Origin of the sequence: Aliiglaciecola lipolytica, assembly GCF_018860635.1 — a bacterium.
GTDB lineage: Bacteria > Pseudomonadota > Gammaproteobacteria > Enterobacterales > Alteromonadaceae > Aliiglaciecola > Aliiglaciecola lipolytica_A.
The window spans coordinates 1-54,688 of sequence record NZ_JAHKPT010000002.1 but is presented as its reverse complement, the minus strand read 5'-3'; the positions used below and the strand labels follow the sequence as shown (position 1 = coordinate 54,688).

The 54,688-nt window shown below is 40.6% G+C and carries 40 protein-coding genes; 14 read left to right on the top strand and 26 right to left on the bottom strand.

Translation table 11 applies throughout. From position 1 onward, the window contains the following. Positions 1-622 precede the first annotated feature (622 nt). The 3 genes from KO530_RS00205 to KO530_RS00195 are packed head-to-tail and all read left to right on the top strand — an operon-like array spanning position 623 to position 5,090. The gene (locus tag KO530_RS00205; protein WP_216046382.1) at positions 623-2,323 is read left to right on the top strand and encodes a hypothetical protein; all 1,701 of its coding nucleotides are present in this window, start codon (positions 623-625) and stop codon (positions 2,321-2,323) included. Then, the gene (locus tag KO530_RS00200; RefSeq protein ID WP_216046381.1) at positions 2,320-4,008 is read left to right on the top strand and encodes a zinc ribbon domain-containing protein; all 1,689 of its coding nucleotides are present in this window, start codon (positions 2,320-2,322) and stop codon (positions 4,006-4,008) included. Before KO530_RS00205 ends, KO530_RS00200 begins: the two co-directional genes overlap by 4 nt. Continuing rightward, on the top strand, positions 4,005-5,090 hold the full coding sequence (locus tag KO530_RS00195; protein WP_216046380.1) for a hypothetical protein: 1,086 nt from the start codon (positions 4,005-4,007) through the stop codon (positions 5,088-5,090). The genes KO530_RS00200 and KO530_RS00195 overlap by 4 nt, the downstream gene beginning before the upstream one ends. 118 nt (positions 5,091-5,208) lie before the next feature. On the opposite strand, the gene KO530_RS00190 is transcribed toward KO530_RS00195, so the two are convergent. Then, positions 5,209-6,108, bottom strand: coding sequence for a TIGR01777 family oxidoreductase (locus tag KO530_RS00190; protein ID WP_216046379.1), 900 nt, complete (start codon positions 6,106-6,108; stop codon positions 5,209-5,211). Positions 6,109-6,303: 195 nt separating this feature from the next. Here KO530_RS00190 and KO530_RS00185 point away from each other — a divergent pair, with 195 nt between their 5' ends. Next, positions 6,304-6,813: a prepilin-type N-terminal cleavage/methylation domain-containing protein gene (locus KO530_RS00185; RefSeq protein ID WP_216046378.1), complete on the top strand. Its 510-nt coding sequence runs from the start codon at positions 6,304-6,306 to the stop codon at positions 6,811-6,813. A gap of 447 nt (positions 6,814-7,260) precedes the next feature. Here KO530_RS00185 and KO530_RS00180 read toward each other — a convergent pair whose 3' ends face one another. From KO530_RS00180 to KO530_RS00170, 3 genes are all read right to left on the bottom strand, one after another. Then, positions 7,261-7,866: a cytochrome b gene (locus KO530_RS00180; protein WP_216046377.1), complete on the bottom strand. Its 606-nt coding sequence runs from the start codon at positions 7,864-7,866 to the stop codon at positions 7,261-7,263. A 298-nt stretch (positions 7,867-8,164) separates the two neighbouring features. Continuing rightward, positions 8,165-8,803, bottom strand: a complete 639-nt coding sequence (locus tag KO530_RS00175; RefSeq protein WP_216046376.1) for an NAD(P)H-dependent oxidoreductase — start codon at positions 8,801-8,803, stop codon at positions 8,165-8,167. A gap of 195 nt (positions 8,804-8,998) precedes the next feature. Then, entirely contained in the window at positions 8,999-9,922 is a 924-nt protein-coding gene (locus KO530_RS00170) for a hypothetical protein (RefSeq protein WP_216046375.1), read from the bottom strand. Between the two features lie 275 nt (positions 9,923-10,197). On the opposite strand from KO530_RS00170, the gene KO530_RS00165 reads away from it, so the two are divergent. Beyond that, the gene (locus tag KO530_RS00165) at positions 10,198-11,304 is read left to right on the top strand and encodes a DUF2891 domain-containing protein (RefSeq protein ID WP_216046374.1); all 1,107 of its coding nucleotides are present in this window, start codon (positions 10,198-10,200) and stop codon (positions 11,302-11,304) included. A 39-nt stretch (positions 11,305-11,343) separates the two neighbouring features. Here the strand turns inward: KO530_RS00165 and KO530_RS00160 are convergent, their stop codons facing one another. The 9 genes from KO530_RS00160 to KO530_RS00120 all read right to left on the bottom strand — a co-directional run bounded on the left by KO530_RS00160 (position 11,344) and on the right by KO530_RS00120 (position 24,172). Further along, complete coding sequence (locus tag KO530_RS00160; protein ID WP_216046373.1) at positions 11,344-11,724, bottom strand: glutathione S-transferase N-terminal domain-containing protein; 381 nt, start codon at positions 11,722-11,724, stop codon at positions 11,344-11,346. 280 nt (positions 11,725-12,004) lie between these two features. After that, positions 12,005-13,855 (bottom strand): hydantoinase B/oxoprolinase family protein, encoded by a 1,851-nt coding sequence (locus KO530_RS00155; RefSeq protein WP_216046372.1) that lies wholly within the window; start codon positions 13,853-13,855, stop codon positions 12,005-12,007. A 12-nt stretch (positions 13,856-13,867) separates the two neighbouring features. Next, positions 13,868-15,940: a hydantoinase/oxoprolinase family protein gene (locus KO530_RS00150; protein ID WP_216046371.1), complete on the bottom strand. Its 2,073-nt coding sequence runs from the start codon at positions 15,938-15,940 to the stop codon at positions 13,868-13,870. A gap of 61 nt (positions 15,941-16,001) precedes the next feature. Then, positions 16,002-16,901 carry a hydroxymethylglutaryl-CoA lyase gene (locus tag KO530_RS00145; protein WP_216046370.1) on the bottom strand — a complete coding sequence of 300 codons (900 nt, stop codon included), beginning with the start codon at positions 16,899-16,901 and terminating at the stop codon, positions 16,002-16,004. After that, on the bottom strand, positions 16,894-18,108 hold the full coding sequence (locus KO530_RS00140; RefSeq protein WP_216046369.1) for a CaiB/BaiF CoA transferase family protein: 1,215 nt from the start codon (positions 18,106-18,108) through the stop codon (positions 16,894-16,896). The genes KO530_RS00145 and KO530_RS00140 overlap by 8 nt, the downstream gene beginning before the upstream one ends. Before the next feature lie 84 nt (positions 18,109-18,192). Next, complete coding sequence (locus tag KO530_RS00135; RefSeq protein WP_216046368.1) at positions 18,193-20,769, bottom strand: TonB-dependent receptor; 2,577 nt, start codon at positions 20,767-20,769, stop codon at positions 18,193-18,195. Next, on the bottom strand, positions 20,762-22,636 hold the full coding sequence (locus tag KO530_RS00130) for a sigma 54-interacting transcriptional regulator (RefSeq protein ID WP_252728674.1): 1,875 nt from the start codon (positions 22,634-22,636) through the stop codon (positions 20,762-20,764). Before KO530_RS00130 ends, KO530_RS00135 begins: the two co-directional genes overlap by 8 nt. Positions 22,637-22,822: 186 nt before the next feature. Next, positions 22,823-23,212 (bottom strand): VOC family protein, encoded by a 390-nt coding sequence (locus tag KO530_RS00125; protein ID WP_216046367.1) that lies wholly within the window; start codon positions 23,210-23,212, stop codon positions 22,823-22,825. Between the two features lie 57 nt (positions 23,213-23,269). Next, complete coding sequence (locus KO530_RS00120) at positions 23,270-24,172, bottom strand: LytTR family DNA-binding domain-containing protein (protein WP_216046366.1); 903 nt, start codon at positions 24,170-24,172, stop codon at positions 23,270-23,272. A 793-nt stretch (positions 24,173-24,965) separates the two neighbouring features. On the opposite strand from KO530_RS00120, the gene KO530_RS00115 reads away from it, so the two are divergent. Beyond that, positions 24,966-27,467 carry a TonB-dependent receptor gene (locus tag KO530_RS00115; RefSeq protein WP_216046365.1) on the top strand — a complete coding sequence of 834 codons (2,502 nt, stop codon included), beginning with the start codon at positions 24,966-24,968 and terminating at the stop codon, positions 27,465-27,467. A gap of 56 nt (positions 27,468-27,523) precedes the next feature. After that, on the top strand, positions 27,524-28,915 hold the full coding sequence (locus KO530_RS00110; protein ID WP_216046364.1) for a M24 family metallopeptidase: 1,392 nt from the start codon (positions 27,524-27,526) through the stop codon (positions 28,913-28,915). A gap of 77 nt (positions 28,916-28,992) precedes the next feature. On the opposite strand, the gene KO530_RS00105 is transcribed toward KO530_RS00110, so the two are convergent. Beyond that, positions 28,993-29,781, bottom strand: a complete 789-nt coding sequence (locus KO530_RS00105; RefSeq protein WP_216046363.1) for a hypothetical protein — start codon at positions 29,779-29,781, stop codon at positions 28,993-28,995. Positions 29,782-30,114: 333 nt separating this feature from the next. Between KO530_RS00105 and KO530_RS00100 the strand changes: the two genes are divergently transcribed. Next, positions 30,115-31,230, top strand: a complete 1,116-nt coding sequence (locus KO530_RS00100) for a c-type cytochrome (RefSeq protein ID WP_216046362.1) — start codon at positions 30,115-30,117, stop codon at positions 31,228-31,230. 57 nt (positions 31,231-31,287) lie between these two features. Here KO530_RS00100 and KO530_RS00095 read toward each other — a convergent pair whose 3' ends face one another. Together KO530_RS00095 and KO530_RS00090 are read right to left on the bottom strand one after the other, a co-directional pair. Next, positions 31,288-31,734 carry a DUF2721 domain-containing protein gene (locus KO530_RS00095; protein ID WP_216046361.1) on the bottom strand — a complete coding sequence of 149 codons (447 nt, stop codon included), beginning with the start codon at positions 31,732-31,734 and terminating at the stop codon, positions 31,288-31,290. A 122-nt stretch (positions 31,735-31,856) separates the two neighbouring features. Beyond that, positions 31,857-32,705: a substrate-binding periplasmic protein gene (locus KO530_RS00090; RefSeq protein ID WP_216046360.1), complete on the bottom strand. Its 849-nt coding sequence runs from the start codon at positions 32,703-32,705 to the stop codon at positions 31,857-31,859. Between the two features lie 191 nt (positions 32,706-32,896). Here KO530_RS00090 and KO530_RS00085 point away from each other — a divergent pair, with 191 nt between their 5' ends. Together KO530_RS00085 and hemN are read left to right on the top strand one after the other, a co-directional pair. Further along, the gene (locus tag KO530_RS00085) at positions 32,897-34,312 is read left to right on the top strand and encodes a TonB-dependent receptor (protein WP_216046359.1); all 1,416 of its coding nucleotides are present in this window, start codon (positions 32,897-32,899) and stop codon (positions 34,310-34,312) included. A gap of 174 nt (positions 34,313-34,486) precedes the next feature. Beyond that, positions 34,487-35,854, top strand: coding sequence for an oxygen-independent coproporphyrinogen III oxidase (gene hemN, locus KO530_RS00080; RefSeq protein WP_216046358.1), 1,368 nt, complete (start codon positions 34,487-34,489; stop codon positions 35,852-35,854). 24 nt (positions 35,855-35,878) lie between these two features. On the opposite strand, the gene KO530_RS00075 is transcribed toward hemN, so the two are convergent. The 8 genes from KO530_RS00075 to KO530_RS00040 all read right to left on the bottom strand — a co-directional run bounded on the left by KO530_RS00075 (position 35,879) and on the right by KO530_RS00040 (position 44,514). Then, positions 35,879-37,216 carry a DUF58 domain-containing protein gene (locus KO530_RS00075; RefSeq protein WP_216046357.1) on the bottom strand — a complete coding sequence of 446 codons (1,338 nt, stop codon included), beginning with the start codon at positions 37,214-37,216 and terminating at the stop codon, positions 35,879-35,881. Continuing rightward, entirely contained in the window at positions 37,213-38,259 is a 1,047-nt protein-coding gene (locus KO530_RS00070) for an AAA family ATPase (protein WP_216046356.1), read from the bottom strand. Before KO530_RS00070 ends, KO530_RS00075 begins: the two co-directional genes overlap by 4 nt. Then, positions 38,256-39,431, bottom strand: a complete 1,176-nt coding sequence (locus KO530_RS00065) for a DUF4350 domain-containing protein (RefSeq protein WP_216046355.1) — start codon at positions 39,429-39,431, stop codon at positions 38,256-38,258. The genes KO530_RS00070 and KO530_RS00065 overlap by 4 nt, the downstream gene beginning before the upstream one ends. Positions 39,432-39,441: 10 nt before the next feature. Then, complete coding sequence (locus KO530_RS00060; RefSeq protein WP_216046354.1) at positions 39,442-41,004, bottom strand: hypothetical protein; 1,563 nt, start codon at positions 41,002-41,004, stop codon at positions 39,442-39,444. Beyond that, entirely contained in the window at positions 41,001-41,987 is a 987-nt protein-coding gene (locus KO530_RS00055) for a stage II sporulation protein M (protein ID WP_216046353.1), read from the bottom strand. The genes KO530_RS00060 and KO530_RS00055 overlap by 4 nt, the downstream gene beginning before the upstream one ends. After that, positions 41,984-42,664 (bottom strand): RDD family protein, encoded by a 681-nt coding sequence (locus KO530_RS00050; protein ID WP_216046352.1) that lies wholly within the window; start codon positions 42,662-42,664, stop codon positions 41,984-41,986. Before KO530_RS00050 ends, KO530_RS00055 begins: the two co-directional genes overlap by 4 nt. 18 nt (positions 42,665-42,682) lie before the next feature. Continuing rightward, positions 42,683-43,288 (bottom strand): hypothetical protein, encoded by a 606-nt coding sequence (locus KO530_RS00045; RefSeq protein ID WP_216046351.1) that lies wholly within the window; start codon positions 43,286-43,288, stop codon positions 42,683-42,685. 107 nt (positions 43,289-43,395) lie between these two features. Beyond that, positions 43,396-44,514, bottom strand: a complete 1,119-nt coding sequence (locus tag KO530_RS00040; protein WP_216046350.1) for a succinylglutamate desuccinylase/aspartoacylase domain-containing protein — start codon at positions 44,512-44,514, stop codon at positions 43,396-43,398. Positions 44,515-44,699: 185 nt separating this feature from the next. Between KO530_RS00040 and KO530_RS00035 the strand changes: the two genes are divergently transcribed. The 3 genes from KO530_RS00035 to KO530_RS00025 all read left to right on the top strand — a co-directional run bounded on the left by KO530_RS00035 (position 44,700) and on the right by KO530_RS00025 (position 49,361). Beyond that, complete coding sequence (locus KO530_RS00035) at positions 44,700-46,166, top strand: OmpA family protein (protein ID WP_216046349.1); 1,467 nt, start codon at positions 44,700-44,702, stop codon at positions 46,164-46,166. Positions 46,167-46,366: 200 nt separating this feature from the next. Then, on the top strand, positions 46,367-47,797 hold the full coding sequence (locus KO530_RS00030; RefSeq protein ID WP_216046348.1) for a cryptochrome/photolyase family protein: 1,431 nt from the start codon (positions 46,367-46,369) through the stop codon (positions 47,795-47,797). Positions 47,798-47,819: 22 nt separating this feature from the next. Further along, positions 47,820-49,361, top strand: coding sequence for a cryptochrome/photolyase family protein (locus KO530_RS00025; RefSeq protein WP_216046347.1), 1,542 nt, complete (start codon positions 47,820-47,822; stop codon positions 49,359-49,361). A gap of 222 nt (positions 49,362-49,583) precedes the next feature. Here the strand turns inward: KO530_RS00025 and KO530_RS00020 are convergent, their stop codons facing one another. Together KO530_RS00020 and KO530_RS00015 are read right to left on the bottom strand one after the other, a co-directional pair. Further along, positions 49,584-51,827 (bottom strand): YgiQ family radical SAM protein, encoded by a 2,244-nt coding sequence (locus KO530_RS00020; protein ID WP_216046346.1) that lies wholly within the window; start codon positions 51,825-51,827, stop codon positions 49,584-49,586. 301 nt (positions 51,828-52,128) lie between these two features. Then, positions 52,129-52,320 carry a CPXCG motif-containing cysteine-rich protein gene (locus KO530_RS00015; protein WP_216046345.1) on the bottom strand — a complete coding sequence of 64 codons (192 nt, stop codon included), beginning with the start codon at positions 52,318-52,320 and terminating at the stop codon, positions 52,129-52,131. Between the two features lie 143 nt (positions 52,321-52,463). Here KO530_RS00015 and KO530_RS00010 point away from each other — a divergent pair, with 143 nt between their 5' ends. Further along, positions 52,464-54,623, top strand: a complete 2,160-nt coding sequence (locus KO530_RS00010) for an exonuclease domain-containing protein (RefSeq protein ID WP_216046344.1) — start codon at positions 52,464-52,466, stop codon at positions 54,621-54,623. Positions 54,624-54,688 lie beyond the last annotated feature (65 nt).

The window sequence follows — 54,688 nt, the reverse complement described above, 5'->3', positions numbered from 1 at the left end:
TTTTACAACGACTTGGTTTGAATGAAAAATCCTGGCAATGTTTATTCTCAAGTTTTGAAACATCGTTTAGTGTGGCCGCAGGTCAAATCAATACCCTCAACAAATATAAACGCCGACGTCGACAGAAATACGGTTAGGATGAAGCTTTAAAGAGCTCAAAAAACCTAAATTTATGGCTTAAAGGTCCCCGCAGATGAAATGCGGTACGACGGCTGAATTTCAATCGGGTATAGCAGCGTAAAAACCAGTTTTTATCTATTTTTATCAAAAATTCTAATTTTCGCACCCATTAAATTGCTCCTAAGCGTTAATTAATCTCGTCAAATCGGTAGATGACTAGTAATGACTGTCTATTTATTTTTTTCTATTTATTTTGACTGTCTATTTATTTTATTTTTTGTTGATGACTGTTTATTTATTTTTTTGTCTATTTTTTTCGTATTTATTTTCCTGTCCGCTTTTTCCTTTATTTGAAGTCCTTTTGAAAAATTATGCCTGTCCAATTGTAAAAAGTTGACTTTGTGTTGAATGTTTGTCGCACAGTTATAAACATGTTAATTTTTAGATAATCTCTAAAAACTTTATTGCATGTTATATTCAAATGTAAACGGACTTGCGCAAAATGCCATCGAGTAATGAACACAACAAAAACACGAATATAGCGCTAGTCTTTCATACTTGCGTCGCACTGACCTATGTACTCACGTGTTTTTATAGCTACCCATTAGTTTTTGAATATATTTACCCCATCACTCACAGTGCATATTTTGCCTTATGCATCGCACTATTTTGCATATACAACATCTTTATTGATTTAACCGATTCAATACGAAATATTTCAACTGTTAATGACATCATCAATCAAGGACAGCTGTTGAACAAAGGTGCCTATAATGGGATGTTTCATCTTATTGGCTATCACCTTGGCACAATTGCAATACAGGCATTTATTCTGACCTATATTCTATTCATCACAATCCGAGCTGAGATTTCATTTTTACAGGGTTCACTGTTTTTCCTCTGTTCGTTGCTGTTATTTAGTCTGTATACATTCGGTTTAATTACCTTGATCAAATCCCTTTCTGCGAATTACAAATGGCTTACTTGGACGGCCCTAGTCGCGGTTGTAATCGCTTATTTTGTATCTCTTGAAATACTTGAATTTGTATTTGCTATCTCATCGCAAATTCAGCCGCGGCAATTTTTAATTGGCATATTCTCCGTTTTTTTGTGCTTGCTTTTAATAGCTTCAGGCATAACCATCGGCTTTTCGGGAATTTGGTATTTTGTTAACCGTTTTATCAAACACAATAGCGATGTGTTGCATATTTTACGAAGCAACAAACGCAACGAAAAAATTGTTAAAGGACAACACTTCTTGTTGCTTATGTTCAGTAACTCTACGTTTAACATTCACTTTTTGTTTATCCCCCTATACTTCTACTGCCTACTAACCTTCAATACCCAATCAACTCTAGTAATTCTTATCATCGCGTTAAATTTACCATTTTTGATTAAAACAGCTAGGTTATTAGAACCCCTTTCGAAAGAGTTTTTCTTTGTATTATTTAAAAGTGTCATCTCAACCTTGCTCGTTGTGACGTTTGCTTCTCATGTTATCTACTTATTAGCCTATATAGCCTACTTTGAATTGGGAAATTTACTCAATTCCCTCGGTTGGAATTTACAAGACGGTGTGTTTCCAAACTACTGGTTTTATTTTGTTCGACAACCTATTCAGTTGGACTTTTTGCTGGCTTACATTGAAGGTATAATTTACGCAATAGTATCTTCCACTATTATTGTATGGCTGTACGCAATTTTCATACGCAAAGAGCAATATCGCTTTTTATGGTTTTTGCTAACCGTTAGTATTTTTAGTTTGACTGTGTATTACGATAATTATGTAGGTCAAAGCAAAGTGGCGGCTTTAGTTCCTTGGACTTTACCACCGAAAGTATTCATCTTCTCTGCTCTACCATTTTTAGTGCATTTTATTATCAATGTTTTGGCTGGCCCTTACCGCGTTAACAGCACGTGCCATGCATGCAGTTATAAAGCTCCAAAACTTGCCAAATACTGTCCTAGTTGCGGTAGCTATTTACATATTTCTAAAACCATGGTTTTAGGTTTAGTCAAAGCATTTCACCAATCACCTTTATCATTAGAGTCGACTGAAACTGAAGGGGATGAAAAAAAGTTAGAGCATATTAGGTATCGACATGCGGGTCTCAGACAAATCATAGAGTGCCTAGGCTTGTTGAAGCAGGTTCGAAAGGCAGCGGTCGCACAAGATATGAAAGCAAGAGGACCAAAAAAGTGAACAAAGGGGCTATTAAATACCTTTGCATTTGGATGTTGAGCACTGGTTATTTGATGCTAGGTGTTATCTATTATGCAGTTATTGCAAAGCACCTAAATATCAGTACCGAATATTCGATTTTATTGTTAATTATCCCAGGTTTATTGGCATATATATATTATTTAACAACCACTGAAAAGACGTTTACAACTCACCAAAACTTAAAAGAAAGTACCTTTAATCATGCAACGATAACCCAAAGCAGTCAATTTTGGCGTGTTAGTTTTAACATAATGCTGATGCTGTCCGGAGTGTATTTTGTACTTTATTTAAACGCTAAAGGGATATGGCAACAAGGCATATCAATGCTGTTCGGGCTTTCGATTGCTTTGCTGTTGGTAAGAATAATAAACAAATTTGTATCATCAAAGCTAAACTCATTATCGTCGCTAATCGTATGCATTTTAGTATTACTACTGTTTTTGTTTATTATCCACAACATAGAAATGAGCTTTGCTAATTCCGACAGAAGTTTTCCTCAATTTTTACTAATCGTTTTATTCGGCCTATGCACCTTTCTTATTATCGTGTATTTAAGTGACTCTGCAGGTTTTGCTTTTAATAAAATATGGTTATTATTCAGACGCTTTTCCTATGAATATACATTAATAAAAAACGGTTCCAATGCTGAAAAAAACGCATTATATGATTTAAAACTTTACTTTTTATACATGCTTAATCAGCGTGTTTATATTGCAGTGCTTATTGCACCACTCTACTTTGCGCTTTCCGCTCATGTGGACATTAGACGAATTACAGTGATATGGCTAGTAGCGTCGTTTTTTCCAATATGTCTAAAGTGTAGTCGCTATGTGTCACAGTTAGCGAGTACCAAATACTTCTTAATACTCACAGTAACATTTCACTTCTTATTCTGGTCTTTAGTTATTTGGGCCGTATTTTTGCAATTATCTTTCTACTTATATTGTGTCATCACGCAATGGTATTGGGATTCTTCCTTTGCCAGTAACAATTTGATACCCAATTTTTTGCTAGCTTTCAACAATCCAATCACTAAAGATATTTTGTATGCTCAGTTAGAGGGAGTATTTTATGCTTTTATTTTGCTAATTCAAATAGTGTATTTTTTAGCCGCTATAAAAACTAAAAAGTTCAAGCGCGCTATCGCACAAATCGTAACTTTGACGTCATTCGCTTGCATAGTGGCATACAACCAATATGTCTCGCTAGAATTCTTTGATAGCAGTGAAAATTCCTTGTTTACACCGGCCATAATATTGCTAACTGTCATTCCCATTGTAATCGACTTAATATCTCAATCTATGCGGCAAATAAATGCTCAATATGAAATATGTCACCAATGTCAACAACCCAATAAAAGTATTTACAATTTTTGTCAGGTCTGCGGTGGAAGCCTGTTCGGTGCTAGAAACAAATTGGATCTCGATTGTCATTTTTTATTAAATAGACAGGTTGAACAGTTGAGTGAGCAAATTAAACAAAATAAATACAACCTTAAGCAAGCTTCAGAGCTATTACGAGAGAATATAAATGGAATGCAAACCTCCCTCAAAACAACACGAAATCAAATTACTTTAGACGAGATCTACAAATCCTATCTGGTTAAAATGCAAACATTAGTCAATAGCACAAATAGTGATATAGATAGCAGTAAAGCAGAATGAAAGTCAATTGTGAGAGTTGCCACAAAAACATCTTGATTGAGAAAGTATCAGGTTGTAATTGCGGTCCCCATCTTTGCCAGTCATGTCTCAATAAACACCAGGTCAACTGCGAAATTAAGCAATTTGATTTTAATATTACTGAGTTATTTGACGCACAAGTTGATGCAAGGTTTACCAAAGCTATTGAGCAACTCCCTAGTGTAGCCAAATTTACCAGTAAAATAAGTGCCGAGGTCTACAAGGGATTTGTGTTTTTACAACCTGATTGGCGCGTGTACGAATTTCACATCTCGCTAGCGCACTTTAAAGAGAGTTATTCACTCAAGTCGAATAAAAAAGAGAGTATTGATGCATTTATTAATTTTGAAATTGCTAATATTAATATGCTTAGTCCACCTTTCGTTAGCGATTTAAAATGCACGCGGCCTTTTTTTTCGCTCCCAGGTTTAAGTTGGCACCCCATAACCAACATAGAATCCACTAAACTAATCAATACATTTCGACATTTTCTAGGTGAAAAAAAATCTGAAGATGAAATTCGCTTTTTAAGCGCTCCGTTAAGTTTTTACCCTAAAGCTAGGTTGATTGCCTTCCATTCATCACACTTTGAAAACCCGCATAAGTGGCTATATTTTCTAGAGGCTAATCTCGAGAATGGCAATACCTATTATTATACTTTGAACGGCTTAAGCGCGCCTATCCATGACTGTAACGGCGTACATTCCATTCATTTAACTCAAGATAATGTATTAGAGTATTTGTGTTTTTTTTGTTTTTTCATTCAATCAGAAGGCCATTCTTTTTACATTATTGCTAGCAAAAACGCCCCTTCACTTCCCGATTTCATGTGGGCTAAAAATTACATCCATGATAATAAACAGCTTGGTCTTCTTTCAAAATTCAAACCATTAAAAATAATTGAATCAAAAGCTGACGCCTTCACCTGCGAAGCCACAATGTATCATGGGAATAATTTGTCTATTATCGAAGCTGAGGTTTCTGCAAACGGTAATGTATTTTTAAAAAACAGCAGCGTAATTAGTGAAGCCTTGCCATTTAAACTAGAAATCTCCCTAAGCTAGAAAGTGGTATATGGGCTCGAAAATATCACTTGTCACAACAGAGACGTTTAGTATTTAAAGCTGCATTGCGCGTTAGTAAGAACTATCTGCAAAAGCCAATAAACTGATTATGTATCAGTTAACCTCCATACAAATCTGAAAACGCTTGTTCAATATTAGGAAAGTTAAATTGAAAATCACTTTCCAACAACCTCATTGGGACAACTCGTTGCCCGTAGATTAACAAATCAGCCATTTCGCCCATTGCGAGTTTAAGTGCAAGCTTTGGAGTAAATAATATGCAAGGGCGATGCAATGCACTGGCGAATGCCTTTGAGAAGTGTTTGTTGGTAACGGGCTCAGGGGCAGTAAAATTGTAAATTCCTGTGCAGCCGGCATTATCAATTAGGTGCACTATGCCCCTTACCATATCGTCGATATGAATCCATGACATGTAATGGTCCCCTGCCCCTATTGGTCCACCTAAACCTAATTTGAATGGTAGCTGCATTTTTTCTAAAGCGCCGCCATCTCTAGCCAAAACAATACCTGTTCGCAGCACACATACCCGAGTTTCTTCAGTTTCAATGTCTAAGGCAAGTTTCTCCCAAGTAGCACACAAACTATGACTATATTCCTTATTGGGTTTATCAAAATTTTCGTCAATAATTTGTACGTCTTGACGACCATAAAAACCAATGGCTGATCCACTAATAAAGAATTTAGGAGGAGATTGACTTGCCACACACAATGACCCTAACTTTTTAGTCATTTCCCAGCGACTGTTTTCTAAAATCGTTTTTTGTTCGCAGCTCCAACGTTTATTTACAATAGGTTCGCCAGCTAAGTTAATCACGCCATCGAAGTCGTTCAAATTAGACAAGTGCTCTAAACTCGAAATATACGTTAGCCCACTTCCAAGTTTTTCTTCAGCAATCTTGGGATTTCTTGTTAATATCGTAAGCTGATTTTCAGCCTTGATATGTTTTACGAGCTTTGAACCTATCAGTCCGCTGCCACCTGTAATTAGCAAATTCATCTATTTTCCTTTATTCGTTTGTAAGCAAGTCCATTGGAAACGGATCAATTCTTCTCACCATGCTAGCAACCTACTTGATCCAAGTAGCAACGGCACACAGTTAAAACAAAAGTGAATAATCCAAAGTATAATAGATAGTCAATATTTGGTGGGTTAAAATACCCCCCATTGTTGTACTGGAAAGGTTAAGTTGTAGTGAAATTAGAAAAAGCTAAGGGGTTTACCCTAATAGAGTTGATTATTGTAATAGTAATTCTTGGAATTTTGTCAGTGGTTGCAGCTCCCAAATTTATCAATTTGAGTTCGGATGCGAACAAAGCTGTTTTAGAAGGTATGGCAGGAACAGCAAGCGGAGCGGTAAACTTGGTTTATGCTAAAGCAATAATCCAAGGTGTTGTTAACGACGCCGAGGGCAATGTTGATCTTGACGGTGACGGCGTGGACGATATTTCTACAGTTTATGGATTTCCAAGTGCAAACCGAACAACCGGCATTGCTAACGCACTTCAGTTAAATGATGAATGGGCTTATGGTGACACCTTTGGCGGTGGACAATTCTTCGTTTCCCCTTCAAGAATTGTTGGGTTCAGTGGGATTACTAATAATAACATCCCCCTTAGAAGCCCGAATTGTTACCTCACCTATATTCCACCAGCGGGCGCAAACGAACTCCCAACTTACGATTTTGTTACATCTGGATGTTAATAAACTCAATAATGAATTAGATGCTGGAACATTAAAGCTGTTACTTAAAAGCCTTCAATCTTCCAGCAAGATCGTCTAATCCTTGTTTAAAATTTAGGATTTAAAAAAAAAGCTTTCAAGGCAGTAAAGAAGATATTTAACTTATCGTCGGTTCTACCCAAGATTTACACTTATTTTTTAGTAAACAGTTAGACAAGTTAAGAGATACGCACCTATCTAAAGTGGCTACAGGTAGCAGTAATGCAGGCCAAACATGTGAGATAAGGTGGAATCGTTACTCGGTTAAATGTAAAGAGGCGAGACGGTTTCTGGCTGAAACTCAGCGAGAATTTGAACTTGGCTTTTGACAATAGACTTAGACACTATTTTACTCAAAAAGCAATAAACAGCCAGAATCAATTATTCTATTAAAAGCGATAAAATTAAGTGACTCTAACTCTTTTCATTTCAGCGGCCACCCGGCCACATTCGAAGTAAGATTTGATCCTTTTCAACCAAGTGGTGCCATAGGCTCGCAAAGACATGAATGACCAGAATCACGCCGCCTGCAACAAGCAAATAACGGTGGGTTTTTCCAAAAAAGGAGTAACCGAACATACTGTTTATGTCTTGGATAGGAAGAATAGGAGGAATTACCCCATCCGTTGTAAAGAACCATATATGTGTTACACCGTATTCAGCAGAATCCGCTAATACTGATAGCGCTGCCCATCCAGATAGCGGCAATAATAACAAAAGCGCATAAAGTAGTCCGTGTGTTAGTTTTGCTGAGCACTGTTTGAAACGACTAAAACCGGAAGGAAGCTGTGGAACAACCCCCATCAACCGCCAAGCTAATCTAAAAAAGACCAATAACAATAAAACAAAACCATTGGTATGATGAATTTGTGCGATGACGTCATGAAAAGAATTCACGTCTGGGTATTTCAAAGCAAACCCATAAGTTGCTGACATCAAAAAACCTGAAGCAACTTCAACAATGATTAGCAGCAACACTACCCAATGTAATGATTTTGAAACGCTCCCCCATGACGTTATTGTATTTTGTAACATGTTAAGCCTCTATAAAAATAAAATGAAATTCGCAATTATTGATTTGTTGCTCATTACGTGAAGTATTAAAAGGGCTTCATTGGTTTGACGTGCAACTTAAATTGCACTTGATATAACAACTTACCCGAGGTTATATCATCTTTTAAGAGAGAAAAAGTCTATCGTATTTTCGCCAACAGTTATCTTTTTCGTGAAAACGATTCGCGCTACGCGAACGACTTTCAGATAATCAAAAAAAATGCAGAATTATCTATTAAATAACTCTGCACTTTGTAGCACTTAAAAAAGTTTAAGGTAATTAGTCAATTTCAGTGACGAAATCCTGCTTAGGCCGACGAATTTTCTTCAGGTTTTTAAGCCAGTCGCCCTCTTCTGCACGATAACCCAAAGGCAATAATACTACCGAGCGCAATCCGCGTTCAGTCAAACCTAAAATTTCATCCACTTTTTCAGGTACAAAACCTTCCATAGGAGTACTATCAACTCCCTCTTCAGCGGCAGCAACTAAAGCTGTACCAAGACCGATATATGCTTGGCGAGCTGCGTGTTGAAAATTGATCTCTGGATCTCTTGGCGGATAAGTAGCCAAAATCATTTTACGGTAGTTTTCCCAGCCTTCATTGATAATGCCACGTTCTTCATTGACTAAATCGAACATATGATTAATGCGCTCTTCGGTATAATTGTCCCAGGCCGCAAATACTAAAAGGTGTGAACAGTCAGAGATTTGTGTCTGATTAAACGCGTGGGGTACAATTTGATCACGCAAATCTTGATTTTTTACGACAATGACTTCATAGGGTTGCAGACCACTTGAGGTAGCCGTTAAACGTATAGCTTCAAGAATCCGTTCTACTTTATCTTCGGCGACCGCTTTGCTTGCGTCCATCTTTTTTGTTGCATAGCGCCAATTTAACTTTTCTACCAAATTCGACATCGGTTACTCCATAATTATTCTACTTGCGAGTCCTAAAAGTGAGGCCGTTTTCGGTAATTTCAATCTATCAGAAGAGGAATTATAGAAGAGTAAAGGTTGAGGTTATTATTTTCTTTCGATTAGATGCTATAAACAAGTAAAAAGCCAACCTAATTAAGTTGGCATGAAAGTCATTTTTGAACAGAGTCTTTATAATCAGTTGGGCGAAAATGATAATGGCTGACTATCCGGCATTGGAACTAACAAATTTATTTCCCAATCAACCGTAAACATCAAATCACAACTGCTGTCCCATAGTGGATTTTCATCTTCGATAATAATCTCCCCCTCCAACGTACCTGAAGCTTTTTCCTGTTCACCACTTAAATAGTATGTGAGACCATTCCGATAACCCAAACTTCCTCTATCATTGTACCATCGGTCGAACTCAACAAAATAAAAGCGAATTTGCGGAGTCGTTGTTCTATGCGGGTTTTCAGGTTCAGTTACGGTAAACACTTGGCTTATTTGACTATCGGGAACTCGATAGGTTGGTATCGCGAAGATGAAATCATCGGACGGATGCCATTCCCACTCTTTTAAAAGCTCACCACCTTCGAACTGGCTGATGGTAAATTCATTAAACCCACCGCCGTCGCATTTATTTTTAAGACCTACAGTGAGTTGGTAATAATTGAGTCGATAACTCGGTTCAATTCTTATATCTGCCGCTGTGGAATCGAGCAGACCGTTGAAATCAATGGTTTTAACAACCACTACATAGTCCGTGGGCGCTGGCACCAAGAGCCCCTCAGCGTACATATGTTCCACATAGGTAACATCATATCTATGAAAAAACTCGTAAGTTCCTGCTTGCAAGCCATTATCTCCATCAAATGCAGAGATTTCGAAATGGCTAGCGTAACCTACGTTAAGACGACTTGTCTGTCCATCACCCCATTCAACTTCTATATGATGAGTTTGCCGATCAGTTACGATAACGGCTCTGCCGACAACACTATCTGATGTGACTGACAGATTCACAATCCTGTGTTTATTGCACTGCTTAGGTTTTAATTTAATTGCGGTTTGATTGAAAATATTGTTGGATACTAATTTATTTACGTCATCTGTAATCATAACTTTTCTGCTCCATGAATAAAAAGTAGTACGCACTTACGAAAATGAAAAAACCTCCTTGGTTTGAAGTAAGCCGACATCAGCATTGACTAAAGTTGCGTTTGCAATTTCTTGCAGCATTAAGTGTAGTCTAAGATAGGGAATAAATAGAGTTGGACGGCGCAACTTCCGCAAATAAGGTCAAAAAAACAATACAACGCTATCCCGTTGCAGAGAATACTCATAGCAGTTAGACTCAAGCTTCCTGCTACCATTTCAATTAATGAAAATTACCTATGAAAATCAAAGCGATATATTTTTTGTTTGGCATTTATTGCTGTGCTGCGGTAAGCGCACCGAGTACAAATACCATCGAGCCAAGCAAAGCCGAAGTTATTGACCGGTTTGCCGAACTTGCCCTCGAGTGTGTACATAAAGAATATCCTAATATCATCAAACATATGATGACCAGTGATGAAGATGTAAAGACACCCAAGCGACTTTATCCGGCATTTTATGGTTGTTTTGATTGGCATTCCTCAGTACATGGGCACTGGTTACTGACCCGTATTGCTAGCCAATACCCAGACTCAACTCATTACCAAAGTATAATGGCAAGCCTGAATCAAAGTTTCACCCAACAAAATTTAGCAGCAGAGTTGGCGTATTTCAATCGTGCGGATACGGGCACCAGTTTTGAGCGCCCCTATGGACTTGCTTGGTTTTTGCAGCTAACCACCGAATTGCGTGAATGGGATAATCCAAAAGCCAAACACTGGTTAAATATATTAACTCCTCTAGAAAACAAAATAGTGGCCAACGTAAGCGATTGGTTGCCTAAGCTCTCATTTCCTATCCGTGTTGGCGAGCATAGCCAAACTGCATTTGCGTTCGGGCTCATGTTGGACTGGAGCGCGACGGCCAAAAATAATGAGTTTAGTGAGTTATTGAAGGCGAACATTACCCGTTTATACATCAATGATGTCAATTGTCCCCTAGCGTATGAACCATCAGGACAAGATTTTCTCTCCCCATGCATTGCTGAGGCAGACTTAATGCGACGGGTGTTACCCACTGAGCAATATGCAAAATGGTTATCGACGTTTTTGCCCATCATCCCCAACAATGGCAATGCGAAATGGTTAGATGTAGCCACAGTGGTGGATAAAAGTGATGGCAAACTCGCTCACCTAGATGGTTTGAATTTAAGCAGAGCATGGATGTTAGAAGGTATAGCATCTGCTTTAAATGTTGATGATCCTCGCAGAGCGTCTATTCTAAATGCAGCAAAAGCCCATAAAAAATCAGGTATCGACTCAGTCATACACGACATGCATTACATGGGGAGTCACTGGCTAGGGAGTTTCGCGACTTACTTAGAAACCGAACGAGGAATACGTTAGAACAAGGCTTTCAATTTGTGAAAGCCTTAATCGTTAAGGTTAACTAACCGAACCAAAGCGTTGCTCTAAGTAACCAATAATATCGTTGCTTTCATACATCCAAGTATCTTTGCCGTCTTGTGAAATACGCAAACATGGCACTTTGGTTTTACCACCTTGTTGTTCAAGTTCAGTTCGAAATTCACTCCCTTTGCTGGCATTGCGCGTTTCCATGGGCAAATTCAAGCGATGCAATGCTCGGCGGGTTTTAATGCAAAAAGGACAAGCAAAAAACTGGTACAAAGCCATAGACTGAATTTCTTGTTCTACTTGTTGCTGAGCTTGCGCGCTGCGCTTTTGTTTTCGTGGTCGAGTGATGATGTCAACTAGGGCAATGATACAGCCCAGAAAATTGCGAACGAAATTGACTAAAAAAGACATAATATATTTACTACCCTTAAAAATGAGGCCGTATTATAAACCCATAACAACATAAATTCCGCTGTGAATTACGAACATTTTAATATTAGCTATGCTGTGATTTTTGGACGATAAATGAAGGTTAAAAGCGGTTATGCTTGTTAGCTTTGTTAACAATACAAAGTTAAATTTCACGTCAGTTGGAATCTAAAAAAATAAATGTGGTCGGTTAGTATTCCGACCACATTTAGGCAATTTCAGAGAACCCATAACTCGCTGTTATGGGTTAGTTTGAGTCTGCTTAAAACTCAGGGGTTTGTGGTGCAGGCAAGTTGGTTTCTTGCATACTACGAGCTTTAATATCGGCAATATCGCCACCGAAATCAAACAGATTCACATCGCCACGCTCTGCGGCCATTTTAGCGCGTAAATCAGCTGTAGCCTGAACATCAATGGTCAGATCATCACTAATTACAACACCATAAGCCAGAGCACCTTGTACTGTTGCCAGTGAACGCTTAATGTCATCTAACACTAACTGTGGTTCACGAAGAAGTGGGTCTCCCCAACCGCCGCCGCCCCATGTATTAAAGTAAAGGATATCGCCTTTTTTCACTTCAATACCTTCACATTTTGCTGGCAAGGTTTCTTCTGTACCATCAGCGCGTTTTAGTAACTTAGTCGAGCGCAAACCTGGCGCTCCGCCATTTACACCCCAAGGGTAGGTTAACCAACGATCATCATGAATTGCAATTTGGCCATCATTTAGGAAACGATAACCCACTGATAATCCATTACCACCGCGATGCAGACCTACACCACCTGAATCAGGTATGGTTTCGTATGCTTCTACCCGCAATGGGAAATACGCTTCAATGAACTCATTCGGCACGTTGGTAAAGCCTGGCCATAAAGAATGACCGTCAGGGCCATCACCGGCAGGGCGTCCAGGAATACCACCAAAACCAATTTGAAACAGTTGGAACCACTCGCCTTTATCATCGTAACCAGAATAAAATAAATGGGGAGAATCTGAAAAGCCCGCCGCATTCATCGCTTCAGGTGCACCCTGTCCTAACAAGCCGCCCATGACATCAAAAATTCTGCCCAATGCATGGGTTCTGCCCGACAATGCTGCCGGATAATTAGGTTTCAACAAGCTACCTTGAGGAATACGCACATCCACAAGATCGTAGAAACCATCGTTGAACAATATTTGCGGATCCACTAAGTTAATGGTGAATGAGCCGAAAAACATTTTGAACATATCTTCATTGAGATAGAAGTTAATCGAACTTTTTGCTTGCGGATCAGTACCGTCAAAATCAAATATAGCCTTGTCACCTTCACGCCACATTTTACAACGAATTTTATATGGTCCTTTACCCACGCCGTCATCACATAAATAATCTTCAAACACACGAGGTTCTTCAGGTACCAACATATTAATGATGGCAGACATAGCAGTATGGTTGCGCTCTAACATCACTTCCATAGTGGAATAAAACACGTCATCGCCAAAACGGTCGGCAATTTCAATCACTCGTTTTGATGCCGTGTTACAGGCAGCTACTAACGCGTTTAAATCAAATCGGTTCCATTGCGGGGTACGCACATTATGCAAAATAAGTTCAAGTATATCGGTTTGCAACACACCTTTTTTATACAGTTTTGTAGGTGGTATACGTATCCCTTCTTGGAAGATGGATTCGGCTTTAATTGGAATTGAACCCGGTACCATACCGCCGTTATCGGACATATGCCCAAACATGGCAGACCATGCTATGTGGCGTCCTTCACGGAAAATAGGCACAAGTACTAACCAATCAGGTAAGTGAGATACGGCAGCGTTACACATGTAAGGATCATTGGTGAGTAACACATCTCCTTCTTCCATTTGACCGGTGAAGGCTTCCATAAATCCATGGATAAATGAGCCAAACTGACCTACTACCATCTTGCCATCTCTATTAGCGATCATAGGGAAGCAATCACCTTGCTCGCGGATCCCTGGACTCATTGCCGTTCTAAATAAAACTGCATCCATTTCTTCGCGGGCATTTTTCAATGCATTTTCAATAATATCAACGGTAACCGTATCTGCTTCAACACGTTTAAGAGGAGCGCTATTGGTTTCAATAATTTTATTCATGATAAACTCCTACTACTTATTCTTGGTGTTAACAGGGTTAATTAACAAGTTACCAACTGAATCTACTGTGGCAACGTAACCAGGCAAAATCACGGTTGTCGAATCCATTTCACCTACAATGCAAGGTCCTGGCACTTTTAGGCCTACGCCCATCTTTGCACGTTCATAAATGGCCGCATCATGATATTGACCATCATGATAAATCTTAGTGTCTGCAATTTTGCAATCCACCAATGCTGTAGTACCTGTAATCTGCTTACTTTCAGGCAACGCCGTAGAAGAAGCCGAGACTATAGCTCTTACCATTACAATTTCATGGCCATCATCAAGAGCAAAGGTAAACAATTGAGTATGTTCTTCGTCAAAGCGGTCGATTAATAGATTCAAACCCTGAGCTTCGAAATCAGCTTTTGAACATTCAATAGATAATTGGAAAGCTTGACCGGTATAGCGCACATCAGCCTGCAACGTAACGTCTAACTCGTCTTTACTAATACCATCAGCAATCAGAGTTGATGCGGCTTTATCGGTTAACTCTTCAAATAGTTTTGTTAATGACGCCTTATCGGTATCTTTAATAAGCGTAACAAAGGTTTTTGACGCTTCATCTTTTACCACTGTAGTGGCATCACCGTAAGCACATAATACGCCTGGACCAGGAGGAATAATGGTTGGCCAAGAATCGGTTAGAATGCCCAATGCGTTAGCATGAAGGGGACCGGCACCACCAAAGCCAACTAGCGCGAAATCTCTTGGATCAAAACCTTGCTCGACCGAAACTAAACGTAACGCACCGAACATGGCTTCGTTGGCAATGCGGATGATACCTTCAGCGGCTTCTTCAACAGATATCTCCATTGCATCAGCCACTTTTTTAACCGCTGCAACAGCCGCGGACTTATCAATTGCCATTTTTCCACCAAGTTGCACGTCAGAAGGCAAATACCCCAGCACTACGTTGGCATCACACACTGTTGGCTCCACACCGCCTTTCATATAAGCAGCAGGGCCTGGTTTAGCACCGGCAGACTCTGGACCTACACGTAATGCTTTGGTTAATTCAGGAACAAAGGCTAAAGAGCCGCCCCCAGCACCAACCGTACGCACATCAACCGAAGGAGCTCTTACAACCACATCACCTACTCGTGTTTCCCGTCTAATTCGAGCTTTGGAGTTTTGAATTAGCGCGACATCCGTTGAAGTTCCGCCCATATCAAAGGTCAGAATGTTGTCGTAACCTGCTGCAGAGGCAAAGTGAATAGCACCTGAAACACCACCAGCGGGGCCACTCATCAATAGATTTACTGGGTTATCCGCAGCAGCATTAGCCGAGGCCAATCCACCATCTGAACGAAGAATCGATAAATGCAGATCTTCACCCATGGTTTTATGCAATGAAGCTTGCAAATTATCAACATATCGAGCCACTTCAGGTCTAACGTAAGAATTCACGACCGTGGTTTCTGTACGCTCATATTCTTGCATTTCTGGCACGATATCACTGGAAATACTAATAGGAACATCAGTAAACACGGTAGCGGCTATTTCTTTAGCGCGTTTTTCGTGGTCACCATTTACGTATGCGTTAATAAAACAAATGGTAAGCGCTTCAACTTCACCAGTAGCTTTTAGTTTACGTAAATCTTCAAGTAATGCATTTTCATCCAACTCAACAGAAGTTGAACCATCAGCATCCATCCGTTCATTTGCTTCAATAGTCAGCTCTAACGGTGCTAATAATGGTTTTTTAACAAAGCTTACCCAACCACCTAATCCGCCAGGACAAAAAGATCGAGCAACTTGCAATACCTGCTTGTATCCGCGGGTTGTGACTAGACCTACTTTGGCACCTTTACCGGTAAGAACGGCATTGGTTGCAACCGTAGTACCGTGCATAACACGGTTTATTTGTTTAGGATCAATACCGGATTCTTCACAAATTCGAGCGATACCGTTTAATACGCCAACTGATGAATCATGTGGTGTAGAGGGAACTTTCGCAGTGTGAGTTTCACCGTTGCTTTCGTTGATTAGCAAAAGGTCTGTAAAAGTACCTCCTACATCAACACCTAATCGATAACTCATAACGTTTTCCTTTTTCAAATTCTTGTTTTAAATATTTTTATTTAAGGTTTTATTATTATTTTTATGCAGGATGCTTTTTACGCAACCACGTCTTTGCATTACCGCCTTTGGCGGTTTCCGTTAACTCTACGGCTAGATCTGAAGCAGCTAATAAGGTTGGCATATCAATACCTGTCTCATAGCCCATTTGCTCACACATCATTACCACATCTTCTGTTGCCACATTACCACTGGCGCCGGGGGCGAATGGACAACCACCTAAACCAGCAATTGAAGCGTCAAATCTTCTTACGCCTGCGGTTAAAGCGGCGTATACATTAGCTAAGCCCATCGCGCGAGTATCATGAAAATGGCAAGCTATTTTGTCCTCACCAAACTTTTCAATAAGTGGCAGCATCAATTCAACAACGCCTTGAGGATCCGCTGCACCTATAGTGTCAGCAATAACCAAGCGCGACGCGCCCATATTGATTAACTTTTCAGCTAAGTCGATAACTTGCTCAACAGGAATAATGCCTTCAAAAGGACATTCCCAAGCAGTTGCTAAATAAACCTGTAATTCAACATCAGTGCCTTTACCTGCTTCGATAACTTGCTCAATCATGCTCAGAGTTTGCTGGTTATCCATACGAATATTTTTTTCGTTCATGGTGTTCGAAGCAGCCATTACTAAGGACGCCAATTTGATCTGATTTTTTTGCGCCAGCTCAAACCCTTTCATATTGGGAATTAGCGCAGAAAAGTGACAATCTGCTTTTGGCAGTTGTTGACAGATTTCATCGGTTCCAGCCATAGCTGGTACGGCTTTTGGCGATACAAACGCCCCCACTTCAACACCATCTAGGCGCGCATCTGTAAGAACCTGTATAAGTTGCAAGCGTTGTTGCGGAGTTAGCACCTTGGCTTGGTTTTGAATGCCATCACGAGGGCCAACATCGTTAATGTAGACTCGATTACTCATTACCAGCCCCTTTAATTGCACCACTTTGAACAAGTGAATCGATGCGTTCTTGAGACATATGCAGCAACTCTGTCAAAACCGACTGGGTATCTTGACCAAGAACAGGGGCAGGCGAAAAAGACTCCTCATCAGTACGTGAGAATTTGATAGGGTTACCCGGCCCTTTAGTACTTTTTCCATCAGGATGTTTTAACTCAACGACCATGTTGCGATGCAATACTTGCTCATCGCTTAATGCTTGCGACAAGTTATTCACTGGCGCACAAGGAATACGCTTGGCTTCCAACTGTTCAATCCAATAAGCCGAGGTATTTTGACTTAAAATCTCGTTTAATTTTGCATTGATGAAGTCTCTGTCTGCCCATCGACCTGGCTGTCCGTCATATTTGCTGTCGTCAAACTCAGGGCACTTAACCACTTCATTTAGGTTTTTCCAGAAATTGTCAGTGATCACTGCAATAACCACGAAACCATCAGAGGTTTGAAAGGTATTGTAAGGAACATGAACAAAATGCGAATTTCCAATTGGGTATGGGTTCTCACCAGATAAAAAGTGCATGGTGGCCATGTAATTAAGCATTGAAATTTGGCAATCCAGCATGGAAATATCCACATCTTGCCCTTTGCCGCTAGTTGCCCGTTCAATAATGGCTGATTGAATTCCCATTACCGCAAACATGCCACCGCCTAAGTCGCCAATGGGTATACCAGCTCTTACCGGGTTTGTCTGATCGGTGCCAGTGATTGACATACCGCCACCCATAGCTTGAGCAACTTGGTCAAAAGCAGGACGTTTAAATTTAGGGCCGCTGCTACCAAAGCCAGTAATGCTACAAGTGATAATGCGAGGATTAATTTTACTTAGTGTGTTGTAATCAATTCCCAGGCGGTCAGGAACGCCAGCGCCAAAGTTGTTCACCACAACATCTGACTCTTTCACTAATTCATAAAAGACTTGTTTGCCTTCTTCACTTTTCAAATCGATACAAATACTTTGTTTATTGCGATTTAATGTAATGTAGTAAGCCCCCATTCCATCTAACGAATTTTTCGGATCGCTGGCTAATAGCTTGCGAGTTCCTTCCCCTTGTAGAGGTTCGACCTTAATCGTTTCTGCACCTAAATCAGCCAATAACATAGCGCAATACGGCCCTGATAACATATGTGTTAGATCGATTACACGTATACCAGAAAGCGGCTTGTTCATTCTTTTCTCCAATTTATTTTTGTGTCCTGAAAGTAGACGAGTCACGGCACTGTAGGGTGCCATCACCCGTCACTTGAAATGTGCTTAAAAGTTATAAGCGAATTCAACGCCATACTCAGCAAGCGCTGAAGGGTGGATAAAAGATCCGCCAAATTCAGGTGCTGGAATGACTTCTTGTAAATATTCTTCGTCGGTGATGTTTTTGCCGTAAATCGCTAGTGTCCAGTTATCCGCTTCTAGAGCAATGCGCGCATTTACAGTGAAAAATGAATCACGTTTAGCATTATTGAAGTTTTGTGAATGAGGGCCCGGTGGAACACCGCCACCTAAGGTGCCGAAAAAGTCCCAAATTGTAGGCGTCTCTTCACCTTGTAAGGTGTGGAAATAGGTTTCACCCGTGTATTGATAATCCACTCGAGTGGTTACCCAAAACTCATCGTTGATAGGCTTCTCATAGCTAAAGCCTAATGTGTAGGTTGTATCAGGTGACTGCGGCGCTTTGTTGCCAACAGTGATTGGACGACTGCGGTTTTCTTTGATTTCTGAATCAAGTAAACCAAGCCCTGCAAACACTTTAAAGCTCTCGGTAATATCCGCGGTTACATCAAGTTCAAAACCTTGAATTTCAAGCTCATCAATAGTACTCACAGCACGCAACAAACCAAAAGGTCCGGCGAAAAACTCGAAAAACTGATTGTCTTCAACGTTGGTTTTGAACACCGCTGCATTCAAGCGAACCTTGTTATCCAGCAATTTAGATTTGATGCCCAACTCTATATTAGTGGTAACTTCTTTATCGTAATCATCCGTTACCAATAATTGTGCATCCACTGCATCACCAGGATTACCAGTACCTGAGCTGTTGAACCAAAAATCTAAAGTGGCTTGGGTACCCAGTGAATTAAAACCACCACTTCTGAAGCCGACCCCGTAACTGGCATACGAATTAACGTTATCGGATAATTCATAACTTAAAGTAACTTTGGGTTGGAATTGGGCAAATGAGCGACTGCGGTCTGGAATACCATCTGGGTTACCAGCAAGTCCAGGGTTAATTAGTCCAACTTCGCCATCAACAATAGTATTAATGTTAAGGCCAGACGCGGTCACATATGGCACGTTGTTAGATACTGTTCTGTCTTCATGGTCGTAACGCAAGGCAACAGATACTTCTAGTTTTTCGGAAACATCATATTCCACTTGACCAAACGCAGACAAGACCGATGTGTCATAAGTATCATCGAACAATAAATCGGTCGGATTAGGCCCAGATGCAGGCACATAGGATTGACGCAAGAACCCTTGGCCTTGATCAGCACCATAGGCGACCACTACATCACGGTCAATTTCAGCGAAATACAGACCGGCAATCCAGCGTAAATCAGCACTGTCGTCATCAGAGGTAACTCTTAACTCACCACTGAAATCGGATTGACTGCGTTCTTGATATTGGTATCCATCACACGAACTAGGTGTGTATGGTCCATACACGCCAGTGAATTCCACGCCGGGAGGAAAGATGCCGAAGGGTGCGAAAAATTCACCAAACAAATCGGTTCTATCAGCACCACCTAACGCAGTTGGCGTGTTATTCAGGGTGGCACGATCAGTTTGACACTGAGGTGTTAACTCATAGCCATAAAAGGAAGCGCTGGTGCCATCTGATAATAATGTTTCTTCAAGATCGTTATACGACAACACACCGGTAACATCGTAACCGTCTAAATCCCAATCAGCTTTAATCGAAAGTTCAGTGCTGTCTTGCTCGTTTTCACCTGGTACGTTGAAGGCAAAAATGAAGTCATGATCATTAACGTCGGCATTGTAGGCGGGCTGATTAAATGCCTCAACAAATGAAGGTAAAGCGAACACAGCATTAAAGTTAATAGCACCACCTTTAACACTAGAAACGCCGGCTCTCATATCAAGCGTAAGATCTTCACTCACATCCCACATTAAGCGCCCTTTAAGGGTGGTATCTTCTAGAAAATCTACCGAGTCTTCACCGGTGAAGATGTTCTCGTAATGGCCATCAATGGTATTATAACTGGCGGTAATTCGTCCTCTGACTGTTTCACTTAGACCACCGCTAATAATACCATTTATACGCTGGGCGCCAGCATTACCAACCGCCACTTTAACGCTACCTTCAAGCTCATCGCTAGGCAAAGTGGTGGTGACTAGAATCGCACCAGCAACCGCATTACGTCCATACAATGCCCCTTGTGGGCCTTTCAAAATTTCGATTTGGGCAATATCAAGCAGCTCTCCGTTAAAGCCGTTTGGATTGGTCATCAACACCCCATCTACCACGTAAGCAAAGGTTGATTCAGCATCTCGAGTGGAGACAATACCGCGGATATTAACCTGTGTGTCACCTACGTTTGCCGTGTCGACAATATTCACGTTGGGCACAAGCGAGATAAAATCACCGGGACGCTCGATCCCCGCAGTTTCGATATCTCTGGCGGATAATGCACTCACAGCGATAGGTACTTGTTGTAAGCTCTCTGGACGTTTTCGCGAGATACTGATTAACTCAATAGTCTCTTCTTCAGCTTGGCTATCTTGCGCAAGGGCACCACCGGCAAAAGTAGTTGAACTTGCTAACATTGATATCGCTATAGCATTACCTAACTTATTTCGGGTAAATCTAAGCATGTTGTGTTCCCTCTTGGTTATTTTTATTATTGCGTTTCAATCTTCGCCATAAGGTGGTTTGGCTAATTCCTAAGTACTGAGCAACCAGTTCCTTATTCCCGTTAAATTTCATCATTGCCTGGTTTAGCAATTCCTGCTCATTTTTTGCGATTGCGCCAGTTTGTTCGGTCCCACTTAGCTCAAATAGCTCGGGAGCTAGCTCAATCAATAATTGCGACACTCGCTTACTGGTCACATCTTGAAATGCTGAGCAATAAACTAATAAGCGCTCAACAATATTTTCCAGTTCTCGGATATTTCCTGGCCAATCATAAGTGGTAAAGATGGGCGTTAATTGCTGGGTTAAGCGCTGAATAACATCATCGCTCAAGCTACCAAAATTAAGAGTTGTCAGTTTATTTTTGGTGATATTTTCAATATCATCCCGACGTTCTTTTAAAGAGGGAACATTGATGCTTAAAACATTTAGGCGATAATATAAATCGTCTCTGAATAAGCCTTGTTTCACTTGTGTGGCCAAAGGTCGGTTGGTGGCAGCAATGACTTTGAGGTTAACTTTAAATTCTTTTTGAGAGCCAATGGGCCGATAGGTTTTTTCTTGAATAACGCGCAGTAATTTGGCTTGTTGAGGTAAGGTTAACTCACCCACCTCATCTAAAAATAACACGCCATTTTCCGCTTCATATAGCAAACCGTGTTTGCCGCCGCGCTTAGAACCGGTAAATGCGCCTTCCACGTAGCCAAAAAGCTCACCTTCAAACAACTCACTGGGCATTGCTGCGCAGTTAATTGCGACAAAACGTCCATCGGCAAACTGACTTTTCTGGTGAATACGCTTAGCTATCATTTCCTTACCAGTACCGGACTCTCCAATAATCAACACATGACTGGGAGAATTCGCATACAGGTCAGTTCGTTCAATCAAATCCGTCATCACTTTGGATTTGTAAATCAGCGGTTGCTCAAGGGATTGGTTTTTCTTAGGTGACAGTATTTGCGGTGTTTGGGCATAAAATTGGTAGATATCAAACTGACTATTGGTCATCATGATGGTGTCTTTATGAAACCACCAATCAGTTTCATTTAACCGACACTTACCGTCCGACACATCAGCAAATTGACTGCTATGCAACAAATCTGAAATCTCTTGTTTGTTATTCGAGTCAATTGCAAATTCTGTTTTTGCAATGGCATTGGACGTCAAAACATCAGTATAGTTATCCACCACTAAAATCGGGGTTTTGGAGTCTTCACTTAACCATTTATAAATAACTTTTGCATGCATTGAATCCCGTTGCTTGCGGCCAAGGATAACCGCCTCTTTCAAGACTGCACGACAGGATTCTTTAGAATAAATTAAGAATGACTTAATGTTGTCTAATAACGCCAAACCACATACCAAACTGGCACCCACCACCACATTATCGGAGGTTAAATGTGCCAATTGATACATTTGTTTAGCATCTTCAGCTGTTTCGTATTGATGACGAGTGATGTTTATTGAAGTGCTTGTGTTTAACAGGCTAACTAAACTGCTGTAGTCATCGTAGGTAATAAGATGGATATCTTTACTCACCTTTGATGCTTTTAAAACAGCACTAACGATATCTGACTCTGTCACGGGGATAGACAAGACAGGTACATCTAAGGTTGTTTTTAAGTAAGCCGAATTGCTGCCTGCACTTATAACTAAGTCAGGTTTGAAAACATGAATATGAGTGTTAGCTTCATGAATAGTGCCAATAATCGCATCTACGACTTTGCATTCGGCATGCTCTTCAAACTCTTCTAATACACTACTAACCAACTGGCTAAATTCTTTATGGCCAAAGATTAGAATGCGAATTTTTTGACTTTGCTTTATCAATTTGTTGCAACCTGAAAGTAAAAATTGTTAGCAAATTAACATAGCACGGTTCATGCCAAAAACAATGAAATTTAAAAAACCTTAAATATCAACACTTTAATTTAAAACCCAATTTCACTTTCAGGTTGAAAATTTCAAATTGAAATAAAAAATATCACTTTGAAATAAAATCATTCATTTTGAAATTCAACTTTTCGGTGTTTCAGTCAATTGTAAAATAGCCCCGAATTTATCATGATCTGCAAGATCGCAGATTGACCATTGTTGCAGACCCGTTCTTTTTTCCAGATTGTTCAATTCGAGTTTTTGTAGTGACTCATCAATTGATTCTGTGGCAAATGAAAGCAAAAAAATACCTTCACCTTTGTTTGCCAATATATCCGCCACTACCCCTTCGTTGCTCAAAGGCTGTACCAAAACCAACAGGCTTTCACCGACCTTAAAGCGAGCTGTTTTAACCAGCCTTTGAGGTAATTCTTCAATCGTCGCTGATTGAGTTAACAATGTTTGGAAGTAGCTAACCGATTTGTCTAAATCTGCGACAACAAAATTTATATGATGAATATGAGTGATCAAAATGTACTCTCCTGATTAGCGGCTATAAGCAAGCAGCGTTGAGTAAAATATTGTCTATCAAATAAATTGCGCGTGCCCTGATGTATCAAATCTTGCTTTAACTGCATGTCTGAATGATCGACTAACGGGTATAACTCTGCCGTTAGACAGTTTTATCGAAGCGCTGTGCCCTTGTTCTCGATAGCTACTTGCTGCGTCAGAACTAATCCAATACGAGCGATGAGTTTGAAATCCGTCTTGCCCAAACATTTCGCCAATTGCGTCTTTAAAACGAATATAAATTAGCTCTTCTTTTGAACCCAGAACCACCCGTGTGTAGTGATCCTCTGCTATCAAGGCTAAAATTCTTTGCTGATGGGGGGCTGGCAGTCGACTTTGCAGTCGGGGCAATTGATCGACCATAATGAAATCAGTTTGCTCATCATTAACAGTGTTCAGTAGCCAATTTCGAAAGCGTTTTACCTTCGAGCTGTCCGCGGAATAATTAAATCTGCTGACACCCAGTACAAATAAATAAAAATAATTAGCAGCAACCCATAAGCTAACTCCAAGTAACCAATTGGAGATCGTGACGACTATATCCAAATATCGAGAAGTGCTTTTTAGAACATGTCCTTCTTGAACAAAATCGCCCACTAGAAAATCTCTAAAATGACTAGCTGGAATCCAAAGAGCAATACCAATGGCAAATCCAAGTGTGAGAACAGCTAAGAAGGGAGCTCCTAATGGTTTTAAAAATAAAGCCACCAATTTGCTACCTATCGCTAAAAACTGCCATGACAAAAGGGTTGAAACTAGCCAGTAAACTAAGTGGCCTTCAATGCCAACAAGGGGTTCAGTACCAGATTGAGATAGTGCAAAAAACAAACCTAACCCCAAAGGAATACCAATATAAAACGAAAGAATTGTTCGATCTTGTATTGCCAAGGAAATAGATTGCCATACTTTTTTAAACATCATTAGTACCCAGCGCCCTTATCATTATAAAACAGCTAGATTCATCGTTTTATAATATGTATAAAACAAACAATTGAATGCAACAACTTGCGCTGCGCGAATAGCACTCACGGAATAAGTGCTGATTAATTGGCACAATCTAATGCCACTTTTTCTCATTTTGTTTTCAATGTAAAACTATTATCTAACTGAAAAATATCGACAATATGGACATCCGTGTTTAAAGATCAATTGCCTAAAATTTCCCTATTTACATTTTTCAAGAGGAAGGTAAGTTGTCGCAAATATCTCGTAAATTTATTTACTACAACAAACAAAGCACTGTTCATGCCAAAATCCAAAATTATTTAAATCAATTAAAAATCAAAAAGTTAATAATAATATTCGATATCCGCTCAGTCTCAATATTTCATAGTGAACAATTTATGTTCACTTTGAAAAATAATATGTTGTTAATTCCCTAGTGTAAATTCCCTAGTTTCATGCGAGTTTGATTAACTGATAACTACCTATTACTGAAACTATTTTATCCCTTGATGCAATACCACAGATTTCTCAATCACGCACAATAGCCTTGCAATATAAAACCCATCATCATATCTTTATAACATTATTGTTTGCATTTTTCACACAACTAACACAAAAAGTTGGTCTGCAATTCGCGAAGCGCGAATGGTATTCACGAAATAAAGCCACCTTTTACGAAAACATAGTAGACCTAAATTCAGCTTATCCTACATATTGTTTGTGGAAACATCACAGCCAATCAATAGACTAATTACATCAAAGGATAACCATGAACAAAAAACTATTAAGTGTCTTTGTTTTGATGAATATGAGCGGGACAAGCATATCAGATAATAACTTTTTTTCTGCTGCCTATGCCCAAGACAAAACTGATGCAAACGAGAATGCAGATATAGAACGGATCGACGTCGTATCTTCTCGAAAACGCGATGAGTGGATCCTCGACGTACCATTAGCTGTCCAATCTTTTTCTGCAGAAGATATTGAAAAGGCCGGTATTGGTAACTTAGAAGATTTAACCTTGTTCGCGCCAGGATTAGATTTCAAAGATCAAGGCGGACAATTTGCTGGACGATTATTACCGGCAATACGCTTTCGAGGCCTTACCTCTGAAAGCACATTACCATCTAATCAAGTTGGTTCACTCTTTATCGACGGTGTATATGTACTAGGTGGCGCACAATCCATAGGCTTTGAAGATATTGAGCGAGTGGAGGTTATTCGTGGCCCACAATCAGCATATTTTGGTCGTTCAACATTTGGTGGTGCAATTAACTATATTACCAAAGACCCGTCAGGCGAATTTGGTGGTAAGTTTAATGCGGCATATAGCCCGAACTTCGGTACTAGTAATATCTCATTTTCTATAAACGGTTCGATAATAGAAGATGTATTAGCGGCAAGTCTGACCGGGTCAGGTTTTAAAAATGGATCCGCTTACACAGCAAATGACGGCGGAACTTTAGGGGAACAAACCACTAACGCTGCGCATTTATCTCTTTTATATACTCCAACAGAAGATTTAAAAATTAAATTTCGTGCTTCCTATGTTGAAGATGAAGATACCGCCCCTGCCGCCACAGCGATTCAATTTAGTGAATTTAGTAACTGTGAAGCCGGTACTCCTGTAACTGTTCTTAACGGAGATGGTGTTGCCACTGAAACAACTTTGGGTGGAAACTTGTGGTGTGGAGCTTTACCTGAGATTTCTGACGGTGTAGTTGTTTCTCGTAACACCACCTTTCCGATATTCGAAGATGGTGGAGCCTTTTTGCCAGAGGTAGACGTTCGAGACTTAATGGTAGGAAATAGTCGTGGTGTTCAGGATATCGAAGATGCCCCTTACCTTGACCATTTTGGATTACGTCGCCAAATGATTAGACTTGCCGCTAGTTTCGAATATGTCATAAATGACGAGTTTGATTTGGATGGTAACATTTCCTATAACGACCAAGATTTGATGGGTATTCGTGACGGTGATAATTCTGACGGAGAATCTGTGTATGTTGGTACGCCATCATTCTTTGAAGACTTTTCAAGTGAAATACGCTTAAGCTACGATGCTGGCGGAAAGTTTAGAGCTTTAATGGGTGTCAATTACTATAAACAAAAAATCCATGCTGCATTTTCTAATGGTGTAGAAGCGACCAATTCAATTTTGTTCGATACTGCTGAAACGCCATTTGAGGTGCGAATAGTTGGTGCACAAAACTCAACTCCAAATGATGATGAAATCAATACCATCGGAATATTTGGTTCCGTAGATTACTACTTTACAGAAAATTTAGGATTAACCCTTGAAGGTCGTTGGCAGAACGATTCAGTGACACGATTCGGTGGCACATTTGGCGAACCAATTGCAACCGGAGAGCTTGAATCAACAGAGTTCCTACCTCGTGCGATTTTCAAATGGAACCCAACTGACAATATGATGACGTATGCAAGTTATTCAAAAGGAACCTTACCGGGTCAGTTCAACAGTTCCTTTGTTGCCTTAGATCCTGAAGATAAAGCCATAGTGCAAGCAGAGAATCCTGGTTTACAAGATGAGGTACCGCCTGAATATCTAGATAGTTACGAAATTGGCGTCAAACAAGCGTTAATGGATGGCAAAGTAAGCTATTCAACCGCTTTGTATTCGATGACCTGGGAAAACATGAAATCAAGTATCTCATTTTTGCCACCTGGCGCTACTGGCTTTCAAAGTGGTTTTGTATCTGGAGAATCAAAAATTAAAGGGGTAGAGTTTGAAGGTGGCTATGTAGTCAGCAACAACTTTGATATCTCGCTAACCGCGAATTATACCGATGCAAAATATGAAGACTATTCATTAACCGGTCTTACACCTTTATTTAATTTAACCACAGCAGATGGATTTAAAGTGGATGGTAATACCCTTCCTCGTTTCCCAAAATGGAGTGGTAGCCTATCTGGTACTTATACCAATACTTTAGAGTTAGCAACAGACTGGGATTGGTATACACGTGTAGATATTTTATATAACGGTAAAACTTATACTGATTCATATAACCTAACGTGGGTAGACGCATACCAAAATGTGAACTTAAAAGTTGGTTTCACACGTGATGATCTTTCAATTGAGCTATATGCCGATAATTTACTAGACGAAGATGGTTGGGTAACAGGCGCAGGTTTAGCATTCTTCGGTGAAGTACCTGTTAAAATTTCAACATTAAATACGCTCCGAGCTGTGCACGTTACTGCTATGCAGCCAAGAGAGCTAGGCGTTAGGTTATCACTAGCGTTTTAAACATTAACTTTGAATGAGGCTAAAGAATGTTCAAAAACTCTAAATCAGAGGGAAAAATGAAGTTAAATAGACGTGAGTTTATGGCCGGTGTCGGTATGGCTACCGCTCTACCATTAGTTGGATGTGCTGCTAGCTCTGCTAGCAGCGCAGACAGCGCAAAAAGCAGTTCATTTACTGATGACTTTATTGTTGCTCCACCGTTATCAGGCGCGCGAATCAACTTAGCCAGAGCTTATAAAGTCATGGATATGTTGAATATTGACGCCCTAGTACTCGGACAAGGCGTCAATTTTTACTATTCAACTGGGCATCGACCAATTACCTTAACGATGGGACATGGTCCTAATTCATTTTCGATTATTACCCGTCAAGACAATATGCCAAATGGTTTAGTTATGCCGTCGTTTACATACTACTACCAGTTAGCAGATGTAATTGCTCCAGATGACTTCTCGACTTATATGTATAGTGGGCATCGAGGCACAGATAAGAATGATCCATCTGCAAATCAAACTGCCAATTTGATGATATTCCCAGATCGGCATTTAACCAGTTTAGATGAGATTGAAAGTAGTCGTGAGAATCGTACCCGGGAGACAGCCAAAGAGTATGGCGCTTTTGTTGGTTCTCGAGCTGCATTTAAAAAGGCATTTAGCGATTTAGGTCTAACCAATGCGAGAATAGCGACAGATAACGCTGCATCTTGGGAATTAATATCAACAGCTTTACCCAATGTTTCGATTGTTGATGCAGATGACGCATTGCGACGTATTCGTCCCTATAAATCAGATGTAGAAATTGAATTGATGCGTCGTGCAGCGCCAGCTAACGCTGAAGCAGCTATTGCGGCGGTTAAATCAATACGAGCTGGTGCTACTTATCGTGACCTCAGGCGCATTTACTATGCTGAGGCTGCTAAACGCGGCAACACCGGCGAGTTTATGGTGATAGACCGTGTGAGTGCAGATTTATTTGACGCACCGTTTAGAGATGGTCAGTCGTTCTTAATTGACGCGGTTAGTCATGCAGATGGTTATCATGGTGATTATGGACGCACTGTATTTATTGGTGAACCGAATAAAGAACTGGCCAAAATCACTAAGACGATTGGCATGGCGTGGGACGAAGTAAGGCATGCAATGAAACCTGGGATGAAATTCTCAGATATCACTGCCTTAGGCCAATCTACGTTGAAAAAGTTAGGTGGCGATTACAGAGTGTCATTTTCACCGCACAGTGTTGGTCTTTATCACACAGATCATGTGGGTAAAATGCCAGGCGCAAAGTATGAGAATCTTGTGTTAGAAAAAGGCATGATTCTTAGTGTCGATTGTCCATTACTAGAGGCTGGAATTGGTGGGTCTGCGCACTTAGAAGATCTAACCTTAATAACGGCTGATGGTAGTGAAGCGATCAATAATGTAGGTGATCAAACGATCATTATTTGATGCAATTAAGCAATCCAAATCAGCATAAAAAATGCCTCTCTTGAGGCATTTTTTTGTTATCGGTATTTTAACTTAAATTATTGATTTGCCGCCTTCCTTGCCGTGGCACGAGAATATTGGTTAAACAATGCTCTTTGCTCATCAGTGCTTTCACCTAATTGCACCCGCACCGGCGTGCTTGAATGCTTATGATAATAAACATATTCCATTACGGCGACGAGTCCACGGGCATTTTCAAATATGATAGGCATACTCTTTTTTTCGTCTTCATCATTTGAATCGTTTTCACTGACACCTAACCAATAACGTTTCACAAAATTTAAGTCATTATACCAATCCCAAGTTAACTTCTTTAGCTCTTTATCGGAAAAGGTAAAAAACGTGGCAATGTTATTTTCTAAAATCACCGGCATATAAGTAAATTTGTCCATCTGCATATCATTTAAAGTGCAAGATTCAAGCAGGTTCAATATGTATAAGTTGGCTACACTGCTTTTGCTAATTTTAATAAAATAGGTTTCATCTTTACCAGAGTTCTGATTTGAGTTGCTTGATGGAGCATAGTCGATTTTATAACAATCACGAACTTCCGTAATGTTTAGTGGAGCATCAAAGATAGTTACGCCTTCATTCTTAACGATTTCAAGGGTGGTACTATTATCTATGTACCGACTATTAGTGCCGGAAAAATCATTAAGTGCATTTTCGGCTGATGCTATTAAGTAGGCTGTTTTATACCCCTTCAAAAGCATAACCTCGTCGTCTTTATCAATGACCTGCTCGGTGGTGATGACAGTATAAGGTGACGAACAAGCACATAATGTTAGACAGATTAGTACAACAAGCGTTTTAGTGAATTCCCACATCATTTTTCCCTAGTGACCTATATTTATCGTTTTTAGAATGTCTTAAACCTGATTGTCTCTTATCGATAAAGATTAAGTCAATCAGTTACTTAATTAACAACACGATAACAACGAATTGGGTAAAAAAACCAAACCACAATCAAAATAAAAGGAAAATAGACAATCACGACTGATGGCAGCGTTAGAACAAGCATGACAACCTAAATTAATGGCCTAGGATGCTATTGCCTCTTATCTAGAAAGTATTGATTGTGTTCAAGGCAGATATTTGATTGATAAAAAGCCAATTTAAGCGTTAAATAATCTTTCAAACCTAAACATAGAGACGTTGTCGTGAAAAGAGTGACTGGATTAATATGGATATTGTTAGTTAGCTTTAGTATTTCTTTTTCGGCAAACGCTGAACGTGTTTATGAAAAGCAAGAACCTCCCCGTGAGCTGACGGCCGAGCAAGCAACATTGGCCGCCAGTAATTATAAGAAGTACTGTTCATTGTGTCATGGTGATGATCGCGAAGGTCATAAAAACGACCACGCACCTTCGTTACGTAGCAAAAGTTTATTTGAATCGGGCGTTCCACACTCAATATTACGTCCTATGTCTTATGGTCGCCACGGCACTGCCATGGGGGGTTACTTAGATGAAGTGGGCGGCCCCATGACGTTGGATGAAACTTGGGATCTAACGTATTGGTTATTCTGGCAGTCTGGGGCGCAGAGAGTAAAACTAAGTGAAAACCCTGTGAATGGCGATATAGTCAAAGGAGAGACTATTTATCAGCAAAATTGTACCACTTGCCACGGTGAAAACGGCGAAGGTGTTACCGCTCCGGCGCTTTTTAACCCCTCTTTTTTAGCTCACAATAAAGATGAATTTATTCGTTACGCCATCGAAAAAGGTCGCGAAGATACGCCTATGCGAGGCTTTTCCGACAAATTATCAGAAACTGATATTGATAATCTCACTGCCTTTATTCGCAGTAAAGCCAGTGATGCAAAAATCACTAAAGTGCCACTAAAAGAAATCCCTTCACCTGATCAGTACGTTATTAATCCGCAAGGTGAAGATCCTAATTTTAAATTGGACCAGGGCAAATATGTATCCTCTAAAGACTTACATGCCGCCATGCAAGCGAAAAAACGTATGGTACTGATAGATACCCGAGTGACGTCAGTATGGCAACGGGCCCATTTAGCTGGCTCAGTACCATTTCCTTACTATTCTGATATCGAAAAGCGCGTTGGAGAAATGCCGAAAGATGTATTGATCGTCGGTTATTGCTCTTGCCCTCGAGCGGCGGCTGAGTACGTTATGGATAAGTTTAACCAAGCAGGTTATGCCAATACGGCTGTGTTGTATGAAGGGATTTTTGGCTGGATGAATTTAGGTTATCCGGTAGTACGTGCAGAGGGGCTAGAATCTTTTGAGGAAACGCCACAAGGACATTAACCTAATATATCTGTTTTTAGCTCATTGTCCATGTTAACTGATGTTAACATGGCTTTTTTAATAGTCTTTATATGATGGAATTTTAAGGGAAGCGTTAGCAACACTGACTTCTAAGAAAAACGAAATCAATCCACCGGTGATAAGCACCATTCCCAGAATAAACATCGAAATAATAGTCGTATCCAAATTCACCACAGTCAATCCATTCATCAGCAATAAAATAACATCCAGACACACGGTCACAGCTGCTGCTGTTAAAAACGTAACAGCCCAGTTGGCAAAGCGCATTCTGCGGCGTAGGGCTTTTAATTCATTTTTAGCTTTTTCGGTAATCTTAGATGGGTCAACATCACCAATTCGTTCAAAGTAACGAGCCCGATCAATGATCCTCGCTAAACGGCCGGTCATGACGTTCATCATTTGACCCATACCAACAATTAAAAACACCGGTGCCAGTGACAATTGAATCAGTTCAACAGCAGATTCATTTAAATTAAGTTCCATTACTTCCCCATCATTTGATTTGTGATGCTCTTATACCAAATGAATAGTGGAAATGTACAGAACTCTTGACAATGACACCTAAAAAACCGCGCAACGCTTAGTCAATGCAAACATCTTTGACATTATCTACTGTATTTTTGCAGCGTATGTTTGTAGCTATCCATTTGCATGTAGTCATCTAACGCCGAATTAAATTTTTGAACATCCGCTTCAGCTACACTTGACTGGCTGAACATGACGTAAATATCTCCAGTAGTAACTGTAAAGCCATGTTCAACAATGTAGTTATCTAATCCTTTTCTGCGCAGTATTGACGCTCCCACAAAACTATCTTCTAAAAAACCGTCAATATCCATATCTAATAATCGGGCAATATTTAATTCCCCCATAATACCACTCACAAAGTTACTAGAGGACGCTTTGCTATCTTGCAAAATGGTAATTTGAGGCCCGTAATAGTAGTCACCTACGACGCCTATTTTGCTACCATTAGCGATAAACTCATCTATATCATTATAGGCGGCACGCTTTTTATCATCATTGCGTATGTACAATGAAAACTGCTCAGTGCGGTAAGGTGCACTAAAATACGCGAACTCTTCTCGCGCTGGGGTTTTTGATGCGCCAATGAGCATATCGACGTTACCTAAGCGTAAGTCTTCTAAAAGCGAAACCCAGGTACCTTGCACATAAGAAACCGTGCATCCCATTTCATTAATAACACCAGTGATAATTTGAATATCGACGCCACTCACCTCACCATCAACGTTGATGTATTGGTAAGGTTCCCAGATATCAAAACCTAAACTATATGAGCAAGGAGGGGATTCAACTTCGTTATCAGTTGACAGTTGAGAGTCTTTCAAGGGCTGTTCTTCAGATGTTTGACTTGACAACGTTGCCTGTTGTGGACTGCATGCAATTAAGGCAAAAGACAAACTCATTACTAATAGCATTTTAAGCATTTTCATAATGGTGGCCTCCATAAATAAACCACCCTAAGTTTAAGTCAGAATTCTAAATTTGCTATTTTTAAACTAGCTTTAACAGCATTCCATCTGATGTAGTCACGTAAGTTTCAGTTATTTAATACAAATTTTCTCTGTAACTCTTTTTTAGGATATTCTACTATTCCACCGTGGCACATCAGTTGGGGAAATTAATGGATAAACAAGTCAGTTCTAGATCAACAAGTCAAAAAGCATTACGAATCAATCTCGACGAAAAAAAATACGGGACTATTGTTGAAATAGGCGCAGGACAAGAGGTTGCCAGACAATTTTTCATAGCCGGCGCGGCAGCCGGAACCATAGCTAAAACAATGTCTGCCTATGACATGGTTTTTTCAGATGCTATCTATGGCGTGCAACAAGACGGACGTTATGTGAGCCAAGCTCGCGTTCAAGCAATGATGGAACAAGAATTCGATTTAGTCGTAGATCGAGTTGGCAATATTCGCTCTAAAAGTTCTCGTTATTTTGCCTATGCCGCAACAGTAGCTGCTAAGAGCTTTGGCCGCAAAAACGAATGTCACGCTTGGATTGGTATTCGTATTCAAATGTACCCTGGTGCAGAGCCTTCTGATATCAAAGTACATGTGCGCATGTTTGACGACAATGCTGAAGCTCAGCAGCAAGCATTAGGCGTAATTGGTGTGAACTTAATATACGCTGCTTATTTCTATTTTGAAGATCCTAAAATGATTATCGATTCATTAACCGATAATATAAAACCTAACCGTGTTGAAATTGATTTTATCGACTTCAAAGGTCCCTACTTCCTTGATGTAGATAATCGCGCGAAGAATCTGCACTTAATCCGCAGTTGGAAGACCCGTGCAGTTATGTTCAAACCCGATGGCAGCGTGGCGATCCCGGCTGAATTGTTGTACAAAAAGAATATCCTAACCATTCGCGGCTCGTTCAGACCAGTCACTAAACTCAATGTAGATATGATAGAACAAGGGCAAACCTCGTTTTATGAACTAAAAGATGTGAGTAAATCGAATACCGCGGTTATTGCTGAAATATCATTAAATGATATGAAAGGGAATGACGCGCAAATGCCCGAAAAAGACATAGTAGCGCGAGTGCAATTGCTTAATTCGTTGGGTTATAACGTAATGGTTTCAGACTATACCCGTTATTTCTCGTTGCGGGCTTACTTCCGCCAATACACCAAAATGCAAATTGGCATTGTAGTGGGCATGGTTAACATCAAGCAGATTTTTGATGAAGACAGCTATAAAGGGGTTGAAGGCGGAATAATGGAAGGTTTTGGTAAACTATTTCCAGACAATACCCGAATGTATATTTACCCTGAGATAGACGAGAATGGCCAACTTAACGATTTCACCCTAGTTAAAGTGCCAGAACATCTACGCTTCTTATATCGACATTTATTGGAAAATGGCTACCTTGCTGGTATTGAGTGCAGTGATAACGAATTATTTTCGATTTACTCCCGAGACTTATTGAAACAACTCTCCTCAGGTCGCGGAGAATGGGAAAATGCGGTTCCACAAAGTGTTGCTGAAGAAATCATAGCAAATAAGTTTTTTGGTTATCGAGAACGCTAACGACGGCAGTACGTATTCACACCTAAAAAATGGCAGATTATCTGCCATTTTTTTTACTTCCAATTCAGCTTTTATTAATACATTTCTAAAATCAGCAAAATATTGCGCAAGATCAATAAAGGATTTCGCTAACCAATTAAACTGCAATGACTAAATGATTATTGCGAAAACAACATGAACTCAAAACGCTTTTTCGATCCTCAATTACTTGAAAAGTATAATACTAATGGGCCACGTTATACCTCCTACCCTACGGCATTATCCTTTAACGAGTCTTTCTACAATGATGATTTGATCAAAGCAGTAAAAACCTCACCTAATACAGATCTGTCTCTTTATATACATATTCCGTTCTGTCATAGCCTTTGTTATTACTGTGGCTGCAACAAAATAGTTACTCGTCACCCTGAAAAATCGGACGACTATATGTTCTATTTAATAGGTGAAATTACCCAGCGCCAAAAGCTCTTTAAAAAGCATGTTGTTCGGCAAATTCACTTAGGCGGAGGTACGCCCAGTTTTCTCAGTAAACAACAACTTTCGAATTTAATGGCCGTGTTAAAAAGCCATTTCGTTCTCAGCCAAGATGTTGAAATTGGCATAGAGATAGATCCCAGAAACTTAACTTTAGACTATATCGATCACCTTGCTAACATCGGTTTTAATCGACTCAGTATCGGCGTTCAAGATATCGATCCGCAGGTGCAAAAAGCGATAAATAGAGTTCAGTCCACTGAATTGATCGAGCAAATCGTTAACCAAGCGAATAAGATTGGATTCAGATCCGTTAATTTAGATCTTATCTATGGTTTGCCCCATCAGACACCCGAACGATTTGAACGCACTTTGGACAAAGTGATTCAAATGGGTGTGCAACGGATATCGCTGTTTAGCTATGCGCATTTACCTGAACGCTTTCCAGCGCAGCGCAAATTGCGTGATGAATGGCTCCCCAATGCTGCGCAAAAACTGGCATTGATGAAATTGGCAATTGAACGATTCCTAGATGCAGGCTACATGATGATCGGTATGGATCATTTTGCCAAACCTAATGACGAACTTGCCTTGGCTCAAAAGCGCCACCAATTACACCGAAACTTCCAAGGCTACACCACCCATGCAAACTGTGATTTATTAGGGTTTGGCGTATCGGCTATTAGTAATATTGGTGACTGTTATAGTCAGAATTACAAACAGTTAGCCGACTATTACCAAGCTTTAAATGAATCAGATAACGCGGTTCACAAGGGGGTTAAATTAAATCTCGATGACCAAATAAGGGGCTTTGTCATTAGCCAATTAATGTGTAATTTTCAAGTCGACAAATCCCAAGTTGAAAACCTATACGACATTCATTTCGACAGCTATTTCCAGCAAAGTCTGCGTTCGTTACAACCTTTTGTAGACGACAATCTTGTGGAAGTGGATGCATTGCAAATTAAGGTCAAAAACAAAGCTAGATTGCTGATAAGAAATATTTGTATGAGCTTTGACGGGTATATTAAAAATCAACATATACATAGATACTCAACCGTCATTTAAACAGCTTAGACTCACATTTGAACGCTACAGTAAGCCAGCCTTTTTAATACTCAAATAGGTATTTAATACATTTGGAGTGAGGTGAGAAGCTGGCGCATTGATGCAAATTACGCCCTTTTGTTTTAAGCGTTGTACATTACGATCTATGGATTTTTTAATTTTATGGGCTGAGGCATACATAATTGCTTGTTCGAACGTTTCTACTGGCTCGTCGTCAATACGCTTGTAAATAGGCTCTTCGATACTAATTACGGCCACCAAATGCTTAGCTTTAAGTAATTGTACCGCTTTGAGCAAATCTTCAAAATCTTCATCACGAAGACAAGTGACTAGCAAAATTAACGCTCGTTTCGGTTGCTTGACCAACAACTCTTGGGCTGCACTTAAATAATCACTGGCTATTTTTTGCGGATACAGATCATAAAAATGCTGCATGACTTTACTGACATTTTGGGCCCCTCGAACATGACTTAACCAGCGAGACTCACTTCCAAAGCTTTGCAAACTAAGGTTGTCGCCATTTTTCAAAGCGGTGTAAGACAGCATGATCAATGAGTTAAGTGCGTGATCAAAATAGCTCAGATCGTCGTCCTGCACACGCATACGTCGGCCTGAGTCTAACATTATGATGACATGCTGATTTTTTTCTTCCTGATACTCTCTTGAAATGAGTTTGTTAAACCGGCTAGTTGCTCGCCAGTCAATTTGTTTAATACTTTCGCCTTCACGATAGTCACGTAACTGCAGAAAATCCATGCCACTGCCACGTTTATTAAACTTTTTTAAGCCTGCTTGGGTTAAGTTAACGCTACCTTGCAAACCAGCTAAATCTGAAATGGCAGTAAAATTAGGGAATACTTTATGTTCGCTAACGTGTTCAATCCAATACACATAATCCCAAAAGCCAAACTTCGATTCGACTTTAATTTCAGTAGCCGAAATTTGCGAAGGCCCCCTTCGACTTGGCGTAACTTGATAGTCAAACTCTGCGATTTGTCCGGGTTCTAATCGACAACCGTGAAAGTTGTTAGAACAATGCCAGTGCTCAGGGATTATCTCACTGCACTGGAGGCTCAAGGTATAATACCCACGATTAGCCATAGCAATGCTAACCTTTTGTTCCACATGCACGGATAAATTGCTCGGCACTTCTCTTTTAACTGCCACTTGCGGTGGGTGGCGACTGATAATTAAATCGTACCCAGCCAATGCAATAGCAATTAGCGCCAGTCCCATGGGTAAACCAGACAATTGCGTTAAGCCATTAAAATGAATAACAATTGGCAATGCCAAACCCACTATGCACAGCACAGCAAAGCATTTAAGTAATCGCTTTGAAGGAGCTAACCTAATACGTTTCATTGCCTTGGAGAAGCCGCCTGTTGAATTATTTCTGATAGCACTTGCTCTGCCGAAGAACCGGATATTTCCCGCTCTGCAGACAAAATAATACGATGTCGCAAAACAGGTAAGAGCATGGCTTTAATGTGGTCAGGAGTCACAAAGCCTTGACCTTCACATAGGGCTTTCACTTTCGCCGCTTGCACTAGCGCTATACTTGCGCGGATCCCTGCACCATGCACAATCCCATCCCACTCACGGGTTGCACGCACTAAGCCTACCGCATAGTCCACAACCTTATCGTCTATAAGCACCTTACTTACCAAGGCTTTAAGTGATAATGCATCTTGCTTGCTCAGTACACTTTGAATCGAGGCATTGACTATACCTGTTTGATTTTCAGTATTCAGTTTGGTTAAGGTGATTTCATCCTGATGCTCTGGGTAACTCACGAGCACCTTCAACATAAAGCGGTCGAGTTCAGCCTCTGGTAACGGGTAAGTGCCTTCATTGTCGATGGGGTTTTGGGTTGCCAACACCATAAATGGGGTTTCTAGCGGCATACTCTGCCCATCAATGGTGATTTGATATTCCTGCATCACTTCTAATAACGCAGCCTGAGTTTTTGCCGGCGCTCGGTTAATCTCATCTGCCAGTAATAAATGCGTAAAAGCCGGCCCCTTGCGCAACGCGAATTTACCAGTTGCCATGTCTAACATCGAGTGACCTGTTACATCGGCAGGCATCAAATCAGGTGTAAATTGCACCCGTTTATAATCTAAGTCGATGCTCTTTGCCAACGCGCGTATTAACAAGGTTTTGCCTAAACCTGGCACCCCTTCAAGTAACACATGGCCGCCAGCTAAGAAAGCAATAATCACTTGTTCTACAACATCATTTTGACCAATTAACAGGCGCTGAACATTGCTTTTCAGAGCGTTAATTTGCGCACATGCTTTTTCAAGGGTTTGACCATCAATTAACGATTCTACTTGGCCTTCAACACTGTCTTCTTGCACAGGTATCTCGGGCGTTGGATTGGGATCTAATTCAGCGTCATTCATAACATTTTCCTGAGAGTCTGGAGACTCGCTATACTTTGGGTAAATTGGGTTTCATTAACTTGAGCTTGACTAAACATAAGTGTGTTGATGGTTTCGATTGGCCAATGACTTATCTGTGACAATTGTTCAAGCATTTGTTGTCTGTCTGCACTCTTAGTGGCGGGGCGCTTTTTGTGTAAAGCGACAATAATAGAATGACGAATTTCGTCGATTAATTCCCGCTGCTGTTTTTGCCGCCAATAAAACTCACCAGCGGCTTTAATATGCAATGAAAAAGGCGTGTAATTATGTTCATCGATACGCAAAATAGGACCAAAACGCATCGCCCAGTGCCACATACTCAGGGCAAGCAATACGCTACCGAACCAGATAAAATAAGGCGCAAAATCGTACAATAAACTAAACCAATGAGGCAGTTCCTGGGTCGAAAAAACGTACACTTTCGATGAGTTGCCCACTAATTGATCTAATAGCTCCACATTATCTTCGTAAGCTATTTGATAATTATTCCAAATATAAACATCGGTTAACATAGTAACCAATCCATCGCCCATCTCCATTTGCGCAAATGTGGGCCCGTATAAATCCCCTGCAGTATAAAAAACACTTGGATCTGCAGGTAAAACTAAACGATAACGGTTTTCTAAATTAACCATTAGGGGCTGGTCATCTGGGTTGATTATTTCAGTTGGAGTAAACACGTTCTCGGTGTCTTCTGGCAACCAATTAACAGCGAGGTTTAATTCTTGAATAAGTGCATTGGCGCGAAAAACATCAGCGTCTTGGCTAGCATTAAGGGCCATAATCAGGTGACCACCAGATTTTACCCAGTCAATCAGTTGCTTCGCTATAGCCTTAGATAACGCAATTTCGCCTTCGGATAAAACGATGGTGTCGTCTGTGGTGGGAAAAATGGCAGATTCATTGTTGGCATACAACAAACGGTAATCTTCCAGTAATTGTACTTCAGTACCTTCCGCCTCAAGGAACAATTTAGCCGCTAAAAACGGTTGTTCGCGGGCTTCGTCATTAAAACCTATGTCGGTTACTTTTTCATAAGACTCAAATCCATTATACAAAAACACGCCAGCAACCAATATTATCAGCGCCATTAATACCCGTACTGTCCAGGTTTGCTTTGCTTCCACAGGCTGTAAATTTGAGGTACTCATGTTGCGTTTCTCATCTTCCAACCTCTGCATCTGCAAACAGGGTTTTCCACTGTTCACATAACAGTTGCATAGTTGTTTTTTCTGGCCATTTATGTGCCCAGGCTAAGTGCACCCAAGTGTCGACTAGGCGTTGCATAAACTCACTTCGTTCACCGACAACCGAGGTTTTAATCACTTCAAGGCATTCCCGTTCGGTCATTGATTTGGTCAAAGGTAGAGCCTGCTCTTTACTGATTTCCAGTAAGCTGGTTATCAACATTAATGACATCAATTTGCGATAGGCTTTAGCGTCGAACAGTAAATCTATTTCTGACACGACATCATCAGGCATGGCATCGCCTTGATAAGCCTGACTAAACAAAGGCATTTCTAATTCATCTGTTGCGGGTTGCTTAGGCGATTGATTAAAAAAACCTTTAATATTGTCTTTTGACAGATAAACCAACAATAACAAGGTAACGCCAAACGCCAGCCACATTAGTACTTCAGAAAAATTTGCAAAAAACATCAAGCCATTGACTAACCAAGACGGTAAATCAGAGCTTGTTTTCTCACTGTCACTTTCAGCTTCGTCGTCTGACCCCCAGCCCACCCAGCGATAATCAGTTTCAGTTTGCTGACCATTGAAAGGCGGCACATCAAGTATTGCTTGAATCTTTGCTTCACTTTCAAACTCAATATTTTGTTGGTTTGCGGGATCTGTATCTTTAAGCTCTGAATATTGATTATCTTCAAACTGCGGTAATTCAATTTTTGCTGAGCTATCTTCTGCCCAACTTTCAGATACCGGTGAAAAACATAACATCACTGCTAAAATGCAACTTGCCACCGCCCCTAATGCTGGTTTGGTAACTTTATTAATGGCTCGTTTGAAGCCAATTTCTATGTCCCACGCTTCTAAGATAACTCGCCGGTTTAGATAGGCTGCGAAACTACCTGCAATATAAATAGGCGCAATAAGTAAATAAGCGAGGTAAGTAAATAGGTTAAATGTCAGTTCGGTACCCCAATTATCGCTCGTGATCACCAGCCAATAATCAAACTCCACTCCCGCCGGCACCACATAACTAATAAGGGCCACTAAACCAAAGATAATGATCAGCTCCCAGCCGAGACAGATAAATGTCCACCAAGCGGTATTATCATCAATCGTTCGATGCAAGATAGATAAACGCTTGCTGCGAGCAACACCATCTAGACCTTCTAATTGTTGAATGGCTAAATCAAACCCGCGAGTAGGTGATAACCGACGCCAGGTAATACTAGCAAACCATTGTTTTTTCAATAATCGAGGCCAAGCTCTAATCGCATCTTTAGCGGTGACCGTCTCGCCAAACACCTGACGACTCAAGATATGCAGCAAACCTCTTTCATACAGAGGCTTCAACCACCAAAAAGCGACTACACCCCAAACAATATCAATGGCACAGGCCAATACAAATATGGGTAAGGTAACCACCAGCCAAAAACTGATTAATGATCGATACCAACGCAAGGCCATGCGGCAACCTAAATCAAAGGACCGCCAACTATTACGAGGACGAATTTCCAACGTTAGGTTATCAATATTCACGACGATTTCTCGCCAGAACGAGGGTTTCTAGGAAAAATGTAGAGCAAAATCCACAGCCAACAGGCGCTGCCCACTGCATATTTCACTGCATTGGGAAGTAGTGTGCTACTCGACCAAAAAGCTTCAATGAACGCAGCAACCACCAACATTAAAAATGCGCCAAAAATAATCGGAAATGTAATTTTACCGGCCTGTTTCAAAGCCGCCGTGCGTGACAATTGCCCCGGTCGAATAATATGCATTCCTACTACGCCCCCAGCAGCCGCAGACAACACAATGGCCGTTAATTCAAATGAACCATGGGTAATAACAAAAGAAAAAAATGTACTAGAAAATCCGACATTCACGATATGAGCACTCACCGCACCAAAAAATATAGCGTTAAACAGTAAGTAATAGAGTGTTCCAAACCCCAATAAAAAACCTCCCACAAAACACTGAAATGCAATGGATATATTATTTTTTATATAGAATCCAAACATTAGAAAATCGCTATCAGAATCTCTTTCGTTTCGATAGTTTCCGGTGGTTTCATCGATGCGGGATGCCGGATCGTACATTTGTTCTAATTGGGTAACTTGCGAATTGGGCATTACATTTCGCACAAATTCTGGTTCTATCATAGTGACCGAAAAGGTAATTAGGGCTAAACCATAAAATAATATATGTGCCCAAATCACATAGCGGCGAATAAGCAATAACTGAGCGGGAAAATCGTACTTAACAAATTGCCAAAATGGTGCCCAAACCCGGTTACTCGGTTTGTACAAACACTGCTGCCCCTGTAGCAAAAGATCGTTTAAGCGGGAAATTAACGCTGGGCTATAAAGGCGACTTTTTGCCACGGCCAAGTCATGAGTTAACTGCCGAAATGCATGGGGAAGATCAATATCGTATTCATGCAGTTTATTGGGATCTTTTATCGCTTCAGCAAAATCTGACCATTGTTTTTGACGTGATTGAATAAAATCATGCTGCTTCATGCTTTACCCACCAAATTAGCCGCAATAGACTTAAGTTGGCTAACGGCTTCAGGACCTTGCACATTGAGAATGGGTGATAAAATATTGGCTAATTCTTGCTGCCGCTGAGCACTTAAGGTTTTACTGCGCTCAGCAAACGCTATAATCGATTTCTGCATTTCTGGATCTAGCTGTAGCTCTACATTTTTTTGCTTTTCAAAGTTAAAATAACTCATTCTAAGTGGTGCTTCGTTATACACCACCATAGTGCCGCCAATATAATCCCCTACCCGTTTATTGTGCTTAGAAAGTAGTAGGCAAATTCCCCCTAGCAGATAAAACGAAGGCAAAAAATCAACCGCTCTAAATAAGTTTCGAATTAATGAACCGGCAAGGGTAACTGGCAAACCATTGTCATAAACGACGGTTAAGCCAAAGGATTTTTTACCTGGTGTTTGACCTTTTGTTATTTCAAATATCACTGGGTAAAACCATTCCACCAAAAAAGCCGCTATGAGCATTAACCCTATTCCCATATTACCCGCAAAAGACAAAGCTATACCAGCTGCGAGCATAATGACTAAACGGATAAGTAAATCATAAATAAAGGATAAAGTGCGCACGCCAATACCTGCTGGCGTGAGCTGGATATCAATGCCTTCTGGGGTTTCTAAATTTATTTGATTATCTATTTTCAACCGTATAACTCTTGTTTACTACCCAATAAAAGATATAAATATACCCATAAATACAAAACCCCAATAAATTAAGCCGAGTAAGATAAATATCCAATTGGTTAACGTCAGTGCAGCGTTCTGTGCGCCTTGGGGATCATCACAAACCTGATTTATACGATCTTGGACGTACCAAATAGGTAACAATATCAGCGCGATCGTTGCCAGAAAAAATACTACATATAAGGCGAGTTGATCAACGCTCGGTTCCCAGCGATTAGTTAAAGCAGAAACTATAATGGTGATTACATAAAAAGTTGCCATTAAGCCTGATGCCCTGCACGCAATACCTTTAGACTGCAAGGCATCGTTAACTTGCGCAAACAACGAATGGGTAAAGAATATGTTAAAAATAGCCCTGACAATAGGAGTGCAATCAAAATCGGCATTGTCTTTTTGCAATTTCCAATTACGGTAAAACCAATAAATGAGATAAAGATTAAGTGTACAAAAAGATAAGATAATTAATTTAGTGCGGGAAACCACAAAAAAGGCGTTTTTGTCGATTAAATCATGCTGCTCTAAGTTACCCAAATCGGCAGCCGGAGCGTTATACACACTCTCATTATTATTATAATTTGTCGACATGAACTTCCTTGTACTAACGGCATAACAAACTGAGCACAGACTCGCCTTCGTTTGAGTATGCCATAAACATACTCGATATCCAGCATTTTAATGGGTCTAATTAGACCTTAGGTTAACTGGAAATAATTGGTGAAACATTTATACAATTGTGTACCGCTCAACACCGAAGCGGATGGAAAATGCAAAATCGGAATTAAGTCACATGGTGCACAAATCGTTTCTGTACCCCGTTCATTTTCTAGTTCATCGACATTAAGTACCTTAGCTAGGGGCTCACCCTTTTTGATTTCCATACCGGGTTTTGCTAAATAATCGACTATTCCACCTTGGTGGGTATAAAGGATTTTGTAATTGTTTAGTGTGACTGCCACTCGCTGCATGTCTTTTGGGGTGTATTGGGCATCCACTAGACAGCCTTTGGCATTCAAGTAAGACAGAATACTTTGTGCATCGTACAATCCTTCATCGAAACTAATCACTTCTTGAGAACCCATCTCTAAGGTAAAGGCTTCAACTTCGAACTGGATTGGATTAGCTCTTTTTTCAGTTAATAAGTCTTGTAAACTCCACCAATGGCAAAACGTCGCTTCATCTAAAGCACCAGCAAATTTATTGGGAATCAAAATAACATGAGGAATATTAAACAAAGACGCTGACGCTTTTGCATATTCAGGCACATAGATATGCCTTGTAGAGACAGGCCCATTGTGCAAATCAATCACAATATCGGCATCAAAAGCTAATTGTTGTAATTTTAAGTTAAGCTGTTGCGCAAGCCCTAATCCCCAAGTATCCGTTAACTTATCATCAATTTTCTGTTTGATAGCCTGACGAAAACGGGATTTAATCGATTGCAGCGGTTCATCATTGGCTACCGTATCGACAAATTCAGTCACCAAGTTTTGATCATAATAATAACCCCGATTCCAATTTGTACCATTGATGGGATCAAATCGGCCCAAGGTATACTCACCAGCTTTGATGTTGGTGCCCACCGGATTACAATTTGGTACTAGGGTAATTTCACCACATATATCCAGATTTTTAAGCATCTGAATTAAATGATAAATTACTACATTCCCCTGCACCTCAGCGCCATGAATCGAGCTTTGTAGGTACACCTTGGGACCTGGTTTACTGCCTTTAAAACGATACAAAGGCACGTTCATATTCCGCCCAGACGCGTTTTGCGCAACCACGAGATATTCTTTGGAAAACTGATTCATCTAACGACTCTTAAAAACTTAACTACAATTAAAGAATACGATAATTGAATGCTAACCGTTGTACAAACTTTTACGTTTGCGTGTTAGTGAAACCGGTCAATTCCAGCCTACAACTGGTGACTTTTTTAATAAAGCCACTCGTACACACAAAAAAGACAAAATTAACTCCAATTAGGGGAATAAACATGAAAAGAAAATTAATTGCTGGGGCGATATGTGTTGCCCTGCTATCAGGCTGTGCATCGAAAGTTCACTTATCTGAAACGGAAATAATGCAACAATTTCCAGTGCTTGAAAAAGCCACAGAGTTGCTAGAGCAGGCCAATATAAATGATTTGGCGTTTTACTCTCCTGAACAAATGAAAGAGGCTCAACGAGCTTATGACAGTGCATTAAGACAAGCTGAATCTGGAAACAATACCGCTAATGCGTCCGCCAAAGAAGTCGTTGATAGAATAAACGCTGCGAAGACACACTCGAGCAAAGCAAAATACGTTTTTGAAGAAGTGTTTGTGGCCAGAAATAAAGCCCTTGGAGTCAGCGCTGATACATTGGTGCCAGATAATTTCAATAGTTCTGAAAAGCAATTTAAAAAAATGCTTACGTGGTTTGAAGTAGGTGAAGAAGACCGCGCAAAGCGAGACATCAATGAACTAAAGAATCAATATTTAGCGACCGAACTAGCAGCTCTTAAAACCAATATGCTTAGTGTCGCTCAACGCGCGATTGAGAATGCTGAAAAGCAGAACTTGGACGATGTAACGCCTATCCTTATCTCTCAAGCTAAAGATGAATATCAGCTAGCATTAAGTACTTTGGAAGCGGATAGAGCAAATACTCAAAAAGCCAATGTGCATTCTAACAAAGCGATTTGGCTGGTCGAGCGGGCCAAGGGTGTTGCCGAGATCAATCAATATTTTAAAAATGCGGATTTCAGTGAAGAACAAAAAGTGCTTTGGTACCAAGATCAATTACAAACCGCAATGTCTCCATTTTCAGGTGATTTAGCATTCAATCAGACCAACAAAGAGGTCATTGCTGATGTACAGCGAACTGTTAGTTCAAAATTAGCCGAAAACCAGATGAATAGCCAACGTATTGAAGAACTTAATACCCAGTTAATGACCTTGCAAACATCTTCGAAAGATAGAGAATCACAAATAACCCGAGACAAAGACGAAGCTCTTTTATCCGCGCAACTTCAGTTGGAAAATGAGCAACAAGCTAAACGCGAAGACAGTGCAAGATTTGCAGGCGTGCAATCTTTATTTAATCAGGAAGAAGCGACGGTTTATCGTCAGTTAGATAATGTATTAATTCGTGCTCACGGGTTTTCATTTAAGACTGGAAGTAGTGAAATTGAATCATCTAACTTTGCGTTGTTGAACAAAATTATTGATGCGGTGAGACGTTTCCCTGCCTCAAATATTTTGGTAACCGGTCATACCGACGCTACCGGCAGCGCTGAATTAAACTTAGATTTATCTAAAAACAGAGCAAAGACCGTGGCTGACTTTATGACTAAAGTGGGCAATATTGACGATAGTCGTATTGAATCCCAAGGATTTGGTAAAGAAAAACCTGTCGCCAGCAATGAAACACCGGAAGGTCGAGCTCAGAATAGACGAGTAGAAATCCTGATCATCAATTAACTAAAGTTGGGGGGATGTAAAACATCTGCCCCAAAAGTAGTTGCTATCACCAAATGAGCTTTGAGCAAAAGCTAGTTAGAAGTAATGTTTTTTTGAGATTCAGCCTTTAGAAAACATAATTTCATAACTGTGAGATCCATATACATTAACATGGGGTATTAACCTATTATTGTTTAAATTGATTATTAAGGATCAAGGCATTGAGCACCCCCATTAGCATCATGTGGTTTCGGCAAGACCTTCGCCTGCGGGATAACCCTGCACTGCTCGAGGCTTGTAACAACGGCGATGTTATCCCCGTTTATATTTATGATAATTGCAATGCCGAAAGTTTCACACCAGGCGCAGCCAGTAAATGGTGGCTGCATCACTCGCTACACAGCTTGAACAAATCACTAGACGGTAAGCTGCATATCGCTAGCGGCAATCCCATTGATGTATTACAAAAGATTATTCAACAAACTGGGGCGACTCAAGTTGTCTGGAATCGCTGCTATGAACCCTGGCAGATACATCGCGATAAAGCAGTAAAACAGCAGTTGCAAGAAGATGGCGTGCAGGTAAATAGTTTTAATGGCTCTTTATTATGGGAACCTTGGACAATCATGAACCAGAGTGGTTCGCCTTACAAAGTGTTCACTCCTTTTTACCGCAAAGGATGTTTAAAAGCGCCTTCTCCTCGTTCCGTTGAGGCAGCCCCAAAACAAGCTAATTTTATTTATCAAAATAAGCTGGATCAAGGAATAGATAGCCTTGAGTTGTTGCCGGAAATTAGCTGGTACAAACAGATGCAACACCAGTGGCAGCCTGGCGAAGAGGGAGCCGGTGTTTCACTGAGTGAGTTTTTAAATGAGCCAATAAATGATTACAAACAAGCCCGTGACGTACCCAGCCTTAATGGCACATCTCATCTTTCACCGCATTTACATTTTGGAGAGATATCTCCAAACCAAATATGGTATGCCACCTTACATAAATTTAACGGCAGCATGGAAGACCCGCACATGGATTGTTTTTTAAGTGAAATTGGCTGGCGTGAATTTAGTTATTACTTGTTATATCACTTTCCGACCTTACCCAGTGAAAATTACAATGCCAAATTCAATCAATATCAGTGGCGTGGTCGCAATAATGACTTGCAAGCGTGGCAACAAGGTCAGACAGGCGTGCCCATTGTTGATGCGGGTATGCGTGAACTGTGGCAGACCGGTTACATGCACAACCGTGTGCGCATGATCGTTGGCTCCTACCTAGTGAAAAATTTACGGACCCATTGGCATCATGGCGAGAGTTGGTTTTGGGACTGTTTATTAGATGCTGATTTGGCCGCCAATAGTGCAAGTTGGCAATGGATAGCAGGTTCTGGTGCCGATGCATCGCCATTTTTTAGGATTTTCAACCCTGTTACGCAAGGTGAAAAATTTGATAGTGAAGGTGAATACGTACGTCATTACTGCCCTGAGTTAAAACACCTTCCCAACAAGTACATCCATAAACCATGGGACGCACCTAAAGAAGTCTTAGCAACAGCAGGAATCCGTCTTGGTGATGAATACCCTCACCCATTGGTGGATTTAAAAGAGTCGCGCCAACAAGCTTTAGATGCCTATGAAGCGGTTAAAAACGCCTAAATGACAGGATGAAATGAAAGCCATGGCAAACACCTTAAGATTAATTCTCGCCGATCAGCTAAGTATGTCGGTAGCAAGCCTGCGAGATTGTGACAAAAACAGTGATTTAATTTTGATGGCGGAAGTAAAAACAGAAGCCAGCTATGTAAAACATCACAAAAAGAAAATCGCATTTTTATTTTCTGCCATGCGTCACTTTGCCAAAGAATTAACGGACTCAGGGTATCAAGTCCGTTATATAAAATATGAAGATGTTGATAACCAAGGCAGCCTTTTTAAGGAAGTGGAGCGGACCTGTCAAAACCTAGAGATAGATAAAGTCGCGCTGACATTTCCCGGCGAGTACCGTGTACTTAAAGATTTTCAAAGTTGGCAACAAAAGCTAGGTATTCCCGTGGAGATCTTGGACGATGACCGCTTTTTAAGTCATATAGATGATTTTGCTGATTGGGCAAAAGATAAAAAACAACTGCGAATGGAGTTTTTTTATCGACAAATCCGTCAGTCAAGTATGACCTTGATGGAAGCTGATCAACCCAGCGGGGGTAAATGGAATTATGACAGCGCTAACCGCAATGCTATGGATAAAGATGTCGAGGTTCCTGCGCACACTCAGTTTGACCCCGATCACATCACTCAAGATGTATTGAAACTGGTTGAGTCTGAATTTGCTGAGCATTTTGGCAATTTGGACAATTTTCACTTTGCCACCACACGTCAGCAAGCCTTAGTGGTGTTGAAAGATTTTGTCAGCCAAAGGTTACTAAACTTTGGCCAATACCAAGATGCCATGGTGCAAGGTAAACCTTGGCTTTTTCATTCCCATATCAGCTTTTATTTGAACTGTGGATTACTGCTGCCCAAAGAGGTCGTTGAGCTTGCTGAGAATGCATATCGTAATGGCGAAGCCCCGCTTAATTCCGTCGAAGGTTTTATTCGTCAGGTTATTGGCTGGCGAGAATATGTCAGAGGTATTTATTGGCTAAAAATGCCCGATTATAAAAAGCAAAATGCGTTGCATGCACAGCGAAAATTACCAGGTTTTTTCTGGAATGCAGAAACCGATATGAATTGTTTGCAGCAATGCATCAGCGAAACACGAGACAACGCCTATGCCCATCATATTCAACGTTTAATGGTATTGGGTAACTTTTTGTTATTGGCTGGGGTGCACCCTGATGATGTCAATGAGTGGTATTTGATTGTGTATGCCGATGCCTATGAATGGGTGGAAATGCCCAATGTTAGCGGCATGATTTTATATGCTGATGGTGGACTACTCGCGAGTAAACCCTATGCTGCAAGCGGAAGTTATATCAATAAAATGTCGAATTACTGCCAACATTGCCATTACAACGTCAAACTGAAAACTGGTGCCCAGGCCTGTCCATTCAATTATCTTTATTGGGATTTTTTAGATCGCAATCGAGAAAAGCTCGCCACAAACCCAAGGTTAGGCATGCCATACGCCACGCTAAATAAGATGAAAGATGACAAAATAAGACATATTCGCCAAGACAGCGATATATTTTTTAAGGCATTAGATAACAATGAACGTGTGTAGTTGTGGCTTAGCCTCGGGAAAAATCCCGTGCTACACCTTGTTGGCGATGCGTTAACACCGCGTTAGTTTCGATGTATCAAACAGCCACGGGATAAATCCCGTGCTACATATTGTAGGTGGATGAGTTAGCCCCGCGTTAGCCTCGATGTATCAAACAGCCACGGGATAAATCCCGTGCTACACCCTGTAGGCGGGTGCTTTAGCACCGCGTTGGGGACTAAATTAACGTTTTTTGTTGGACTTGCCCGCCGCCTTGTTGTGGGGCTGGTTATCACTGAATCGTGTCAATCCTTGCTGAGCCTTAGCATTTCCTTTGCCTTTGGCATATGCCTTGTTTCGAGACCGTTTTGCATATGCATTGTGCGCCTTACCACTTAGTTCCTCTTTGCTTTCTAGAGGCACTAGATGCTTGGGTCCGTTGCCAATCAAATGCGCTTTACCCATTTCTTTCAATGCTTTGCGGATCACTGGCCAGTTTGCTGGATCGTGATAACGCAAAAAAGCACGATGCAAACGGCGGTGTATCTCACCTTTGGGCACTGTAACTTGCTCACTTTTGTGATTGACTTTATGAATCGGATTTTTACCCGTGTGATACATGGTAGTGGCGTTGGCCATCGGTGATGGATAGAAATTTTGCACCTGATCCAACTTAAAATTGTGCTCTTTTAACCACATGGCCAAACTCACCATATCCATATCTTCTGTGCCAGGATGGGCAGAAATGAAATATGGAATAAGATACTGAATTTTACCTGCTTCTTTGGTGTATTTGTCGAACATTTCTTTAAAACGCTCATAAGTACCCATACCAGGCTTCATCATCTTATCCAATGGCGCTTTTTCAGTATGTTCTGGAGCTATTTTTAAGTAGCCGCCCACATGATGGGTGACTAATTCACGAACATAATTAGGATCTTCAATGGCCAAGTCATATCGTACACCTGAAGCAATCAATACCTTCTTAACACCTTCCACTTTACGAGCTTTTTTGTAAAGCTCAACGGTAGGTGTTTGATCGGTGTCCAAATGTCCACAAATATCCGGCCAGACGCATGAAAGACGGCGACATGTTTGTTCCGCCTTTGCGCTCTTACATCGCAATTTATACATATTCGCAGTCGGACCGCCTAGATCAGAGATCACGCCGGTAAAACCGGGAACTTTGTCGCGAATTTGTTCAATTTCACGGATAATTGACTCTTCTGAGCGACTTTGAATAACCCGGCCTTCATGCTCTGTAATCGAACAGAAAGTGCAACCACCAAAACAACCCCGCATGATATTCACCGACGTTTTAATCATATCGTAAGCAGGAATTTTAGCTTTCCCATAACTAGGATGAGGTACGCGAGCATAGGGTAAATCAAACACCGCATCCATCTCTTCAGTTTCCAATGGAAAAGCAGGCGGGTTAATCCAAATAATGCGATCACCGTGGCGCTGGGCCAGTGCACGAGCACAACCTGGATTGGTTTCTTGATGCAAGATCCGTGATGTATGGGCGTAATGTGTTTTCTCTGCACGTACCACATCATAGGGAGGTAGCATGACGTACGTCTTCTCCCAAGGCTTTCTGCGCTGAGATTTAGAAGTAAATGGCTGAACTACGATCGGTTTCGCTTTTTGCGCGTCATCGATAACTTTGTTTTGTTCATCTTCAGCTGCCGCACACTTATCTTCAATGTATTCATAGGGGCTGGGAATAGGATCAATTTTTCCAATTACATCAACGTGTGTAGAATCCACACCTTGCCATTCAGGTAATGGCTCTTTGCGAATTACTGCAGTACCACGGACATCTTGCATGTCAGCAATAGTCTCACCTGCGGCGAATCGATGGGCGATTTCCAGTAACGGACGTTCTGCGTTACCAAACATCAACATATCTGCTTTTGAGTCAAATAAAACAGAGCGTTTTACTTTGTCTGACCAATAATCGTAGTGGGCAATTCGTCTTAAACTGGCTTCAATACCACCAATGATGACTGGTTTTTTGTAGGCTTCTTTACAGCGTTGAGTATAAACGGTAACGGCTCGGTCAGGGCGCTTTCCACCTTCATTATTGGGGGTATAAGCGTCATCGTGGCGTAATTTTCGATCCGCTGTATAGCGGTTGATCATAGAATCCATATTGCCAGCGGTTACCCCAAAAAATAAATTGGGTTCACCTAACTGCATAAAATCTTTTTTGCTGGTCCAGTCTGGTTGCGAAATAATTCCAACTCTAAAGCCCTGAGCTTCGAGTACACGACCGATTACAGCCATTCCAAAACTAGGATGATCTACGTAAGCATCTCCGGTCACAATAATAATGTCACAGCTATCCCAGCCTAACTGATCCATTTCCTTTCGAGACATTGGCAAAAATGGAGCGGGGCCAAAACATTCAGCCCAATATTTAGGATAGGAAAATAGCCCTCTTTCAGATTTCATTCGCTGAACAGGCTGTCGCATAACAGTCATGTATTGTACCAAGAAGTTAAGGGTTCAAAATTTCGCGGAGTATACCAGAAAAAGCCTTTGGACAAGAATAATATCGCGATAAAGGACGCATCCTTCTACAGCTAAGTGTCAAGTAATCTGCTCACTCTTTGTACATTTGTGTGTTGGCAGCAGATTGCTCGACATGGAAGTTCTCTGCTGTTCAGGCTACTCGTTGATTATCCTGACTTCTTTTTCTTGCCTCCTGCGCTCTTCACTCTTGATCGGGTTTACTCTTTACTCGCCATTCCGCTTGCTCTCTACTCGTCATCCCGCTTGCTCTTTACTCGTCATCCCGCTTTGCAATCACCTCAATGCCGAAACCATTATCAATTACTTGTAATTCAATGGGTTGGCAACATATTTGGCAATCTACTATTTGCTGCTGATTGATGTCGTTGGCTTCATCTATCTCCAGATCGTTGTAAGTCATACAATATGGACACTCAAATTTACTTGCTACTGTGAGGCTCATGGCTACTCCTTGAGTTGTAAAAGATTAATTTGTTTACGTAAAAGGCGTCGAAAAAGTTTGAAAAACAAACCAATACTGACTGGATATACAGTAGTTTTTAAAATACACTGGCTTTGTGTCCCAGCAAAATTTTTAATCTATTGATGAAAGAACTCCCCAGTAAATACTATTTAACTCATTTTCATGAATTTCTCGCGTTTGTTTCCGGACCCTGTGCACATTTACTCTCTATTGAAGATAGTGCTTTTATCGGTAAATTTCATACTCTTTGTGAAGATGCACAATGTTTGTATGTCCGTGGATTAAATAGAAAATCTCCAATAATCAGACGTAACTCATTGTTTTATGATGAGATTAACGATCACCAATTGCATCTAGAGAGGCTTATAACAGAAGGCTTTTACACTGAAGTAAAAAAAGAGCATCTTGCTGAATTAACTCATAATCTAACCAAACCAGAATTGGCCCAAGTGCTGCGTAATGCGAATGTCAGTTTTAAAAGCTCCCAAAGTAAAGCTGATTATTTACAATTAGTGAATGAGTTTTGTCAATTTGAAGACTTCTGCGCCTTTCTAGATCCCACTGTTGTGTTGCACCGAGGGCAAGATCAGCACATAAACTATTTTTTATTCTTATTTTTTGGTGATCTGAACAGTAACTTATCCAAGTTTTCAATGCGCGATCTGGGGATTATGCCAACTCAACGAGGGGTCAGTACTGACAATGCGCGATTCGATTTCATTGACGAAGCTAAGAGTGCATTTTTTTATGCTCATCAACGGCGTGAAGTCATGTCTTTATTACCAGAGCAACAAATTGCACTTGCCCAACAGTTCCCATCATTTCCAACTCCACAAGGTACCTTAGCCAATGAACATTGTGACCGTTTTCTATTAAGATTAGGCAAAGCCATACTCCCCCACGACCAGTCTCTTGGCATAAAATTATTAGCCGCATCTTCGGAGCCTTTAGCACAAGAAAAAGTGATCCGTGAAAAGTACAAGTTAGGTGAAAAAGAGTGGGTGAAAAACCGTTTAGAAATGATTATTGAGGAACCAGATTCTGAAGTACTATTATCGTTTGCCGAAGACTTTTTGGCCCGTAAATTTCAGCAAAAACGCACCAGTACGCTCACCGACATGTTACGAGAACAATCAACAACAGTACTTATTGATGAAATGTACATGGATTCGGTGGAACATGGCGTAAAATTGTTTTATCAGAAACAAAAAAAACAGGCCTTTCGCACTGAAAACCGATTGTGGCGAGCATTGTTCGGTTTAGTTTTTTGGCATGAACTTTTTGAAATGGATAGCAATGCGTTAGTCACTGAATTCGATTACAAACCCCAGGCTATCAATCAAAACAACTTTTATAATCTGTACGAACAAGATATTGAAACTCGCCTATACCGAATGACCAGTGCGCAAATCACATTCAAACAAGTATCTAAAGTTATGCTTGAAAAGTACGGTCGCCCCAATGGAATTTTTCGTTGGCACAAATCCTTACTCGAAGTTTTAGCGGTATTTTTTGATCATGTTGACAATGAAGGTCTCAAAGAGCATTTGAGAATGATGGCAAAGGACTTTAAAAACTACGCTGACGGTTATCCGGATATCATGGTAGTCGATAACACCGGACTGAGATTTGAAGAAATAAAAGCCCCTGGAGACCAATTGCGTAAAAACCAATTGTTAACCATAAAGCTACTAAGAAAATCAGGCTTTAAGGTCGCAGTCACTCAAGTTGAATGGTTTTTAGATCCCTTACAACCCTATGCAGTCGTCGATATCGAAACCACAGGTGGTCGTGCAAATCAACATCGTATAACCGAAATAGGTATCGCCAAGGTTGTAAACGGGAAAGTGATCGATACGTGGCAAACGCTAATCAATCCTCAACGGCACATTCCGCAAAAAATCACACAATTAACGGGTATTGATGATGAAATGGTGAGTGATGCTCCCTTATTTGTGGAAATCGCTGAAAGCTTACGAAGTTACTTATCTGATTGTGTTTTTGTCGCTCACAATGTCAATTTTGATTATGGTTTTATCCGCGCCGAATTTGAACGTCTTGAACAAAGTTTTCGCATGCCCAAGTTATGTACGGTACGAGAAATGCGCAAAGCGATTCCAGGCCTTCCGTCTTATTCATTAGCCAACTTAACCCGGCATTTTGGTATTGATATGACTCGACATCACAGAGCCTTATCAGATGCTCAAGCAGCCGCAGAGTTGTTATTTATTATCAACGAAGTGCGTCATGAAAAAGCCAATGGGAGTCGTTTGCGGGGCTAAAGCACCCGCCTACAAGATATATGTTCCCCTCTCCCCTTGTAGCATGGGCTTTAGCCTGAAGAATC

Bases quoted from the DNA above. Each gene is read 5' to 3' on its own strand.
- KO530_RS00195 (WP_216046380.1), top strand. From the start codon at position 4,005: ATGAAAGTCAATTGTGAGAGTTGCCACAAAAACATCTTGATTGAGAAA.
- KO530_RS00145 (WP_216046370.1), bottom strand. From the start codon at position 16,901: ATGAGTAATCGAGTCTACATTAACGATGTTGGCCCTCGTGATGGCATT.
- KO530_RS00190 (WP_216046379.1), bottom strand. From the start codon at position 6,108: ATGAATTTGCTAATTACAGGTGGCAGCGGACTGATAGGTTCAAAGCTC.
- KO530_RS00010 (WP_216046344.1), top strand. From the start codon at position 52,464: ATGAAAGAACTCCCCAGTAAATACTATTTAACTCATTTTCATGAATTT.
- KO530_RS00045 (WP_216046351.1), bottom strand. From the start codon at position 43,288: ATGTCGACAAATTATAATAATAATGAGAGTGTGTATAACGCTCCGGCT.
- hemN (WP_216046358.1), top strand. From the start codon at position 34,487: ATGAACTCAAAACGCTTTTTCGATCCTCAATTACTTGAAAAGTATAAT.
- KO530_RS00095 (WP_216046361.1), bottom strand. From the start codon at position 31,734: ATGGAACTTAATTTAAATGAATCTGCTGTTGAACTGATTCAATTGTCA.
- KO530_RS00090 (WP_216046360.1), bottom strand. From the start codon at position 32,705: ATGAAAATGCTTAAAATGCTATTAGTAATGAGTTTGTCTTTTGCCTTA.
- KO530_RS00140 (WP_216046369.1), bottom strand. From the start codon at position 18,108: ATGAACAAGCCGCTTTCTGGTATACGTGTAATCGATCTAACACATATG.
- KO530_RS00180 (WP_216046377.1), bottom strand. From the start codon at position 7,866: ATGTTACAAAATACAATAACGTCATGGGGGAGCGTTTCAAAATCATTA.
- KO530_RS00025 (WP_216046347.1), top strand. From the start codon at position 47,820: ATGGCAAACACCTTAAGATTAATTCTCGCCGATCAGCTAAGTATGTCG.
- KO530_RS00150 (WP_216046371.1), bottom strand. From the start codon at position 15,940: ATGAGTTATCGATTAGGTGTTGATGTAGGAGGTACTTTTACAGACCTT.
- KO530_RS00110 (WP_216046364.1), top strand. From the start codon at position 27,524: ATGAAGTTAAATAGACGTGAGTTTATGGCCGGTGTCGGTATGGCTACC.
- KO530_RS00065 (WP_216046355.1), bottom strand. From the start codon at position 39,431: ATGAGTACCTCAAATTTACAGCCTGTGGAAGCAAAGCAAACCTGGACA.
- KO530_RS00020 (WP_216046346.1), bottom strand. From the start codon at position 51,827: ATGACTGTTATGCGACAGCCTGTTCAGCGAATGAAATCTGAAAGAGGG.
- KO530_RS00115 (WP_216046365.1), top strand. From the start codon at position 24,966: ATGAACAAAAAACTATTAAGTGTCTTTGTTTTGATGAATATGAGCGGG.
- KO530_RS00070 (WP_216046356.1), bottom strand. From the start codon at position 38,259: ATGAATGACGCTGAATTAGATCCCAATCCAACGCCCGAGATACCTGTG.
- KO530_RS00175 (WP_216046376.1), bottom strand. From the start codon at position 8,803: ATGTCGAATTTGGTAGAAAAGTTAAATTGGCGCTATGCAACAAAAAAG.
- KO530_RS00085 (WP_216046359.1), top strand. From the start codon at position 32,897: ATGGATAAACAAGTCAGTTCTAGATCAACAAGTCAAAAAGCATTACGA.
- KO530_RS00135 (WP_216046368.1), bottom strand. From the start codon at position 20,769: ATGCTTAGATTTACCCGAAATAAGTTAGGTAATGCTATAGCGATATCA.
- KO530_RS00015 (WP_216046345.1), bottom strand. From the start codon at position 52,320: ATGAGCCTCACAGTAGCAAGTAAATTTGAGTGTCCATATTGTATGACT.
- KO530_RS00160 (WP_216046373.1), bottom strand. From the start codon at position 11,724: ATGTCTTTTTTAGTCAATTTCGTTCGCAATTTTCTGGGCTGTATCATT.
- KO530_RS00205 (WP_216046382.1), top strand. From the start codon at position 623: ATGCCATCGAGTAATGAACACAACAAAAACACGAATATAGCGCTAGTC.
- KO530_RS00155 (WP_216046372.1), bottom strand. From the start codon at position 13,855: ATGAATAAAATTATTGAAACCAATAGCGCTCCTCTTAAACGTGTTGAA.
- KO530_RS00075 (WP_216046357.1), bottom strand. From the start codon at position 37,216: ATGAAACGTATTAGGTTAGCTCCTTCAAAGCGATTACTTAAATGCTTT.
- KO530_RS00165 (WP_216046374.1), top strand. From the start codon at position 10,198: ATGAAAATCAAAGCGATATATTTTTTGTTTGGCATTTATTGCTGTGCT.
- KO530_RS00040 (WP_216046350.1), bottom strand. From the start codon at position 44,514: ATGAATCAGTTTTCCAAAGAATATCTCGTGGTTGCGCAAAACGCGTCT.
- KO530_RS00035 (WP_216046349.1), top strand. From the start codon at position 44,700: ATGAAAAGAAAATTAATTGCTGGGGCGATATGTGTTGCCCTGCTATCA.
- KO530_RS00170 (WP_216046375.1), bottom strand. From the start codon at position 9,922: ATGATTACAGATGACGTAAATAAATTAGTATCCAACAATATTTTCAAT.
- KO530_RS00105 (WP_216046363.1), bottom strand. From the start codon at position 29,781: ATGTGGGAATTCACTAAAACGCTTGTTGTACTAATCTGTCTAACATTA.
- KO530_RS00055 (WP_216046353.1), bottom strand. From the start codon at position 41,987: ATGAAGCAGCATGATTTTATTCAATCACGTCAAAAACAATGGTCAGAT.
- KO530_RS00120 (WP_216046366.1), bottom strand. From the start codon at position 24,172: ATGATGTTTAAAAAAGTATGGCAATCTATTTCCTTGGCAATACAAGAT.